49 protein-coding genes and 1 pseudogene (1 of these 50 cut by a window edge) are annotated in these 54,194 nt (G+C 69.3%); 25 read left to right on the top strand and 25 right to left on the bottom strand.

The window, feature by feature from the left end; all coding sequences use genetic code 11:
* The first annotated feature begins 150 nt into the window (after nucleotides 1–150).
* From WFH25_RS06435 to WFH25_RS06425, 3 genes are all read left to right on the top strand, one after another.
* The gene (locus tag WFH25_RS06435; RefSeq protein ID WP_336697168.1) at nucleotides 151–1,314 is read left to right on the top strand and encodes an ROK family transcriptional regulator; all 1,164 of its coding nucleotides are present in this window, start codon (nucleotides 151–153) and stop codon (nucleotides 1,312–1,314) included.
* A 73-nt stretch (nucleotides 1,315–1,387) separates the two neighbouring features.
* Nucleotides 1,388–3,403, top strand: a complete 2,016-nt coding sequence (locus WFH25_RS06430; RefSeq protein ID WP_336697167.1) for a beta-galactosidase — start codon at nucleotides 1,388–1,390, stop codon at nucleotides 3,401–3,403.
* Entirely contained in the window at nucleotides 3,400–5,562 is a 2,163-nt protein-coding gene (locus tag WFH25_RS06425) for an alpha-galactosidase (RefSeq protein ID WP_336697166.1), read from the top strand. The genes WFH25_RS06430 and WFH25_RS06425 overlap by 4 nt, the downstream gene beginning before the upstream one ends.
* Nucleotides 5,563–5,604: 42 nt before the next feature.
* On the opposite strand, the gene WFH25_RS06420 is transcribed toward WFH25_RS06425, so the two are convergent.
* On the bottom strand, nucleotides 5,605–8,256 hold the full coding sequence (locus WFH25_RS06420; protein WP_336697165.1) for a glycoside hydrolase family 2 protein: 2,652 nt from the start codon (nucleotides 8,254–8,256) through the stop codon (nucleotides 5,605–5,607).
* Nucleotides 8,257–8,364: 108 nt separating this feature from the next.
* Between WFH25_RS06420 and WFH25_RS06415 the strand changes: the two genes are divergently transcribed.
* The 6 genes from WFH25_RS06415 to WFH25_RS06390 are packed head-to-tail and all read left to right on the top strand — an operon-like array spanning nucleotide 8,365 to nucleotide 16,076.
* Nucleotides 8,365–10,053 carry an ABC transporter substrate-binding protein gene (locus WFH25_RS06415; RefSeq protein ID WP_336697164.1) on the top strand — a complete coding sequence of 563 codons (1,689 nt, stop codon included), beginning with the start codon at nucleotides 8,365–8,367 and terminating at the stop codon, nucleotides 10,051–10,053.
* 29 nt (nucleotides 10,054–10,082) lie between these two features.
* Nucleotides 10,083–11,072, top strand: a complete 990-nt coding sequence (locus WFH25_RS06410; protein WP_336697163.1) for an ABC transporter permease — start codon at nucleotides 10,083–10,085, stop codon at nucleotides 11,070–11,072.
* A 12-nt stretch (nucleotides 11,073–11,084) separates the two neighbouring features.
* The gene (locus WFH25_RS06405) at nucleotides 11,085–12,146 is read left to right on the top strand and encodes an ABC transporter permease (RefSeq protein WP_336697162.1); all 1,062 of its coding nucleotides are present in this window, start codon (nucleotides 11,085–11,087) and stop codon (nucleotides 12,144–12,146) included.
* Nucleotides 12,143–13,021, top strand: coding sequence for an ABC transporter ATP-binding protein (locus WFH25_RS06400; protein ID WP_336697161.1), 879 nt, complete (start codon nucleotides 12,143–12,145; stop codon nucleotides 13,019–13,021). The genes WFH25_RS06405 and WFH25_RS06400 overlap by 4 nt, the downstream gene beginning before the upstream one ends.
* Nucleotides 13,018–13,926 (top strand): ABC transporter ATP-binding protein, encoded by a 909-nt coding sequence (locus WFH25_RS06395; protein ID WP_071296610.1) that lies wholly within the window; start codon nucleotides 13,018–13,020, stop codon nucleotides 13,924–13,926. Before WFH25_RS06400 ends, WFH25_RS06395 begins: the two co-directional genes overlap by 4 nt.
* Nucleotides 13,923–16,076, top strand: coding sequence for a glycoside hydrolase family 36 protein (locus WFH25_RS06390; RefSeq protein ID WP_336697160.1), 2,154 nt, complete (start codon nucleotides 13,923–13,925; stop codon nucleotides 16,074–16,076). Before WFH25_RS06395 ends, WFH25_RS06390 begins: the two co-directional genes overlap by 4 nt.
* A 183-nt stretch (nucleotides 16,077–16,259) precedes the next feature.
* Here the strand turns inward: WFH25_RS06390 and WFH25_RS06385 are convergent, their stop codons facing one another.
* The 5 genes from WFH25_RS06385 to WFH25_RS06365 all read right to left on the bottom strand — a co-directional run bounded on the left by WFH25_RS06385 (nucleotide 16,260) and on the right by WFH25_RS06365 (nucleotide 20,229).
* Nucleotides 16,260–16,409 (bottom strand): hypothetical protein, encoded by a 150-nt coding sequence (locus tag WFH25_RS06385; RefSeq protein ID WP_336697159.1) that lies wholly within the window; start codon nucleotides 16,407–16,409, stop codon nucleotides 16,260–16,262.
* 271 nt (nucleotides 16,410–16,680) lie between these two features.
* Nucleotides 16,681–17,307: a response regulator transcription factor gene (locus tag WFH25_RS06380; protein WP_336697157.1), complete on the bottom strand. Its 627-nt coding sequence runs from the start codon at nucleotides 17,305–17,307 to the stop codon at nucleotides 16,681–16,683.
* Nucleotides 17,304–18,503 carry a sensor histidine kinase gene (locus tag WFH25_RS06375; protein ID WP_336697156.1) on the bottom strand — a complete coding sequence of 400 codons (1,200 nt, stop codon included), beginning with the start codon at nucleotides 18,501–18,503 and terminating at the stop codon, nucleotides 17,304–17,306. Before WFH25_RS06375 ends, WFH25_RS06380 begins: the two co-directional genes overlap by 4 nt.
* Nucleotides 18,504–18,556: 53 nt before the next feature.
* A complete protein-coding gene (locus WFH25_RS06370; protein WP_336697155.1) occupies nucleotides 18,557–19,393 on the bottom strand; it encodes an ABC transporter permease in 837 nt (278 codons plus the stop codon).
* The gene (locus tag WFH25_RS06365) at nucleotides 19,390–20,229 is read right to left on the bottom strand and encodes an ABC transporter ATP-binding protein (protein ID WP_309886721.1); all 840 of its coding nucleotides are present in this window, start codon (nucleotides 20,227–20,229) and stop codon (nucleotides 19,390–19,392) included. Before WFH25_RS06365 ends, WFH25_RS06370 begins: the two co-directional genes overlap by 4 nt.
* A 208-nt stretch (nucleotides 20,230–20,437) precedes the next feature.
* On the opposite strand from WFH25_RS06365, the gene WFH25_RS06360 reads away from it, so the two are divergent.
* The 4 genes from WFH25_RS06360 to WFH25_RS06345 all read left to right on the top strand — a co-directional run bounded on the left by WFH25_RS06360 (nucleotide 20,438) and on the right by WFH25_RS06345 (nucleotide 23,415).
* On the top strand, nucleotides 20,438–20,719 hold the full coding sequence (locus WFH25_RS06360; RefSeq protein WP_336697154.1) for a hypothetical protein: 282 nt from the start codon (nucleotides 20,438–20,440) through the stop codon (nucleotides 20,717–20,719).
* A complete protein-coding gene (locus WFH25_RS06355) occupies nucleotides 20,716–22,452 on the top strand; it encodes an alpha/beta hydrolase (protein ID WP_336697153.1) in 1,737 nt (578 codons plus the stop codon). The genes WFH25_RS06360 and WFH25_RS06355 overlap by 4 nt, the downstream gene beginning before the upstream one ends.
* Nucleotides 22,449–22,922 (top strand): hypothetical protein, encoded by a 474-nt coding sequence (locus WFH25_RS06350; RefSeq protein ID WP_336697152.1) that lies wholly within the window; start codon nucleotides 22,449–22,451, stop codon nucleotides 22,920–22,922. The genes WFH25_RS06355 and WFH25_RS06350 overlap by 4 nt, the downstream gene beginning before the upstream one ends.
* Nucleotides 22,923–23,022: 100 nt before the next feature.
* On the top strand, nucleotides 23,023–23,415 hold the full coding sequence (locus WFH25_RS06345) for a hypothetical protein (protein WP_336697151.1): 393 nt from the start codon (nucleotides 23,023–23,025) through the stop codon (nucleotides 23,413–23,415).
* On the opposite strand, the gene WFH25_RS06340 is transcribed toward WFH25_RS06345, so the two are convergent.
* Nucleotides 23,406–24,182 carry a hypothetical protein gene (locus WFH25_RS06340; RefSeq protein WP_336697150.1) on the bottom strand — a complete coding sequence of 259 codons (777 nt, stop codon included), beginning with the start codon at nucleotides 24,180–24,182 and terminating at the stop codon, nucleotides 23,406–23,408. The genes WFH25_RS06345 and WFH25_RS06340 overlap by 10 nt on opposite strands.
* Before the next feature lie 36 nt (nucleotides 24,183–24,218).
* Nucleotides 24,219–24,992 (bottom strand): SDR family NAD(P)-dependent oxidoreductase, encoded by a 774-nt coding sequence (locus WFH25_RS06335; RefSeq protein ID WP_336697149.1) that lies wholly within the window; start codon nucleotides 24,990–24,992, stop codon nucleotides 24,219–24,221.
* Nucleotides 24,993–25,102: 110 nt separating this feature from the next.
* Between WFH25_RS06335 and WFH25_RS06330 the strand changes: the two genes are divergently transcribed.
* The 5 genes from WFH25_RS06330 (at nucleotide 25,103) to WFH25_RS06310 (ending at nucleotide 30,180) form a co-directional block, all read left to right on the top strand.
* Entirely contained in the window at nucleotides 25,103–26,059 is a 957-nt protein-coding gene (locus WFH25_RS06330) for an AraC family transcriptional regulator (protein ID WP_336697148.1), read from the top strand.
* Nucleotides 26,060–26,191: 132 nt separating this feature from the next.
* Nucleotides 26,192–27,124 (top strand): NADP-dependent oxidoreductase, encoded by a 933-nt coding sequence (locus WFH25_RS06325; protein ID WP_336697147.1) that lies wholly within the window; start codon nucleotides 26,192–26,194, stop codon nucleotides 27,122–27,124.
* A 106-nt stretch (nucleotides 27,125–27,230) separates the two neighbouring features.
* A complete protein-coding gene (locus WFH25_RS06320) occupies nucleotides 27,231–27,593 on the top strand; it encodes a lactococcin 972 family bacteriocin (RefSeq protein ID WP_336697146.1) in 363 nt (120 codons plus the stop codon).
* A 32-nt stretch (nucleotides 27,594–27,625) separates the two neighbouring features.
* The gene (locus WFH25_RS06315) at nucleotides 27,626–29,533 is read left to right on the top strand and encodes a hypothetical protein (protein ID WP_336697145.1); all 1,908 of its coding nucleotides are present in this window, start codon (nucleotides 27,626–27,628) and stop codon (nucleotides 29,531–29,533) included.
* Nucleotides 29,530–30,180 carry an ABC transporter ATP-binding protein gene (locus WFH25_RS06310; RefSeq protein ID WP_336697144.1) on the top strand — a complete coding sequence of 217 codons (651 nt, stop codon included), beginning with the start codon at nucleotides 29,530–29,532 and terminating at the stop codon, nucleotides 30,178–30,180. The genes WFH25_RS06315 and WFH25_RS06310 overlap by 4 nt, the downstream gene beginning before the upstream one ends.
* Nucleotides 30,181–30,275: 95 nt before the next feature.
* Here WFH25_RS06310 and WFH25_RS06305 read toward each other — a convergent pair whose 3' ends face one another.
* On the bottom strand, nucleotides 30,276–32,363 hold the full coding sequence (locus WFH25_RS06305; RefSeq protein ID WP_336697143.1) for a nuclease-related domain-containing DEAD/DEAH box helicase: 2,088 nt from the start codon (nucleotides 32,361–32,363) through the stop codon (nucleotides 30,276–30,278).
* A gap of 285 nt (nucleotides 32,364–32,648) precedes the next feature.
* Here WFH25_RS06305 and WFH25_RS06300 point away from each other — a divergent pair, with 285 nt between their 5' ends.
* Both WFH25_RS06300 and WFH25_RS06295 read left to right on the top strand, forming a co-directional pair.
* The gene (locus WFH25_RS06300; RefSeq protein ID WP_336697142.1) at nucleotides 32,649–33,644 is read left to right on the top strand and encodes an EcsC family protein; all 996 of its coding nucleotides are present in this window, start codon (nucleotides 32,649–32,651) and stop codon (nucleotides 33,642–33,644) included.
* On the top strand, nucleotides 33,641–34,204 hold the full coding sequence (locus WFH25_RS06295; RefSeq protein WP_336697141.1) for a winged helix-turn-helix domain-containing protein: 564 nt from the start codon (nucleotides 33,641–33,643) through the stop codon (nucleotides 34,202–34,204). The genes WFH25_RS06300 and WFH25_RS06295 overlap by 4 nt, the downstream gene beginning before the upstream one ends.
* Nucleotides 34,205–34,535: 331 nt before the next feature.
* Here WFH25_RS06295 and WFH25_RS06290 read toward each other — a convergent pair whose 3' ends face one another.
* The 7 genes from WFH25_RS06290 to WFH25_RS06260 all read right to left on the bottom strand — a co-directional run bounded on the left by WFH25_RS06290 (nucleotide 34,536) and on the right by WFH25_RS06260 (nucleotide 45,017).
* Nucleotides 34,536–37,400, bottom strand: a complete 2,865-nt coding sequence (locus WFH25_RS06290) for an SNF2-related protein (protein WP_336697140.1) — start codon at nucleotides 37,398–37,400, stop codon at nucleotides 34,536–34,538.
* An 8-nt stretch (nucleotides 37,401–37,408) separates the two neighbouring features.
* On the bottom strand, nucleotides 37,409–39,988 hold the full coding sequence (locus tag WFH25_RS06285; RefSeq protein ID WP_336697139.1) for a DEAD/DEAH box helicase: 2,580 nt from the start codon (nucleotides 39,986–39,988) through the stop codon (nucleotides 37,409–37,411).
* Nucleotides 39,988–42,123: a site-specific DNA-methyltransferase gene (locus tag WFH25_RS06280; protein ID WP_336697138.1), complete on the bottom strand. Its 2,136-nt coding sequence runs from the start codon at nucleotides 42,121–42,123 to the stop codon at nucleotides 39,988–39,990. Before WFH25_RS06280 ends, WFH25_RS06285 begins: the two co-directional genes overlap by 1 nt.
* Nucleotides 42,123–42,314: a methylation-associated defense system helix-turn-helix domain-containing protein MAD1 gene (mads1, locus tag WFH25_RS06275; protein WP_336697137.1), complete on the bottom strand. Its 192-nt coding sequence runs from the start codon at nucleotides 42,312–42,314 to the stop codon at nucleotides 42,123–42,125. Before mads1 ends, WFH25_RS06280 begins: the two co-directional genes overlap by 1 nt.
* A 643-nt stretch (nucleotides 42,315–42,957) precedes the next feature.
* Entirely contained in the window at nucleotides 42,958–43,443 is a 486-nt protein-coding gene (locus WFH25_RS06270; protein ID WP_336697135.1) for a hypothetical protein, read from the bottom strand.
* 365 nt (nucleotides 43,444–43,808) lie between these two features.
* A complete protein-coding gene (locus WFH25_RS06265) occupies nucleotides 43,809–44,735 on the bottom strand; it encodes a 3'-5' exonuclease (RefSeq protein ID WP_336697134.1) in 927 nt (308 codons plus the stop codon).
* A gap of 93 nt (nucleotides 44,736–44,828) precedes the next feature.
* On the bottom strand, nucleotides 44,829–45,017 hold the full coding sequence (locus tag WFH25_RS06260; RefSeq protein ID WP_336697133.1) for a hypothetical protein: 189 nt from the start codon (nucleotides 45,015–45,017) through the stop codon (nucleotides 44,829–44,831).
* Nucleotides 45,018–45,126: 109 nt separating this feature from the next.
* Between WFH25_RS06260 and WFH25_RS06255 the strand changes: the two genes are divergently transcribed.
* Both WFH25_RS06255 and WFH25_RS06250 read left to right on the top strand, forming a co-directional pair.
* Nucleotides 45,127–45,366, top strand: a complete 240-nt coding sequence (locus WFH25_RS06255; RefSeq protein ID WP_336697132.1) for a hypothetical protein — start codon at nucleotides 45,127–45,129, stop codon at nucleotides 45,364–45,366.
* Nucleotides 45,367–45,381: 15 nt separating this feature from the next.
* A complete protein-coding gene (locus WFH25_RS06250; RefSeq protein ID WP_336697131.1) occupies nucleotides 45,382–45,687 on the top strand; it encodes a hypothetical protein in 306 nt (101 codons plus the stop codon).
* On the opposite strand, the pseudogene WFH25_RS19360 reads toward WFH25_RS06250, so the two are convergent.
* Nucleotides 45,658–45,948, bottom strand: a pseudogene (locus tag WFH25_RS19360) (hypothetical protein); the annotation flags it as partial. The gene WFH25_RS06250 and the pseudogene WFH25_RS19360 sit on opposite strands and share 30 nt — an antisense overlap.
* A gap of 106 nt (nucleotides 45,949–46,054) precedes the next feature.
* Here WFH25_RS19360 and WFH25_RS06245 point away from each other — a divergent pair.
* Both WFH25_RS06245 and WFH25_RS06240 read left to right on the top strand, forming a co-directional pair.
* Nucleotides 46,055–46,408: a hypothetical protein gene (locus WFH25_RS06245; protein WP_336697130.1), complete on the top strand. Its 354-nt coding sequence runs from the start codon at nucleotides 46,055–46,057 to the stop codon at nucleotides 46,406–46,408.
* Nucleotides 46,409–46,495: 87 nt separating this feature from the next.
* Entirely contained in the window at nucleotides 46,496–46,993 is a 498-nt protein-coding gene (locus WFH25_RS06240; RefSeq protein WP_336697129.1) for a hypothetical protein, read from the top strand.
* On the opposite strand, the gene vsr is transcribed toward WFH25_RS06240, so the two are convergent.
* The 5 genes from vsr to WFH25_RS06215 all read right to left on the bottom strand — a co-directional run bounded on the left by vsr (nucleotide 46,983) and on the right by WFH25_RS06215 (nucleotide 52,071).
* On the bottom strand, nucleotides 46,983–47,837 hold the full coding sequence (gene vsr, locus WFH25_RS06235; RefSeq protein ID WP_336697128.1) for a DNA mismatch endonuclease Vsr: 855 nt from the start codon (nucleotides 47,835–47,837) through the stop codon (nucleotides 46,983–46,985). The genes WFH25_RS06240 and vsr overlap by 11 nt on opposite strands.
* Before the next feature lie 94 nt (nucleotides 47,838–47,931).
* A complete protein-coding gene (locus tag WFH25_RS06230; RefSeq protein ID WP_336697127.1) occupies nucleotides 47,932–49,431 on the bottom strand; it encodes a PTS transporter subunit EIIC in 1,500 nt (499 codons plus the stop codon).
* A 41-nt stretch (nucleotides 49,432–49,472) separates the two neighbouring features.
* Nucleotides 49,473–50,387, bottom strand: a complete 915-nt coding sequence (murQ, locus tag WFH25_RS06225) for an N-acetylmuramic acid 6-phosphate etherase (RefSeq protein ID WP_336697126.1) — start codon at nucleotides 50,385–50,387, stop codon at nucleotides 49,473–49,475.
* Nucleotides 50,388–50,397: 10 nt separating this feature from the next.
* A complete protein-coding gene (locus tag WFH25_RS06220; protein ID WP_336697125.1) occupies nucleotides 50,398–51,285 on the bottom strand; it encodes a MurR/RpiR family transcriptional regulator in 888 nt (295 codons plus the stop codon).
* A gap of 138 nt (nucleotides 51,286–51,423) precedes the next feature.
* Nucleotides 51,424–52,071: an NUDIX hydrolase gene (locus tag WFH25_RS06215; protein WP_336697124.1), complete on the bottom strand. Its 648-nt coding sequence runs from the start codon at nucleotides 52,069–52,071 to the stop codon at nucleotides 51,424–51,426.
* A gap of 87 nt (nucleotides 52,072–52,158) precedes the next feature.
* Between WFH25_RS06215 and WFH25_RS06210 the strand changes: the two genes are divergently transcribed.
* Nucleotides 52,159–53,103, top strand: a complete 945-nt coding sequence (locus WFH25_RS06210) for an ADP-ribosylglycohydrolase family protein (RefSeq protein WP_336697123.1) — start codon at nucleotides 52,159–52,161, stop codon at nucleotides 53,101–53,103.
* A 99-nt stretch (nucleotides 53,104–53,202) separates the two neighbouring features.
* Here WFH25_RS06210 and WFH25_RS06205 read toward each other — a convergent pair whose 3' ends face one another.
* The 3 genes from WFH25_RS06205 to WFH25_RS06195 form a co-directional block, all read right to left on the bottom strand.
* Complete coding sequence (locus WFH25_RS06205; protein ID WP_070418565.1) at nucleotides 53,203–53,571, bottom strand: hypothetical protein; 369 nt, start codon at nucleotides 53,569–53,571, stop codon at nucleotides 53,203–53,205.
* A 100-nt stretch (nucleotides 53,572–53,671) separates the two neighbouring features.
* On the bottom strand, nucleotides 53,672–54,148 hold the full coding sequence (locus WFH25_RS06200; RefSeq protein ID WP_336697122.1) for a DUF4395 domain-containing protein: 477 nt from the start codon (nucleotides 54,146–54,148) through the stop codon (nucleotides 53,672–53,674).
* Nucleotides 54,145–54,194 carry the final stretch of a thioredoxin family protein gene (locus WFH25_RS06195; protein WP_336697121.1) on the bottom strand. It continues 445 nt past the right edge of the window, so the window shows 50 of its 495 coding nt (coding positions 446–495); the start codon falls outside the window, past its right edge; it ends in the stop codon at nucleotides 54,145–54,147. The genes WFH25_RS06200 and WFH25_RS06195 overlap by 4 nt, the downstream gene beginning before the upstream one ends.

The following is a 54,194-nucleotide window of genomic DNA, read 5'->3' as shown; positions in this document are numbered from 1 at the left end:
GCCGATGGTACTGCAAGGGGGACCTTGTGGGAGAGTAGGACGCCGCCGGACTCAACGTTACGAATACCAGGGAACCCCTGACCACCACGTGGTCAGGGGTTTTCTGCGTTTCCCGGCGCGTTATGATCGGCCGACGAACGAAGGGGACCGATGACCGAGCAGCTCGATCGAGCAGCGATCGACCCGGGTCCGGTGTGGCCGGTGTTGACCGATGCGACGAGGTCCGCCCTGCGCGAGATCCTCGTGCACGGTGTGCTCTCCCGTGCGGAGATCGCCCGGTCGCTCGGCCTCTCGCGGGCGAGTCTCACGCGGGCCGTGCGGACGCTCCAGGAACACGGGTTCGTGATCGAGGTCGGCACGGGGGTGCGTGGCGCCACCGGTCGGCCGTCGGAGCTCCTCCGGACGAGCGAGGGCGTGTGGGAGTTCGTGGGCGTGAAGCTCACGCAGGACCGCCTGTACGCGGCGGTCACGGACCTCGCGGGACGGGTGCTCGCTCTGCACGAGGAAGTGCTGCGCGACGCATCGCCCGACGCGCTCGTGGCCCAGGTCGGCGAGGTCGTTGACCGGCTCCGGGCCGCGTCGCCGGCGATCTGCTCGCTGGGCGTCTCGGTGCCCGGCGACGTGGTCACCCGTGACGGCGTGACCCTGGTCGAGGTGTCGCAGTTCCTCGGCTGGCGCGACGTCCCACTGTCGGACATGCTCGAGCGCCGGACGGGGCTCGTCACCTTCACGGTGAACGACGTCGACGCGCTCACGGCCAAGGAGCACTGGATCGGTGCCGGCGCGGGCGTCACCTCGATGGCACTCGTCACGGTCGGGGCGGGCGTCGGGTTCGGGCTCGTCACGAACGGCGAGGTGTCGGAGGGCGCCCACGGTCGGTTCGGTCGCGTCGGGCACCTGCCCGTGTACGGCGGCGGTCCGGACTGCGGGGTCGGGCACGCTGGCTGCGTGTCGAGCTACCTGCCGAGTTCCATCGTGGCGCGGAACGCCGGACACGAGGACGCCGGGTACGACGCGGTCGTCGACCTGGCCCGCGCGGGGGACGAGCAGGCGCTCCAGGCCCTCCGCGACGCCGGCACGGCCCTGGGTGTCCTCCTGTCGACGGTGGTGACGCTGGTGGACCCGGAGTCCATCGTGCTGACCGGCGACGGCCTGCCCGTGTACGACCTCGCCCGCGCCGAGGTCGACGCGGCGTTCTGGCAGGGCCTCCGCCCGTACGAGCCCGCCGTGACCATCGTCGTGCAACCGTTCGAGTTCTCCGAGTGGGCGCGTGCGGCCGCGGTCCTCGCGGTCCGCCGGCTCCTCCGCTTCTGACTTAGTTACCCGAGTTGACAAACGCCTTCGACGGGCGGGATGCTGGTCCGGTCCACCCGTCGAAGGAGATGTCGTGACCCCTGCTCGTTCCGTGCCCTGGCCCACCGAGGACCTGTCGTTCGGTGGTGACTACAGCCCCGAGCAGTGGCCGCGCTCGGTGTGGGACGAGGACGTCCGACTCATGCGCGAGGCCGGTGTGAACCTCGTCACGGTCGGGGTCTTCTCGTGGGGGCTCCTCGAGCGGTCACCGGGGGAGTACACCTGGGACTGGCTCGACGACGTGCTCGACCTGCTGCACGACAACGGCATCGCGGTGGACCTCGCGACACCGACCGCCGCCCCGCCGAACTGGCTGCTCACGGCGCACCCCGAGATCCTGCCCGTCGACGCGACCGAACGCCGCGAGCGTCCCGGTGGCCGGCTCGGCTGGTGCCCGGCCTCGCCGGTATTCCGCGAGCACGCGCTCCGGATCGCCGGCACCCTGGCCGAACGGTACGGGGAGCACCCCGCGGTCCGGCTCTGGCACGTGAGCAACGAGCTCGGCGGCGGGAACGGCCGCTGCTACTGCGAGGTCTCGGCAGCCGACTTCCGGCGCTGGCTCCGCGCGCGGTACGACCACGTCGACGCAGCGAACACCGCGTGGGGCACCGCCTTCTGGGGGCACACCTACACGTCGTTCGACGAGGTCTCCCCGCCGCGCGGCGTCGGTGGGGCCCCGAACCCGGGGCTCGCCCTCGACTTCGAGCGCTACTCGTCGGACGCGCTCCTCGCCCACTTCGAGGCCGAGAAGGCCGTCATCGAGCAGCACTCCGCGGCACCCGTCACGACGAACTTCATGGTGGGCGCCGGTTCCCAGGTCGTCGACTACGCCGAGTGGGCGCGACACGTCGCGATCCCGGCGAACGACCACTACACGCTGGTCGACGACCCCGACCGCGCTGAGGACCTCGCGGCCGCTGCCGACCGCATGCGCGGGATGACCCGCGACGGCGGTCCGTGGCTGCTCATGGAGCACTCGACCGGGGGCCCGAGCTGGCAGCAGCGGAACCGCGCGAAGGAACCCGGCGAGATCCTCCGCAACTCGCTCGCCCACGTCGCACGCGGGTCGGACGGCGCACTCTTCTTCCAGTGGCGCGCGTCGACCGCCGGCGCCGAGCAGTTCCACTCCGCGATGGTCCCGCACGCCGGCACCCGGAGCCGCGTCTGGCGCGAGGTCTGCGCCCTCGGCCGCGCACTCCGCGCCCTCGGGCCGGTCCAGGGCGCCCCGGTCGAGCGTGCCCGCGTCGCGATCGTCGTGGACGAGGCGTCCGGCTGGGCGCTCCAGTCCGGGCTGAAGCCGCACCGGGGACTCCGGTACAGGCACGAGCTCCGTGCCTGGCACACCGCGTTCTGGCGCCGCCAGGTCCTGACCGACGTCGTCCCGCTCGACGCCGACCTGTCCGGGTACGACGTCGTGGTGCTCCCGACCCTCTTCGTCGTCGACGACGCGTCCGCGGCGCGGATCAGCGCCGTCGTGGAGCACGGCGCGACGCTCCTGGTGACCTACGCCTCGGGGATCGTGGACGAGACCGCGCGGGTCCGCACCGGTGGCTACCCGGGTGCGTTCCGCGACGTGCTCGGCGTGTGGTCGGAGGAGTTCACCCCGCTGCAGCGCGACGAGCGCGTCCTGCTCGACGACGGCACGGTCGTCACCGACTGGGCGGAGGACGTGGTCGTCGAGGACGCCGACGTCGTCCTCCGGCACGTCGACGGGCCGCTCGCGGGCCGCCCCGCGGTCACACGCCGCGCCGCCGGTGGCGGCGCCTGGTACGTCTCGGCGATGCTCGACGCGGACGGGGTGCAACGGATCGTGGACCGGATCGTCGAGGAGCGAGCGATCGCGCGGACCGTCATCGCGCCTCCAGGCCTGGAGGCAGTGCGTCGCGTCCGGCAGGACGGCACCGGGATCCTGTTCCTCCTGAACCACCGCATCGACGACGTCGTCCTGTCGGCTGCCGGGACCGACCTGCTCGACGGCTCCGGGCACGGCCCGGAGACCGTCGTGCCCGCCGGCGGCGTCCGCGTGCTCCTCGAGGAGGCGACGGCATGACCGTCGTGGACGGTGAGGAGGCGCGGGCAGCCGTGCCGGCGGCGGTGACGCGCGTCCACGCGCTGCGCGCGGCCGGGGTGGGTGTCGTCGTCGCGACCCGTGTCGACGGCCTGCCCGAGGTGCTGCACTGGGGGCGGGACGTCGGCGAGGTCGTGCCGGAGGACGCGGACGACCTCGTGCTCGCCGTCGCGCGGGCGGTCTCACCGAGTGCGTTCGACGCCCCGTGGCCGGTGACGATCCTGCCCACCGAACAGGACGGGTGGGAGGGGCGGCCCGGGATCGCCGGACAGGTCGGCGGTCGTCCGCTCGTACCGGAGTGGCGCGACGTCGTCGTGCACGTCGAGGGACAGCTGCTCGTGGTCGACGCCGCGTCGGACGAGGTGGCGCTGCACAGCGAGTTCGCCCTCGACGACGCCGGGGTGCTGCGGGTGCGGCACGCGCTGACGAACAGCGGCACGGCCGACGTCGAGGTGCAGGCGCTCGAAGCGGTGCTGCCGGTGGGGGAGCGTGCCGCCGAGGTGCTCGACCTCGCCGGACGGTGGACCCGCGAGCGGACCCCGCAGCGGCGGGCGATGACCGACGGGGTGCACGTGCGCGAGAGCCGTCGGGGGCGGACCGGGCACGACGCCCCGACCCTCACGGTGCTCGGGACCCCGGGGTTCGACGACACCACCGGCGAGCTGTGGGCGGTGCACCCGGCGTGGAGCGCGGACTCCGTGCACCGGTACGACCAGCTCGCCGAGGCCCGTCCCGTGCTCGGCGCGGGGGAGCTCCTGCGCGCGGGCGAGGTCGTGCTCCGTCCGGGCGAGACGTTCACCACGCCCGACACCGTCTTCGTCTGGACCGACGGCGGGCTCGACGGGGTCGCCGCCCGCCTCCACGACTCCCTCCGCGCGCGCCCCGGGCACCCACGGACCCCGCGTCCCGTCGTGCTGAACACCTGGGAGGCCGTCTACTACCGGCAGGAGCTGGAGCCGCTGCTCGCACTCGCGCGGGTCGCTGCAGACGTCGGTGTCGAACGGTTCGTCCTCGACGACGGCTGGTTCACCGGGCGCCGCTCCGACACCACGGCCCTCGGCGACTGGACGGTCGACGCCGACGTCTGGCCGCAGGGCCTCGGCCCGCTCGTCGCCGGAGTCCGATCGCTCGGCATGGACTTCGGGCTGTGGTTCGAGCCGGAGATGGTGAGCCCGGTGTCCGAGCTCGCGGTCGACCACCCGGACTGGCTCCTGCAGGACCCCGGGCGCACCCGGACGTGGCGGCACCAGTACGTGCTCGACCTCGCCCGCGCGGACGTCCGCGAGCACGTGCTCGACCGGATGTCGGCGGTGATCGGCGCGCACCACGTCGACTTCGTGAAGTGGGACCAGAACCGCGACGTCGTGCAGACCGTGCACGCCGGCCGGGTCGGCCTCGACGCGCACACCCGCGGCGCCTACGCGGTGATGGACGAGCTCCGTCGCCGACACCCCTGGCTGGAGATCGAGGCGTGTGCGTCCGGCGGCGCCCGGGTCGACCTGGGCGTCCTCGAACGCGCCGACCGGGTGTGGGCCTCGGACTCGAACGACGCGATGGAACGGCTGCCGATCCAGCGGTGGACCGAGCTCCTGCTGCCGCTCGAGCTCATCGGGTCGCACGTCGGCCCCGAGGTGTCGCACACCACCGGGCGGCACCTCGACCTCGACTTCCGGATGGCGGTGTCGCTCTTCGGCAGCGCCGGCATCGAGACCGACGTCACCCGGTGCAGCCCCGCGGAGCTCGACCGGCTGCGGGAGTGGACCGCGCTCTACAAGCGGGAGCGGGGACTGCTGCACTCCGGGCGGCTGCACCACGTCGAGCTCGGGGACCCCGGGCTCGCGACGACGGCGGTCGTCGCGCGCGATCGGTCGCGCGCCCTCGTGCGGGTCGCCCGGACCGTGACGGGGCCGCGGTCCCTGGCCGTGCCGCTGCGCCTGCGCGGACTCGACCGGGAGCGCCGGTACCGGGTCGCACCGGTGACGGGGCTCCGGGTGCCGAAGGGGGTCGACGTGACCCGGACGCCGTGGATCGAGCGGGGGAGCGTGGAGCTGTCCGGCGCGGTGCTCGAGGACGTGGGGGTGCGGCTGCCCGCGCTGGCCCCGGGGACCGCACTCGTGCTCGAGGTGCAGGCGACCGACTGACCGGGGCGGACGGGCCGGGTACGCGCCCGGCCCGTCCACGCCTCAGGGCAGGAGGTCGCCCGCGTGCCGGAGCACCAGGGGCCCGGCCAACGCCTCCACGTCGATGCCCGCCGCGCGCGTGACCTCGAACACCGCCGACTCGCCGGGTAGCAGCGACACCAGCCCCTCGTCGACCCGGGCCGTGGCGACCACCCGGTCCGGGAACAGCGCGAGGTCCCGCACGTACGCCGTCGCCGTGACCGTGACCCGCGCTCCCTCCGGCGTCGCCGCGACGTCGACCGAGAACGGTCGACGACCGAGGCGCTGGTCGACGACCTCCGCGAAGTCGTGCACGCTGCGGCCCGACGCCGACCCGGTGACCACGAGCACCTCGACCGTGGGGTCGTCCGGCCTGCCGACCTCGGCGGGGAGCGTGATCCGGACCGCGTCCGCCGGGTCGACCGGGACGGTCGCCGTGGTCGTCGCGAGCACCGCGCCGTCGAACGCGCGGCGCTCGACGACGACCTCGTCGGTGACGGGCGCACCGCCGGCGTTCACGACCACGACGTCCAGCCCCGCGGCGTCCCGGGCGGCTGCGGCAGCGGCGACCTCGGCGGCCGGAGCCCACGGGTGCGGTTCCGGCACGGGCGTCGGCTGCACGGTCGAGAGGACGGGCCGGTAGGCCTGTCGGACCGCGTACCAGACCGGCTTCCGGTGCCCGGCGTGGTCGACGAGTGCCCAGGACACCACGGGCCAGTCGTCGTTGAGCTGCCAGACGACCATGCCGGTGTTGTCCGGCGTGCGGGACCGGAACCACTCCATGCCGAAGCGGATCGCGTGCGCCTGGTTGAGCTGCGCGGCCCAGTGCCAGTCCTCGATGGTCGTCGGCGCCGGGAGGTGCCCGCGCATGCCGTCGGCGAGCTTCCGGTTGCCCTCGTGCGCCTTCTGGTGCACGAGCATCTCGTGGCCGTCCGGGTCGAGCGGCTCGTCGTGCACCACCGCGGTGAGGGTCGACCACGCGGGCGGCCCCTGGAACCCGAACTCGGCGACGAACCGCGGCTGCCAGCCGGCGTAGGCGGTGTAGTCCTTCGTGTTCCAGACGTCCCAGATGTGCACGCTGCCGTTCCGCTCGTCGTTCGGCGTCAGGTACTCGTCGAACGAGAACGGGCTCCCGGGGGTGTACGGCCGGGTCGGGTCGAGCTCCGCGACGATCGCGGGCAGCAGCGAACGGTAGTACCCGTTGCCCCAGGTGCGACCGACGAGCGACGGCCGCCACCCCCACTCGGCGTACGCCACGAGGTTCTCGTTGTTGCCGTTCCACACCACGAGCGAGGGGTGGGGACTGAGGCGGGTGACGGCCTCGCGGACCTCGGGCTCGACCTCGTCGGCCAGCCAGGGCTCCTCGGCGTAGGCGGCGCAGGCGAACAGGAAGTCCTGCCAGACGAGGATCCCGAGCTCGTCGCACAGGTCGTACAGGTCGTCGGACTCGTAGACCCCGCCGCCCCAGATCCGGAGCAGGTTGACGTTCGCCTCGACCGCGTCGTCGATCCGCTCGGCGTAGCGCTCGGCCGTCATCTCGGTGAGGTACGCGTGGTCCGGGATCCAGTTCGCCCCGCGCACGATGACCGGCCGGTCGTTGACGCGCAGGAGGAACGGCGCGCCACCGGCGTCGGCAGCCGTGTCGAGGGTGACGGTCCGGAACCCCACCCGGCCGGTCCAGACGTCGTCGCCGACCTCGACCCGGACGTCGTACAGGGGTTGGTCACCGTGGCCGCGCGGCCACCAGACGGCGACGTCCGGGACCTCGAGCCGCACGACGGCGGAGCCGGTCGTGCGATCCGGGCCGGTCGCGACGGGGCGCGCGCCGACGACCCGACCGGCGGTGTCCTCGGTGTCCGTGTCGCGGCCTGGAGGCGCGGTGTCGGAACCGGGGTGCGCTGCGGACGCGTGGTGCGGTGCCAGGGTGATCCGGGCCTCCAGTCCGGCACCCGCGTCACCACCCGCGGAGGCGACGGGCGCGCTGCCGATGGCCTGCGAGAAGGCGCCGGAGGAGCCGGCGACCTCGACGTCGACGTGCGCTGTGAGCACGCCGGTGGTGCCGTCGACGTCGACGAGGGGGCGGACGGCCGCGATGCGGACGCCGCTCCAGGACTCGATGCCGATCGACTTCCAGATGCCGCTCGTCGCGACGTCGACGCCCCAGTCCCAGCCGAAGTTCGACGCGTTCTTCCGGAGCGCGTTGTACGGGTGGTGGTTGACGTGTGGGAGCTCGCCGCCGTGCAGCTCGGAGAGCCGGACGGCCGCGGGCACGGGCGCGTCGAACGTGACGACGAGCTCGTTCGCCCCCGGTCGGAGCAGGTGTCCGACGGGGAACCGGTACGAGCGGTGCTGGTTCGCGGTGGTGCCGACGACGATGCCGTTGAGCTCGATCGTCGCGAGCGTGTCGAGTCCGTCCGCGACGAGGTCGTGGCGACGCAGCCCGGTGCCGCCGGCCCAGTCGAACGTCCGCCGGTACCGCCAGACCGTGTCGCCGATCCACTGCGTCGCGGCCTCGCCGTCACCGTCGAAGGGATCGGGGATCCTGCCGGCGCGGAGCAGGTCGGTGTGCACGCAGCCGGGCACCACCGCCTGCACCGGGTCGCGGTGGGCATCGGCCTCCGGTGGACCGGCCACCGCCTCGAGGGTCCAGTGGCCGTCCAGTGTCGTGCGCTCCATCGCGCCTCCTCACGTCGTCGTGCAAGCTCTTGACCGGGTTAGTTTAGCCGTGTAACAATCGCGGTCACAACGACCAGGCCTGCGACGGAGCAGACCGAGAGGACAACGATGTCAACACCAAACCGTTCCCGGCGGCTCGCCATCGCGGCCGCGGCCATCCTCACCACCGCGGGACTCGCCCTCACCGGCTGCAGCTCGAGCGGGACCGCGGCGTCGTCCGACTCCGCGTCGACCCTGATCGCGTACACCGGACAGTCCGGCGACTACCAGATCAACTACAACCCCTGGTCGCCGTCGAACATCGGTGGCGTCGGGACGATCTACGAGGGCCTGTTCTTCATCACGAACGTGAACACGAAGGACCCGAAGCCGCTGCTCGGCACGAGCTACGAATGGAACGCCGACGGCACCCAGCTGAGCATCACGCTCCGCGACGACGCGAAGTGGAGCGACGGGAAGCCCTTCACGGCGAAGGACGTCGTGTTCACCCTCGACATGCTCAAGAAGTACAAGGCGCTGAACTCCATCGGGTACGACGGCACCGCGAAGGCCGAGGGGGACGACAAGGTCGTCGTGTCCTTCGCGAAGCCGTCCTTCGTGCTCGGCCCGAACCTGCTCGGCAAGACCTGGATCGTGCCGGAGCACCTCTGGAAGGACATCGACCCGACCACCGACGTCGTGCGCAAGCCCGTCGGGACGGGCCCGTACACGCTCGGCACGTTCAAGGCGCAGGCCTTCACACTCGAGGCGAACAAGGACTACTGGGGCGGTGCCCCGGCCGTGAAGACGATCCGCTACCTGTCGCTCTCCGGCAACACCGCGGGTGCCGACGCCCTGTCGCAGGGCTCGATCGACTGGCAGACCGGCCCGGTCCCGAACATGGACGACATCCCCGGCCACTACCAGGGCTACGACGGCATCACCGTCGGCCAGAACCAGATGGCCCTGCTGACCTGCTCGTCGACGGCGCTCGGCTGCTCGGGCCCGCAGACCGACCCGGCCGTGCGGCACGCGATCGCCGACGCGATCAACCGCAAGCAGCTCAACTCCCTCGCGTTCTCGAACACCGCCAGCGAGATCTCGCCGACGTTCGCCCTGACGACGACGCAGAAGGACATGATCTCGAAGGACGTCTCGCCGGCCGTGATGCCGTCCGGTGCCGACACCGACGCCGCGGCCTCGACGCTCGAGGACGCCGGGTACGCCAAGGGTGCCGACGGCATCTACGCGAAGGACGGCAAGAAGCTGTCCCTGACGGTCGAGGTCGTCACCGGCTGGACCGACTACATCACCGCGATCGACACGATGACGCAGCAGCTCAAGGCCGCCGGCATCGAGCTCAAGGCACAGCAGTCGTCGTGGAACGAGTGGACCGACAAGAAGACCAAGGGCAACTACCAGCTCGCGATCGACTCGCTCGGCCAGGGCCCGACCGCGAACCCGTACTACCTCTACAACAACTACTACTCGACCGCGAACACCGCGAAGGTCGGCGAGGCGGCCCCGATGAACATCGCCCGCTACAGCAACCCCGAGGTCGACGCCGCGCTGCAGAAGCTCGCGACGATCAACCCGGAGGACACCGCGGCGACCCAGCCCGAACTCGACGCCATCCAGCAGCACGTCGTCGAGGACATGCCGTACATCCCGATCATGACCGGCGGTACGACGAGCGAGTTCCACGCGGCGAAGTTCACCGGCTGGCCGACGAAGGACGACCTGTACGCGTTCCCGGCCGTCTGGGCGAGCCCGGACAACGCCGAGATCTTCAAGGCCCTCAAGCCCGCCAAGGGCTGAGGCGAGGACTGCGACCGAGGAGCGCTCGTATGCACTACTTCCTGCGCAAGATCGGCTTCTACGTCGTGGCCCTCTGGGCGGCGTTGACGCTGAACTTCATCATCCCCAGGCTCCTGCCCGGGAACCCCGTGGACATCCTGCTCGCCAAGCTCCAGCAGCGCGGCGGGCAGGTGACCCCGGCGACCCGGCAGGCGTACGAGCTGCTCCTCGGTGGCAACTCCTCGGAACCGATCCTCGCCCAGTACGGCCAGTACCTGGGCAACGTGTTCCGCGGTGACCTCGGGGTGTCGGTGAGCTACTTCCCGGCACCGGTGACCGAGGTCATCGGGAGCTCCCTGCCGTGGACGATCGCCCTCGTCGGCATCGCCACCGTGCTCGCCGCCGTCATCGGGGTCGCCCTCGGCGCCTTCGTCGGGTGGCGACCGGGCACCTGGCTCGACTCGTTCGTGCCGGCCACCACCCTGCTCGCCGCCGTGCCGTACTTCTGGCTCGCGCTGATCCTCGTGTACTTCTTCGCGACCGGACTGCACCTCTTCCCGGCCCAGGGCGGCTACGACGTCGTCCTCACACCGGGGTTCAACGGCGAGTTCCTCATGTCGGCGCTCAAGTACGGCGTGCTGCCCGCCGCGACGATCGTGCTCGCCTCGCTCGGCGGCTGGTTGCTCGGGATGCGCAACATGATGGTGTCCACGCTGTCCGAGGACTACATCACCACGGCGCTCGCGAAGGGCCTGCCGCACGGCAAGGTCCTCCGCAACTACGCCGCCCGCAACGCCGTGCTGCCGTCGGTCGCCGGGTTCGCGATCTCCCTCGGGTTCATCGTATCCGGGTCCGTCGTCACCGAGCAGGTGTTCTCGTACCCCGGCATCGGGTCGAAGCTCCTCTCCGCGGTGACGAACAACGACTACGCGCTCATGCAGGGCATCTTCCTGTTCATCACCCTGGCGGTCCTCGGCGCGAACCTCGTCGTCGACCTGCTCTACGGGCTCATCGACCCGCGCACCCGGGCCCGGAGCTAGGAGGACACGACCATGACCAACATCCAACAGGAGACCGAACCCACCATCGGCGCCCTCACCGAGGAGGCCGAGGCCGGTTCCACCCGGAGCATCGCGACCGCTCGTCGTGGCCGGCCGAAGGGCGGCATCCGCCGGTTCCTCCCCACGCTGACGCCGTGGCTCGTCACGGGCATCGTGCTCATCGTCGGCGTCGCCCTGTTCGGGCTGCTCGGCCCGCTGCTCGTCGGCGACCCGAGCGCCATCCGCGACTCGGGCATGCAGCCGCCGAGCGCCGACAACCTGCTCGGGACGACGCAGACCGGGCAGGACGTCCTCGCCCAGCTCGCGTTCGCCACCCGGGGCAGCCTGCAGATCGGTCTCATCGTCGGTGTCCTCGCCACGGTGCTGTCGGCGTTCTTCGGCATCCTCGGCGCGTACCTCGGCGGGATCATGGACGAGGCGTTCTCGCTCTTCTCGAACGTGTTCCTCGTGATCCCGGGCCTGCCGCTCGTCATCGTCATCTCGGGCCTCGTCCCGCAGGAGGCCCGAGGCCTCTGGACCATCGCCATCGTCCTCGCGATCACGTCGTGGGCCGGGTCCGCCCGGGTCCTCCGCGCGCAGACGATGTCGATCCGGAACCGGGACTACGTGTCCGCCGCACGGGTCGCCGGGGAACGACCGTGGCGGGTCATCGCGGTGGAGATCCTGCCGAACCTGCTGCCGGTGCTCGCGTCGCAGTTCGTGTTCGCCGTCATCGCCGCGATCCTCGGCGAGGCCGGGCTGTCCTTCCTCGGCCTCGGCGCCTCGAACTCGTCGACGCTCGGCACGATGCTCTTCTACGCGCAGAACGGCTTCGCGCTCGCCCAGGGCGCCTGGTGGTGGTTCGTCCCGCCGGGGCTCCTCATCGCACTGCTCGGCATGGGCCTCTCCCTCGTCAACTTCTCGATCGACGAGCTCATCAACCCGCGGCTCGCGAACGTGCGTGCGCAGCGACGGCGTGAACGTCGCGCACGTCGCGCGGCCCGCCGTCCCGGCCCAGGAGGCGCGGCTCGCCTCGCGGAGACCACCACCGACCGGAAGGGGGTCGCCCGATGACCCGGGACGCCGTCCTCACCATCGACCACCTCGACGTCGTCTACGAGACCGAGCACCGCGTGCACGCCGTCAAGGACGTCTCGCTGGCGCTCGCGCCCGGGGAGATCCTCGGGCTGGCCGGGGAGTCCGGCTGCGGCAAGACGACGCTCGCCTACGCCATCACCCGGCTGCACAAGCCGCCGGCGAAGGTGACGTCGGGCAGCATCACCTTCCACGACCGGGACGGCAGCGACGTCGACCTGCTCGGCCTCGGCGACGAGCAGCTCCGTGCCGTCCGCTGGTCGAAGCTGTCGATGGTGTTCCAGGGGGCGATGAACGCGCTCAACCCGGTCACCACGATCCGGGCACAGCTCGACGACGCGCTCGTCGAGCACCGCCGCGGCATGCCCCGCAAGGAGCGTCGGGCGATCGCGGAGGACGCGCTCCGACGGGTCGGGGTCGACCCGTCCCGCATCACGGCGTACCCGCACGAACTCTCCGGCGGCATGCGGCAGCGCGTGATGATCGCGATGGCGATGCTGCTCGAGCCGCAGGTCATGATCATGGACGAGCCGACCACCGCGCTCGACGTCGTCGTGCAGCGGGAGATCCTCCGCGAGATCGTCCGCCTGCGCGACGAGCTCGGCTTCGCGGTCGTGTTCATCACGCACGACCTGCCGCTGCTGCTCGAGATCAGCGACCGGATCGCGATCATGCTCCGTGGCGAGGTCGTCGAGTGCGCCACCGCCGACACCATCCAGCACGACCCGCAGCACCCCTACACCCGGCGGCTGCTGCAGTCCTTCCCGAGCCTGTCCGGCGCCCGCGGCGACTTCATCCGCACCGGGGCGAGCATCGACGGCTCGGACCTCGACACCCAGGAGGTCGTCCGATGACCAGTGTGACCGTCAGCCACCTCGGCAAGGACTTCCACACGCGGAAGGGCCTGCGTCGGACCACCCTCCGCGCCGTCGACGACGTGTCGTTCGAGCTCCTGCCCGGACGCACCGTCGCCCTCGTCGGGGAGTCCGGTTCGGGCAAGTCGACGATCGCCCGGATGCTCGCGAAGCTGGAGAGCACCACGCGCGGCTCGATCGACGTCCGGCTCGAGGACGGCACCCCCGTCGTCGGCAGCATGTACCGGCGGCACGTGCAGATGGTGTTCCAGGACCCCTTCGCGTCGCTCAACCCGTTCCACTCGATCGAGCACCACATCGCTCGCCCGCTGCAGCTCCACCACCGTGCACGCGGTGCCGAGGAGACCGCCGAACGCGTCCGGGAACTGCTCGGCCGCGTGAACCTCGACGAGGACTTCGCGTCCCGCCGTCCGCACGAGCTCTCCGGCGGGCAGCGACAGCGCGTCGCGATCGCCCGGGCCCTCGCACCCGGGGCGCAGGTGCTCATCGCCGACGAGCCCGTGTCGATGCTCGACGTGTCGATCCGGCTCAGCGTGCTCAACCTCATGGGGCGGCTGCAGCGCGAGGACCACCTCGCCGTGCTGTACATCACGCACGACCTCGCCACTGCGCGGCACTTCTCGGACGAGATCCTGGTGCTGTACCGCGGCCGGGTCGTCGAACGGGGACCCTCGGACGCGGTCATCCTCGACCCGCAGCACGACTACACCCGGCTGCTCGCCGAGGCCGCCCCCGACCCGGAGCGCACCGACCGCCGGGTGACCTCGGGACCGGCACTCGACCGCTCCACGATCGACAACACCACCTGCTACGACCACACCCTGGGGGACTGGGTGACGAGTTCGCCGGCACCGGTCGGGGCGGTCCGGGCCGGGACGCCGTGAGTGCGTTCGTCGACTGGGTCACGCCCGGGTTCTCGGCACGGTTCCGGATCGCGTCGGACCGACCGGTCGCCCTGGTGTCGTTCGTGCCGACGGGCGGGGCGCTCGCCGACGGCCCCGAGGACCCGCAGCCGCTCGTCGAGCTGACCACCGTCGGCCACGGCAGGTTCCCCGGCGGGTTCCGGCACGTCGACTCCACCATCGGCGCACGGCTCAGGTACGTGTCGCACGACGACGCCCCCGTGTCCGTGGGCGGGACCGGATCAGGGCCCGCGGACACGACCGGGGCGGTGGACGGGACCGACCTGTGGTTCCGGATCGTGCAGGAGGACGCGGCCACGCGCCTCCAGGTCGTGTCCGTGTTCCGCGCGCGCGACGGCGTCGGAGCGTTCCGGACGTGGACCGTGGTGTCGGCGCCGGAGGGCGAGCACGTCGTCGACTTCGTCTCGTCCTTCGCGACCGGGGCGTTCCTGACCGACTCCGGTGCGACGGTCGACGAGCTGTCGTTGACGCACGCCGAGAACGACTGGGCGGCCGAGAGCCGGTGGCGCACCGATCCGCTGCGGTCGATCGGGCTCGCCCGCATCGATCGCGAGGCGCAGCACCACCCGCCCCGCAGCCGCGCCGTCGTGCAGAACCGCGGCTCGTGGTCCACCGGTGAGGCGTTACCGATCGGCGTGCTGCACGCTGGCGGCTTCGCGCTCGTGTGGCAGGTCGAGCACAACGGGCCGTGGCTGTACGAGCTGGGGGAGACCCGGCGGCACGCGTACGTGCTGCTGAGCGGACCGACCGACCAGGAGCACCAGTGGAGCGCCGTCGTCGCTCCGGGACAGCCGTTCACGTCCGTGCCGGTGTCGGTCGGGATCGCCGGCTCGGTCGGCGACGCGTTCGCGGTGCTCACCCGGCAGCGTCGGGCGTTCCGGCACGTGCGACTCGCCGACCACGCGCTGCCGCTCGTGTTCAACGACTACATGAACACGCTCATGGGCGACCCGACGACCGAGAGGCTCCTGCCGCTCATCGACGCGGCCGCCGACGCCGGTGCCGACCTGTTCTGCATCGACGCCGGCTGGTACGCCGAGGGGCACTGGTGGGACACCGTCGGCGCGTGGGAGCCCGCGGCGTCGCGGTTCCCGACCGGGCTCGGGTCCGTCCTCGACCACATCCGTTCGCGCGGCATGCAGGCCGGGCTCTGGCTCGAACCCGAGGTCGTCGGGATCCACTCGCCGTTGGCGTCGTCGTTGCCGTCGTCCGCCTTCGTGCACCACCGCGGGGTGCGGGTCGCGGAGCACGGCCGGCACCTGCTCGACCTGCGCTCGTCGGATGCCCGGGCGCACCTCGACGCCGTCGTCGACCGGCTCGTCGGGACGCTCGGCGTGACGTTCTTCAAGATGGACGACAACACGATGACGGGGTCGTTCGACGGGCAGCTCGAGCACCAGCGGGCGCTGCTGGACTGGCTCGACGACGTGCAGGCCCGCTACCCGTCGCTCCTCATCGAGAACTGCGCCTCGGGAGCGATGCGCGCCGACTTCGCGATGCTGTCCCGGTTGCACATGCAGTCCACGTCGGACCAGCAGGACCCGGTGCTGTCCGCCACGATCGCCGCCGCAGCGCCCGCCGCGATGCTCCCCGAGCAGGCGGGGAACTGGGCGTACCCGGCGCCGTCGATGTCGCCCGATCTGTTCGACCTCGCGCTGGTGAACGGGGTGCTCGGGCGGATGTACCTGTCGGGGTACCTCAACGAGATGTCGACCGCGCAGCTGGCGGTCGTGGCCGCGGCGATCGAGGCGCACCGGACCGTGCTCGCGGACGTGTCGTCGGCGCTGCCGGTGTGGCCGCTCGGGCTGCCCGGGTGGGAGGACAGCTGGGTCGCGCTGGGCCTCGAGGTGCCGGACGGGGACCTGTACCTGTCGGTGTGGGCGTTGCCGGGGGCGTCGTCGTCGGTGTCGTTGCCGCTGCCGGCGCCCGTGGGGCAGTTGGTGGAGGTGTCGCCGCTGTTCCCGACGGCGCTCGGGGCCTGGGAGGTCTCGTGGGACGCCGACGCGGGGGTGCTGCACGTCGACCACGGCGGGGCCACCCCGACGGCCCGGGTGTTGCGCGTCCGGCGGGACCCGGGCGTCCGGTCGGGAGGGGCCGGCGCGCGGCGGTGAACGGGGCGCGCGCCGGATGGCAGACGGCGTGCGTTCCGGGACGGGAGGCGCGGTGCGGGCAGGTGCCGCGCCTCCCGTCCGGTGGAGCTGGGCTTGCGGCGCGCCGCGGACGGGATCGTGTGGTCGCCTCTGACCGTTCTGGTTCGGGATCCCCGGGGATCGCGAACCGGAACGGTCACGCGCTCAGCAGTCCGGACGGATCCAGTCCGTCAGGGGTTCGAAGGACGCCGGTGGCAGGACCTCGTCGGGCTCGGCGGCCCGCACGCCGGTGACCATCGTTGCCGCTCCGTACTCCAGGGACTGGCGGGCGGCGCCGTCGCGCTCGTCGACCACCAGGGTCGTGCGGACCGCCGGGTCCCCAGGGTGCTCGAACGTGACCAGGACGGAGTGCCCGAACCCAGCGGAGCATCAGTTCGGGAACGGCCATCCGCACGACCGTGCCGGCCACCGTCTCGAGCGTCCACGTCTACCGGGCCTCGTCGATGTCGAGCCGGAACTGCCAGTGCTCCCGCGGTGACTCCTGGTGGACGCCGTCGATGACGGTTCGTCCCCGTCGTCGGAGGGCGGCGAGCTCCTGGGCGACCGCGGGACCGTCGGGGCAGGGTCAGCGCAGCAGGCCGAGCTCCATCGCGCGGGTCACGGCGCGCGTCCGGTCGTTGACGCCGAGCTTCTCGAACACGTGCCCGAGGTGCGTCTTGACGGTGGTCTCGCTGAGGAAGAGCGTGCGGCCGATCGCCGGGTTCGAGTTGCCCTGCGCGACGAGCTGCAGGACCTCGAGCTCGCGCGGCGACAGGGTCGGCCCGGTCGTGGGCTTGCCGGTCGCGCGGCGGACGAGGGCAGCTGCGGCCGAGGGTGCGAGTGCCGTCCCACCGCGTGCCGTCGCGCGGAGGCCCGCGAGGATCTCCGACTCAGGCGCCGCCTTGAGCAGGTACCCCGCGGCACCGGCCTCGATCGCGGCGAGGATCTGGTCGTCCGACTCGTAGGTCGTGAGGATGAGCACGCGGACGGTCGGCTCGCGCGCGAGGATCCGCGCGGTGGCGTCGTCGCCGTCGAGGCCGGGCATGCGGAGGTCCATCAGCACGACGTCGGGTCGTTCGGCGAGCGTGATCGTGACCGCGGCCTCGCCGTCGCTCGCCTGCCCGACCACCTCGACGTCGTCGGCGTCCTGGAGCAGCGCGACGATGCCGGCGCGGACGATGGGGTGGTCGTCCGCCACGACGACGCGGATCACCGGTGCACCTCCGTCAGTGGTGCGTCGACTGCCGGGAGGCGCGGCTCGGCCCCGGTGGGCAGCGTCACCTCGACGACGGTGCCACGTCCGGGCTCGCTCGTGATGGCGCAGGTGCCGCCGGCGAGGGCGAGCCGCTCGCGCAGGCCCCGCAACCCGTGGCCGGCGGTCGGGAGGGACGCGTCGAAGCCGACGCCGTCGTCCGAGACCCGGAGGCCGACCCGATCGGCTGCCACGTGCAGTGCGACCCGCGCCGTGGCGGCGTGGGCGTGCGCGCGGACGTTGGCCAGTGCCTCCTGGGCGGCGCGGAGCAGCACCACCTGCGCGTCGCGGTCCAGCGCGCAGTCCGCTGCCTCGACCGTGACCGGGACGCCGGTCTCGCGTGTGAACCGCTCGCCGAGGCGGTGCAGGGCGGCGCCGAGCCCGTCGCCCGCCACCCCGGCAGCGCCCGCAGCGACGAGGGTGCGGGACTCTTCGAGTGCTGCGCGCGCCGACTCCTCGAGGATGGTGAGTCGCTCGTCGAGTCGGTCGACACGTTCGGCCGCGAGGTCCCCGCGGGCGCGCTCGGTGAGCATGACGATGCCGGCGAGGTTCTGTGCGACGGTGTCGTGGATCTCGCGGGCGAGGCGTTCGCGTTCGCTCGTCACGCCGGCGCTGCGGTGCGCCTCGGCGAGGGAGTCCTGGGTCGCGCGGAGTTCGTCGAGCAGGCGGCGTCGTTCGTCGGAGAGTTCGGCGATCCGGGTGATCCAGAGTCCGAGCGCGCAGGCACCTGCGATGCTGACACCCTCGATGAGGACCGTGCTGACGAGGCTGTCCGGGCCGCTCGCGATCTGGAGCCCGATCCCCGCGGCGACGCCGATAGCGACCGAGACCACGACCGCCGTCCGTGTCCGGTCGATCTGGCACCACGCGACGGGGAAGAGGATGCACTGCACGAGCGCGGTGCTCGGGACGACCGCGGGGAGCACGAGCGCCGCGAGCACCAGCAGCGGGACGAAGCCGGCGGCAGCGCGGGGGACCTCGTAACCGCGCCACCCGTACGCCGCGTAGGCCACGGCGAGGACCCCGAGCATCGCGAACGCCGGCCAGCGGTCCGCCCACGGGGACCACCCGAGCACGGTGATCACCGCGACGAGGGCGATCGTGACGCCGAACGCCACGTGCAGGCCCCAGTTGCGGTGCGCCGTGATGCGGTCCATGGCCTCAGCATCCCATCGCCCGGATGCCGCCGAGCGGTTTTCCACAGGCCGGATCACGCGTCCTTGCGATTCCACCGGAACGTCAGCAGGCAGGCCACCGCGCCCACGACCAGCCACGCTGTCAGGACGAGGGCTCCGAGGCCGAGGTGCCACGCGCCTCCTGGCTCGGCGGACGCGAACGCGTCGGGCAGGAAGACCGATCGCATGCCGGACGCCATCCACCGCAGGGGGAAGACGGACGCGACGTTCTGCAGCCAGTCGGGGAGCTGCGTGAAGGGGAGGTAGACGCCGGAGATGAACTGGAGGACCAGGACGATGGGGACGATCGTGGCGGTGGCGCGGCGGCCCTCGCGGGGGAGCGCCGAGATCGCGATGCCGAGGACGCAGCTCGTCGCGACCCCGAGGAGCATGATGCCCGCGAAGTGCGCCCACGCGCCGCCGTCGGTGGGCAGGTCCACGCCGAAGACGAGGCTCGCGATCGCCAGCAGCAGGGCGGTCTGCACGACCGTCGTGACGAGGACCATGCCGATCTTGCCGATGAAGTAGCTCACCACCGGCAGGGGTGTGCCGCCCAGACGCTTCAGCGTGCCGTCGCTGCGTTCGCCCGCGATGTCGACGCCGAGGGACTGCGTGCCGGACAGCAGGATGCCCGTCGCGACCAGGCCGGGCAGGTAGTACGTGGCGTAGTCGACGCTGACGTTCGGGCCCGCCTGGATGTCCGGAGCGCTGCTGAACGCGACCGAGAAGAGCGCCAGCATCACGATGGGGAAGAGGAAGGTGAAGAAGACGGCGTCGGGCGCTCGGAAGTACGAGCGGAGTTCGTAGCCGATGCGGTGCGCGCCGATCATGGCGGCGTTCGCGGTGCTCGTGTTCGTCGTCGTGGTGCTCATCGGTGGCCGACCATTCCGAGGTATACGTCCTCGAGGGACGGGCGGATGACTTCGAGGTCGTGCATGGGTTCCGGGGTGCTCCGGATCAGGGCGGTCGGTTCGTTCGTCCGCCGCTCGTGGGGTTCGCCGACGTCGTCACGCCACCTGACGCGTGGGGTGCGGGCCTCGGCGCCGCCGATCTCGTCGATCGGGGCGATGTCGAGCAGCCTGCCGTCGGCGATGACCGCTGCCCGGTCGGCGAGGTGTGCGGCCTCGTCGAGGTAGTGCGTGGTGAGGAGGATCGTCGTGCCCTCGCGCTTGACCTCGTCGATGAGGTCCCAGAAGCGGCGCCGGGCCTCCGGGTCGAAGCCGGTCGTGGGCTCGTCGAGGAAGAGGACCTCGGGGCGGCCGATGATGCCGAGGGCGACGTCGACGCGGCGCCGTTGGCCGCCGCTCAGTCTGCTGATGCGGGTGTTGCGCTGCGGCTCGAGTCCGGTCTTCTCGAGGAGTTCTTCGACGCTGCGGTGCCGCGGGTACAAGGTCGTGAAGTGCCGGAGCTGTTCCGCGACGGTGACGTTGGGGGACTCGGCACTGGTCTGCAGGACGATCCCGATGCGTGCGTTGTGGCTGCGGCTCGTGCGGGCGGGGTCGTGGCCGAGCACCCGCACGTCACCGTCGGTGCGGGTGCGGTAGCCCTCGAGGATCTCGACCGTGGTGGTCTTGCCGGCGCCGTTCGGGCCGAGGAGCGCGAAGGTCTCGCCGCGGGGGATGTCGAAGGAGACGTCGTCCACGGCGCGCTTGCCGGTGGCGTACTGCTTCGTGAGGTGGTGGACCTCGATGGCGGGGGTGTCGGGCATGGGTCCAGCCTGGCCCCTGGGTGCGATCAGGGGATCGGCCGGTGCGGTGGTCGTCGCATCCTCCGATCGGAGGATGGCCCGCCGGACTGGAGGCGCGGCGCGCCCTGGGCGTGCACCGGTCGTCCACAGGCCGGTTGCGTCCGGCAACGTGCGTGATATGTTGCCGGTGGGGGCGTCGCGGTGGGTGCGACGTCGGAAGGGGGAAACGATGGCCGACCTGCGGGTCTCGTACAGCACGCTCGACGGCGTGTACCACGCCCTGGAGTCGGCGACGAAGACGTTCGACGGGGCCTCGATGCCGGAGGACGGCGGGGCCTTCGGCGCCGATGACGTGGCCGCGGCCTTCGCGACGTTCCGTGCCGCGCAGCAGCGATCGGCCGCGTGGCTGGGCGACACCAGTCGCACGCTCGGGCAGTACGCGCACGACACGAAGTCGCTCGTGCAGGACGCCGACGACGACCTCGCGGGCAAGGCCGGGGGTGCGGGATGACGGCCGACCCGCTCGCCGGCGACCCGGCCGCCGTCACGAAGCTCTCCCGCGCACTCGCCGACCGCCAGGATGACCTCCGCACCGGAGCCACGACGGTCGCTCGTGCCGCCGATGACGCAGCCGACTGGGAGGGCGCGTCGAAGGACCGGTTCTCCGCCACCGTCGGCACGATCGCACCCGCAGCACAGCGCGTCATCGGTCGACTCGACGCCGCCATCGACGTGCTCGACACCTACGCCGACGAAGTGCGGCAGATCCAGGACGAGGCCGAGCGAATCCGTGCGTCCCAGTTGACCACCGCCATGGACTCGGCCGTCACCGCCCTGTCCCTCTCCACGGCGAAGCTGGCCGCCTCGGCGAAGGACGCCACCGATGCCGACGCACGACAGGCGCGCCGGCTGCAGTCCGACGCGGACGAACTCGCAGCGACCGCGTCCCGTCTCGATGCCGAGTGGGATGCACTCGTCCGACGACGCGCAACCGCGGACCGTGCTGCGTCGGCCGGGCTGTCCGACACCGAGGTCCTCCGCGTGGCGCCCTCGTACTCGGGGACGCTCGGCAGGATGAGCGACGCAGACTTCCTCGCCGCCGTCGCCGCGATGCCGCCCGAGGTCCTGGCGGCGCAGGACCCGTCGGTCGCCGATCGGCTCGCCGGGATGCCGCCCGAGACCGTGCAGGCATGGTGGGACGGGCTCGGGGGTCGGGGGTCCGCCGGCGAGCACTCGGTGGCGCAGGACGCGCTGATCACGGCGTTGCCGGCGGTGATCGGGAACCTGAACGGCGTGCCGTACTGGGCGCGGGACCAGGCGAACCGGTTGAGTGCGCAGCGGGCGTACGCGCAGGCGAGCGGCGCCCTGCGCGATGCTCAGGACAAGTACGGGAAGGCGGTCGGGCGGGCTGCGCAGGCTGCCGCCCAACGGGAGCTGATCTCGGCGCAGGAGCGGTACGACCAGCTGAAGAACTTCAGCGCCGGCGCGCGTACCCAACTCGACCTGGTGGACCAAGTTCCGCGGCAGATGATCACGTTCCACGACGGTGCGCCCCCGCTCGGTGCTTTCTCCGTCGGCGACCTGGACACGGCCGACGGCGTGTCGTTCCTCGTGCCGGGCATGGGGTCATCGCTCGCTGACACGACCCAGTACATGCGAGCCGGAGCGAACGTCCTGGCGACGCAGCAGCAGGTCGGGGCCGACACAGCGATCGTGTCGTGGATCGGGTACGAGGCGCCGCCGAATGCAGCCAGCACAGGCAACCTCGGCGTTCTGGGCGAGACGTACGCTGACCGTGGGGCATCCAAGCTCGCCTCCGACCTAGTCGCCTTCCGCGCTGTACGGCCCGACGCGCAACTGAACGTCATCGCGCACTCGTACGGATCCACGACGACGGCACTCACGCTCGCCCGGAATCCCGATCTCGGTGTCCACTCGTTCGTCACCCTCGGCTCCGCTGGGATCCCGTCCTCCGTACCTGACGCGGCAGCCACGCACGCTGACCACATGTACGCGGCCCAGGCAGCAGAGAAGGGCGACATCGCCTACATCGGACGGAAGTACAGCTTCCCGCACCGGCTCGACCCCGCCGACGGTTTCGACGGGGTGACGAGGATCGACACAACCGGGACACACCGCGTGAACATCCACGGACTCACCGCGGGACAGGGCTCAGGAGACCGAGGGTACTTGGACATCGGTACCCCTACGCTGTCCGATGTGGCGGAGGTGACGCAGCCGTGAGGGTGCAGTGGAAGACGGAGATCGTCATCGTCGTGGGGGCGCTCGTCGCCCTCGGCGTGACGGCATGCGCTGGAGGGGGCCAATCGATGCCGACACCGAAGGAAGCCAAGGCCGCGGCCGTGGAACTGCTGCTGAAGACCGAGGCGGCAGTCGACGTGCCGTGGCCGGAGACACCGGAACCGTCTGCCGAGAAGTGCCCGGGTGGCGTCCGCTTCGGCTACTTCGTGCCGGTGAAGACCGAGACGGATGCCCGATCGGTCGCACAGACGTTCCGGCGCCTGTGGAAGTCCGAGGGGCTGACGGTCGAACCGTCGCAGAAGGACTTCGGCGGCGAGGGCGGGATCCTCTACTCGGCGACGGCCGATGCTGACGGGGCCGCAGGTGCCGCCTACCAGGTGAACGCGACCTCGGTCGTCGTGCGGATCACGTCGCCGTGCGCCAGCGGGTCCGTCGACGACTACGACGAATGACGTGGGTGGTGTGAGCCGCCCGGGCCGAGCCCTCGCGGCGCTCGCCGGTGCTGCCAGCCTCGCGCTCTCCGGGTGCGGGACGACGAGAGCGGGACAGCCCATGACGATCGACGAGGCACGATCGCAAGCGATCATCGAGTTCCGGTCGGTGCTCGCGCTGGCTCCGGACACGTGGCCGCAGGAGGTGCCGAAGGCAGCCGCGTACGACTGTCGGATCGACGGGGTGCGGGCCGTGCAGTTCGGGTACTACGTCGAGGTGGACGCACCGGACGATCCCGGGACGCTCGTGGCACGGGCAGGTGAGCGCTGGGAGCGCGAGGGCTACGAGTTGTCGAAGACACAGACGGAGATGGACCCGGAGACCGGTCAGGTCTACGCCGTGGTGGCGCGAGCCAACGGCAAGCCTCGTGCTTCGATGGCAGCCACCAAGGTCCGCGCGCACGTCAACGTCGACTCGCGCTGCGTCCTCGGCGACCCGGACGACTACCGGTGACGGCCGGGGAACCCGAGTCCACCGCCGGGGAGAGCGCGACGGCTGACGACCTGCGGCTCCGGCGCAACCGGCTGATCTTCGGGATCGTCGTCGCGCCGATCGGAGTCCTGATCGCACTCTTCCTGTCGTTCGTGGTGCAGATCAGCTCCGCGTGGCGATCGACGAGCGACGGCGGGGCTGCGGCCGGACCGCAGATCGTGGCGATCGTGATCGGCCTGCTCGCCACCGTCCCAGCGCTCATCGCCGGGATCCGAGCGCTCCGTGCCCGCGTCCTGGAGGTCGCTGCGTCGGGAGCGACGGTGGTGGCGGGCGTCGGCTTGCTCGCCGTCGTGCTGCTCGTCATCGTCCCGTCGTTCGAGATCCTCCCGCGCGCTGCCCGCGATGCCGACAGGTACGCACAGCAGCAGCGGCAGGAGGAACTCGACGACCTGGACTCGGGCTACGGGCCAGGAGATGCAGGAGTGCGTCGACGACGCGCTGCAGCTGCTCGAAGTGGCGCCGGGCGCGGTACGGACGAACACCTGGTCCACGAGCGGCACGACCGCCGCGAGCAACACCTGTCGGGCCTTCCACGAGCGCATCCGGCTCGGGGACGAGGTCGATCGCTCAAGTGCGGAGAAGGCGCTCCGGGCTTCGTGGGACACCGAGGGCGACCACACCGGGTTCGATGAGCGGAAGGGCCGCCTCGAGCTCAGTGTCTCCTCCGTCGGCGCCACGATCTCGTGGCTCAGGGCCGACAACGTGCTGCTGGTGGAGAGCGACTGCATCCCGTCCGGGGCGCCCTGACGGGCAGCGATGTGCCCTCAGCGCAGGCGCGTGGACGCGATCCCGCCGTCGACGTCGAGCGTCCCGCCGTTCACGAACGCCGCCTCGTCCGACACCACCCACCGGACGGCGCGGGCGATGTCGACCGGCTGCACCGGCACTCCCGCGGGCGTCCCCTGCGTCATCGCCGCGAGCACGTCCGCCGAGTCCGCGTTCCCCGGCGTCGCCGTGGCCCCCGGCGCCACCGTCACGACCCGCACCCCGCGCTGCCCGTACTCGGCCGCCCACGCCCGGGTCAGCTGCTCGACCGCGGCCTTCGTCGCCGGGTAGAGCCCCATGAACGGCACACCGACCCGGGCCATCCACGAGCCGATGTTCACGACGACGCCGGACCCGCGCGCGGCCATCCCCGGGGCGAGCGCCGCCACGAGGACGTGCGGTGCGCGGATGTTCGTCGCGAGCAGCGCGTCGACGGTGTCGTCGGACAGGGACTCCGTCGGACCGCCGGGGTAGACGCCGGCGTTGTTCACGAGGACGTCGACGTGCCCGCCGAGCAGCTCCCGGGCCGACGCTGCGAACGCCCGGACGTCGGGAGCACCCGCGGAGAGGTCCGCCACGATCGGGAGAGCTCGACCACCCCGGCGCTCGATGTCGTCGGCGACAGCACGCGTGCGGACGGCATCGCGGCCGTGCACGGCGACGGTCATGCCGGCGGCAGCGAGTTCGCGGGCGATGGCCTCGCCGATGCCGCTCGAGGCGCCGGTCACGACGGCGGTGCGGACGGTGGTCTGGTCGTGGAGTGCAGTGGTCATGCATCGATGCTCGATCCCCGGGCAGCCCCGCACCTTGCCCGATCCAGCGGGAACCTTGCCGGATCCCGCACGAGTTCCTGCACGCCAGGGGAACTGCGTAGCGTGGGCACGTGGACGATCGCACGGCGCAGCACCTCGACCGCGCGGCCGAGGTGGCCTCGCGGCACGCCGCAGTGCTCCAACGCGCGTCCACCGTCGACATGGTGGCCCGTCCCGCCTCGGTGCAGCGGACCGAAGCACTCGGCCTGACCGTCTCCCGCGTCCACGAGCCGACCGGACTCTTCGACCGGCGGTACGTGCCGTCGTTGTCCGTCGTCCTCCGCGGCCGGAAGCGCTCGATCGTCGGGGACGACGACCAGGTCTGGGGCCGCGAGCGGTTCATCATCACGCCGGTGGACCTGCCCGTGGTCGCCGGGGTGCTCGACGCGGCAGGGAACGAGGGCTTCGTGTCGGCGGTCTGGAAGCTCGACCCGGCCGTCGTCGGTGAGGTCGTGGCGTCGATGTCGAGCACGATGACCAGCACGAGCCGCACGGACCTGCCGCGACTCGGCACGTGGACGGCCCCGCTCGCCGATGCCGTCAGCCGACTGCTCGCGCTGCTCGACGCCCCCGAGGACATCCCCGTCCTGTTCCCCCTCGTCTCCCGCGAGATCGTCCTCCGCCTGCTGCAGACCTCGCAGGCGCCACGCATCACCGCCGCACTCGACCGAGCCGGAGCCGACGCCGGACTGGTCACGGCGGCGACCACACTCCTGACCGGGCGCATGGACGAACCGTGGACGATGGAGCGCCTCGCCCGCGAGCTCCGGTTCAGCGAGAGCACCCTCTTCGCCCGCTTCAAGCAGGCCACCGGCATGTCACCCGCGCAGTACCTCAAGCGCACCCGACTCGGGGAAGCGCGTCGCCGCATGGTCCTGCACGCCGACACCGCCGCCCGCGCCGCGGCCGCCGTCGGCTACCGCAGCGCCTCCCACTTCTCGCGGGACTACCGCGAGGCGTACGGCCGGCCCCCGGCCGCCGACGCCGTGATGGCGCGCGAACAGCTGGCGCTCGCCCCCGCCGTGTAGCCGGCCCAGTGCCGGACTGGAGGCGCGGGTCGGCGGTGATCCGCGCCTCCAGTCCGACGGATGGTGCGTCCCGACCACCGCCACCGGCCCGCTCGCTGGGTGCGGTCGAGCGCCGTCCGGTAGACCGGAACGGTGAAGGTCGTAGGAGTCGAACAGTTCGGAGGGCCGGAGGCCCTCGCCGTCCACGAGGTGCCGGAGCCGCACGCTGGTGCGGGGTCCGTGCGGATCCGGGTGCAGGCGTTCGCCGTGAACCCGACCGACACCGGTGTGCGTGCCGGTCAGCGGGACAGCTCGCAGGCCTCGCCGCCGTACGTGCCGGGGATGGACGCCGCCGGGGTCATCGACGAGGTCGGGCCCGACGTCTCCGGGTGGGAGGTCGGCGACGAGGTCATGGCGATCGCGCTGCCGCTCAGCGCGCACGGCGGTGCGTACGTCGAGGAGCTCGTCGCGCCGGTCGGGTCGTTCACGCGGATCCCTCGGGGGACGTCGCTTCCGCTCGCGTCCACCGTGCCGATGAACGGGCTGACGGGGTTGCAGATCCTCTCGCGGGCGGAGCTCGCTCCCGGGCAGACGCTCGCCGTGACCGGGGCTGCGGGGTTGCTCGGGAACTACGTCGTGCAGCTCGGCGTCGCTGCTGGACTCACCGTCATCGCGGATGCTGCTCCCGCGGACGAAGCGCTCGTGCGGTCGCTCGGGCCGGCGCACATCGTGGCGCGTGGAGACGGGTTCGCTGCTGCGGTGCGAGCGCTCGTGCCGGACGGGGTCGATGCGCTCGCCGATGCCGCGGTGCAGCGGGCTTCGGTGGTCGATGCCGTGCGCGACGGGGGAGTGTTCCTCGACGTGCGGGGATGGGAGGGCAACGGGGCTCGCGGGATCCGGTTCGAGCAGATCGCCGTGTTCGCGGAGTACCGGTCGTTCGACAAGCTCGAGCAGCTGCGGCATGCGGTGGAGAGTGGGACGGTGACGCCGCGGGTTGCCGAGGTGCTGCCGGCCTCGCGGGCTCGGGAGGCGCATGAGCGGCTCGAGGCTGGGGGGACGCGGGGGCGGTTCGTGTTGACGTGGTGATACCACCATGACGATGTTGTATTTGTGATATCCGTAATTTCAGATTGCCGGGCAGTTCTGCTTTGCTCCTTGCATCGCCCCGAACGGGGCGCACGAAGGAGGCAACATGAACAGGCACGCGATTCGACTGACCATCGCCCTCGCGGCGGCTGTGGCGATCCCGGCTCTGACCACCGCAGGAGTCGCGCAGGCAGCCGTCGAGCAGGATCCCGCGACCAGTGGAAGTGCTTCGGTGGACGGCGCGACGAAGCGTGGAGCGACTGAGGTGGTCGGCGGGGGTATCTGGTCCTACGGCGTGGACAAGACGGATGTGTGGTCCCTGTACGACCACCAGAAGCTCGTGCACAGCACAGCGGTGAAGTCGTCGGGCAAGACCACGTCCTCGGGCAGGGTCGCCAAGGGCAAGGTCGCCTACGCGAGCCGCGGGAAGGCGCTCTTCGGCAACTCGTCGTTCTGGAACATCTACTGATCCGCTGCTTCGCGGCTGCCACGGTGATCGCCGTGGCAGCCGCGGTGCTGATGGCGGCGGCGCTGGCCGTGTTCGCAGTCGGGAACGTGGAAGCGGCCGGTCTCGCTTCGGGGCGTACCGCGATCGACATCACGGATCTGCCCTTCGGGCCGGAGAAGCCCGAGCACATCGCGATGCTCGAAGGAGCGGCAGAGCGTCACGGCGTCGACCTCGCACTGGTGACGCCGGACCGAGATGGCACGCCGGCGGCGTTCGACGCCTACATCCTGAACGGTGCGTTCGAACCACCGACGTTCTGGGCGAGGTCGACCCCACACCCGAGCAGTGACGTCCGTGACGCGGTGATCACGTGGACCTACGCGCTCGACGGTGCTCCCGACGACGTCGACGCACTGTTGCGGACGTTGCATGATGACGGATTCGTGTACTCCCCGGTATCCGTCAGCCCGCGCGGAGCGCTGCTCGCCGCGCTGTCGAGTCCGGGGATCGCCGGAGCTGTGCTGGCGGTGATCGCTGCCGTGCTGATCGCCCTCACCGCCGAGTCGCGGCACAGGGACGCACGCACCCGCGTGCGTCTCCTGAACGGCTGGTCACGTCGTGCGGTGGCGATTCGGGAAGGCCTCGAGTCACTCGCCCTCGTCGGCACGTGCGCGGTGCCCACGATGGCGGTTCTGGCCGTGTTCGTGGCAGTACGCGGCGCCTCTCCCACAGTGGTCCACCTGCTCTCCACGACGGTCGCCATGCTGATGGTCGGTCTCGCGTCGACCGTCGCCGTCGCGCACGTCGGGATCATGGGATTCGCCGGACGCCTCGGATCCCGGAGTCGTGATGCGCGCTCACGGACCATGCTCGTCGCCACGATCAGCATCGGACTCGTCGTGCTCACGACTGCGACCGGTTCGTCCGTCGCGAGCCAGCTCCAGACGAGTCGCCACCTCGAGCGGAAGCTCGCGGCCGAGGTCTCGACCGGAGACGACGTCACGCTCGGGATCGGGTTCGCGAACGAGGCCCAAGACGACGCACTCGGCGCGATCGGCGCTGAGGCGCTCGAACGTGGCACTGCCAGAATGGCGATGACGAACTTCTTGCAGAACGCGCTCCTCGTCTCCGACGACGGCCAGCGGGGAGTTGCGCGAGCGGCTCGGGACGGTGCCACAGTCCTCGTTCCGGAACAGCTCGCAGGCAGCGTCTCGCCGATCACAGCGGCTGTGGAAGAAGCCTTCGCCGATGGTTGGGCGGTCGATGACACCGCGCCGGCACGAGCAGTTCCGGTCGCCGTCCGTGTGGTACCGAGCACTGCGGATCTCGTGCGGTCCGCGGAGCGCTGGGTGACGTGGGGCCTGCCCCGCAACGACGCGAGCGACGATCTGCCGGTCGTCGTGCTCCACACCATCCGAGACCTCGCTCCGAATCGGATCGGTTTGGCCGTCCACAACAGTGAAGTGCGCTTCGGCGATCGTGAGGCCCTCGTGTCCGCGCTCCGCGACTCGAGCGCGATCGACGTCGTCACGCAGATCAACCGCGTCGGTACGACCATCGCCGACGACCTCGCGAGGGTACGGACCGAGCGCTCCGTCCAGATCGGCGCGGGGATGGTGATGGTCGCATCCCTGCTCCTCGCCGCCGTCCAGCTCGCGGCCGACCACCGACGTCGCACGGCCCCGCGGTGTCGACTGCGGATGATCGTCGGACGGGGGACCTCGGGGATCCATGCCCCGTTCGTCGTCGCCTGCGCGGTCGTGACCGGCGCAACCTCTCTGCTGACGGTTCTCGCGCTCCTGGACAGTCAGGGTCTCCGCGCCGCGGTGTTCGCCGGACTCACCACGGTCGGTGCGACGGTCGGACTCGTCGTCGCGGCCCTTCTGCTGACCCACCGACACCGCGAGTCCCTTCGGCCACGGCCGAGACTCCTGCATCCTCGAGATCGGATCACACGATGAAGCACGTTCCTCTGGTCGCGGTCAGCGGCCTCTCGTACGACCTCGGAACGCGCACGCTGTGGCGGGACATCGACTTCGAGGTTCCTCCGGGCGGGGCACTCGCGCTCCGTGGTGCGTCCGGCGCAGGGAAGACCACGCTCCTTCAATGCCTCGCCGCGATGGAGCGCCCATCGTGCGGCAGCATCGTCCTGGCCGGGATCTCGGTCGATGAGGCCTCGAGGCGCGAACGAACGCGACTGCGCCGGACCGTGGTCGGGTCCATCGTCCAGGACCATGCCGTCGTACCCGAGTGGACGGTCGAGGCGAACTTGCGGGTGCTTCGGCTCGATGGGGTCGGCAGGGCGGAACTCGACATGCGGATCGGACAGGCCTTGCGAGCCGTCGGACTCGGCGGCCGGGGGCGTGCTCGGGCGGAAACGCTCAGTGGCGGCGAACGGCAGCGCGTCGCTGTGGCGCGGGTGCTCGCACAGCGCCCGCTCGTGGTCCTGGCGGATGAGCCGACAGCGTCGTTGGATCGGGAGAGCGCGGCTCGCGTGCGCTCGGGGCTCGATGCGTTGCGGGCGTCGGGGAGTGCCGTCGTCGTGGCGACGCACGATCCCGAGCTCGTCGAGTGGGCAGATGGCACCTGTGACCTTGATGCGGCCTGACCTACACGCGACGACCGGGCGCTCGACGCACGCGCTCGGGCGCTCCGTCCGGCACATCGACGACGTGGACGAGCCCAGCTGAAGCGGCCGAGCGCTCAGCGACTGCTCCGCACGCCGACCCACAGCCCGTCCCGCGCGCGCGTCATCCCCACGTACAACTCCCGCCGGCCGCGCTCCCGCCGCTCCCGATCCGTCTCGGACGGCTCACCCGTCACCGGATCCAGCAGCCGTCGGTCGACGTGCGCCAACAGCACCTGCTTGAACTCGAGCCCCTTCGCCCGCTTCACGGTGCCGACCCGCACCGCGTCGGACGTCCTGCCGGAGTACTCGTCGAGCATGATCACCGGGATCCCCGCCTCCCGCAGGACACCCCGGACGTCGTCCGCCTGCCGCTTCGTGGCGGTGAGGATCCCCACGTCGCCGTGCCCCGTTCCGATCAGCCGCAGCACCTCGCTGAGCCGCTCGATCATGGAATGGTCGTGCTCGGTCCGGCTTGCGAAGCGGTGGAACGCCGGCGCCGGCCCCGAGCGTGAGATCGCCGACACCGTGTCACCGACGCCGTCCACGCCCTCGATGTCGACGAACTGATCGTCCGCCACCATCTCCTTCGCGAACTCGAGGATCTCTGCCGTGTTGCGGTGGTTCACGTCGAGTACGACACCGCGTCCGGAGAGGCTGATGCCGACCTCGCCGAGCGTGTACCCGCCCGGGAAGATGGTCTGCTGGCCGTCCCCGATGAGCGTCAGCCCGTCGGCGCGATCCCCGACGAGGTGGTGCATCAGCGAGACCATCGCGCACGACAGGTCCTGCGCTTCGTCGACGATCACCGCGTCGTACCGCTCGAGCTGCACCGCCGCGACCGCGTCGCGCGCGAGGAGCACGATGTCCTCCCAGTCATGCGCGCGCCGCTCGCGAAGCCCGCGCGAGTACGCCTCGTAGAGGTCCCACACCGCCTGCCGCGTCTCCACGGGCAGCGCGTGCTTGCGCCCGACGCGCGCCAGGTCGCCGTACTCGTCGAAGCGCGTCAGGCCGCGCCCCTTGATGACGTGCTTGATCTCGTCCTCCCAGTAGGAGCGCGAGAAACGCGAGGACCGCAGTGGACTGGAGGCGCGGATCGCGTCCCAAGCGTCGTCGAACGCGAGTCGCGCCTCCCGTCCTGGCGTGCGGAACGCGATCCCGCGTTCCTTCAGCAGCCGCGTGGCGAACGCATGGACGCCCATGAAGTCGACGCGACCGACCATGTCGGGCGCGAGGCGCTCGAGGAGCGATTCGAGGACCTTCGGCAGCGTGCCGATGTACGTCGTGAAGAGGACCCGACCGCCGGTCGAGCGTGCGAGGTACGCCGCGCGGTGGAGGCCGACGACGGTCTTGCCGGTGCCGGCGGCGCCGCGGATGCGGGCCGGGCCGTTGAAGCTGCGGCGGACGAGCTTTGCCTGGGCGGGGCCGAGGAAGGCCATCCAGTCCTCGATGGGTGCCTCGAGGACCCCGTCGAGGAGCTGATCCGCGAGCTCGTCGTCCAGCGGAGCTGGTGTCGGCGCGGGCTCGCGGGGGAGGACGGCTGCGGGGACGACGATCTGCGGCGGTGTCGTTGCCTCGCCGCCGATCACGGGGAAGTGAGTCAGCATCGCGGCGAGGACCTCGTTGACGCGTGACGCCGAGAGCCGTGCGCCGCGCTTGGTGATGTGGCCGACGAGGTCGTGCGTGCCGATGACGTCGACGGACGCGACGCGGGCGTGCATGCGCTTCTGGCCGGCGAGTGCTGCGACGGCGTGGACCTCGCCCGGCGCGAGACCGATGTCCGCGAGGGCGGCCTCGGTGCTGTAAGCGAGATCGGCGAGGCGGGCGATGTCGTCGGTGACGTCCTCCTGGCCGCGGGTGATCCGATCGCCGTGGACCGCGACCTCGCGCCAGGCCTTCGTGTCGACGATGAAGACGCCGGCGCGGCCGACGACGACCATGTCGACCTGGGCAGTACGGCTGCCGGGCCAGCGGCGGTCGGCGAGGAGGTGGTAGCCGATGCCGGCGAGTGGCGCGAGGAGCTGGGCGGTCTCGCTCTCGGTGCGTTCGGCGATCTCGAAGCGGGCTGCGCGTTGTTCGGCGTCGTGTGCTTGGCGGCGGAGTTCCTGTGCGTGGCTGCGCTGGCGGCGTGCTTCGACGCCTGCGGATTCCCCAGCGATCGTCATGGTGCTGTCCCTCGGGGAGTCCCTGGTCCTCGGTGCCGCTCGTCGTCCCCGGGACGAGTGGTGTTGAACCATCCTCGTGGGTGCGATGACAAGTCGGGACCACCAGTTCTGGGGCGACATCGCACCATGTGCTCCAAGGTAGGGTCCGAACGGAAGAACCCCGATCTGACTTCGCGCGGCGATCCCGGGGATCCGCTTCTTCGCCTGGGCGCGGGCGAGAAATAACCGAATGCCCCCGGAGTCCACAAAGATGTCTACGGCGGCAGAACCTGAGGGGACCCCAGAATGAGCGAAGTGATCGTCCACGACGGGCGGATGAGCGCGTACGAAAAGAAGGTTTGGACCGGCCTCGACGCCTACTGGCGCAAACGAGACAACGCGCGAGGGATACCAAATTGGGCGAGCACTGCACTTGAGCGTGGAGGGACGGCTGTCCAGAAGGGCGCGGGCCGCGTCGTCGAAGCCGTACCCGAGGTGATCAAGGAGCCCCTCCGAAACGCGAGCAACGCCGTCGCCGATGCGGCGATCAAACCAGCTGTTGAGTCCGCGGTGTCGCTACTGAACCTCGCCAACGATTGGGTCGTCGAACTGAATGAACCCAGGGTCGTCGAGAAGCTCGCCCGCAAGCGCGGGTTCGAGGTCGAGGTCTTCACCGACCTGCGTCGTCGAGACATCCGTGACTGCGATCGGCTGCTCACTGGCAACACCTTGCGATGGAGAAGCGCCGGAGCGGTCGAGGGCGGTGCCATGGGAGCACTCGCGCTCGTGCCGATGGCAGGGATCCCGCTCGCTCTCACGGCGGACATCGTTGTCGTCCAGGCTCTGAGCGTATCGATTGCAGCTCGCATTGCTTATTCGTACGGCTACGACGCGAAGGATCCGGAGGAGCAGGAGTTCATCCAGCGGATCGTTCGGCGGTCGTTCTTCGCCCAGGCGACCAAGGCGAAGCCGCTGCGAGATGCTTCTCGAGCGGCATGGGCGGCCAAGGATCGCGTCCGATGGTCGAACAAACTTCGAGCTGACCATCGGCTGCTGGCGGCATTGGAACAGCTGATGAAGCACGCTGGTGTCAACGGCGGACGCGTGTCCGTCCAGAGCGTGGCAAAAGTAGCGCCCTTCGTCGGCATCGTCATCGGCGCCGGCGTGAACGCTGCCGTCCTCGGCCAGTTGGCGGAGGATGCGAAGCGCTACTGTCAAACACGCTTCCTGAGCGAGAAGTACGGGCTGCCGATGCCGACCGCCTTGCTGCACGACGCTGAAGAAGTCGCCGAGGACTCATGACCCGCACTGAAAATCGACTCGAGCGTCTTCGCGGCGCGCTGCGCTACATGGACCAACATGGTGCTTCTCGACGGCTCGACGTTTGGGAGCACGTCAGGGCCCTCGTCCCGCTCGAAGGTGAAGAGCGTGAGCTGAACGGAAGTGGCGACACGCAGGGTCAGTCGGATTTTCTGTGGGGGACGACAGCGCTGGTGCATGCCGGTTTCATGGAGAAGCCGCGGCCTGGCGAGTGGGTCGTCACAGACGAAGGCCGTGCTATCGCTCGTCCGGAGCTGTCCCTCGAAGCGTTCGGAGCCGCTCTGAATGAACGAGAGCGTGCGTTCCAGCAGGCACAGCGAGAAGACCTGGCTCTACGCCTGCGCACCGAGATCGTTCCACCGGACTGGCGAGCTGATGTGATCCGGACGAAAGAGCGACTGTTCGTCGAGCGCGGACTCCGAGCTCTGGACTCCGTGTTCGCACCCGGCCGCTCGGGACTGCTGTCGAGTCAGTTGACTCGTGAGTTTAGGCCGCGAGTGCGACCGCCTTCGAACCTGCCTCCGTTGAGGGTGCGTCGTTGACCGCGAGACCGTTGGCGGTGGCTAGGTCCTCGACGGCTCGTACAAGTCGCTTGAGATCGTGACGGTAGCTCCCGACCTCGTCGGGTGACTTGAATCCACTAGTCCGCGCGCAGTGATCGGCGACGAGGATCAGCTTTCCAATCCGCTCGAAGCCGTGCGGGAGGCCGAAGAACGCCTCGTACGTCCTGCCTGGATCGCTCGACGAAGAAAAGCAGATCGAGGTGGCTCCGGCACCCAGTAGTGCGCGCGAGAGATGCGCCTCCTCTGAGATGGCACGCTTTATCGTAGTTTGCTGCGGCCGGCTCCAGCTGGACGGACCCACGCGCTGATCTCAATCATGGATGGCCCACCGGATCGTGAAGACGTGCTCGCGACGCTCGGTCCCGCCCAGGGCGTCCTCGAGCATGCCGAGGTATTCATCGGCCTTGCCGCGCAGGCGGTCGCGTTCTTCGCGGTAGTCGCCGTAGAGATCGTCGGCTCGGCGCGAAAGCCTCTGTGCCTCCTTGCGCAGTTTGAGCCTCTCCGTGAGATCGTCGGTACGGCGTTCCCTGGCGTTGATTTCTTCCCGGGCCCGATCGAGTTTGCGGGCTTCGGCGTCGTACTTCGCTTTGTGATCCTTGAGGCGTGACTCAACGAGATCGCCCTGCTCGATGCTGAACTGCGCTGTTCGTGACTGCACCTCGCCGGTGAACACGGCTGCCTGGGCGTCCAGCATGGGCTGGAGGGCGGTCGTGTCACGCGTCCCAGCCTCGTTGTCCTCGACGCAAGCGAGGTCAAGAAGATGCTCGACCTGTTCCGCATCGAGCGTCGCGCCGTCGTCTGTTACGCCCGCCGCGAGCAGGTACGACTCGACGATGCTGTCTGTGCCGGCCCTGATCTCGAAGGTCAGCAGATCGACGGTGAGGACGCCGCTGCTGCCGGATAGGGCGCGTGCATCGGCAGCCGCGCGTTCTGAGCCATCGATGGAGAAGACAAGCTCGCGAACGGGCGTGTCCTCGTTGAGCGCCGCAGCGATGACGTACTGGCCGAGTTCGCTGTTGTATCGGTACTGGTGCGCGCCCGGGATCGGTGCTGACTTGAAGAAGTAGCGTCCCGGCAGAATGCCGTCCTCCGGAGCACGTAGCAGCGTGAACGCGCGCACGTCACCGTCGAACTCAGCAAACGCATCAAGCTCGTATCCCGTGACAGCGATCAGCAACCGCTCGAATGCGTTGAGAACAACGTCCTTCTGGGCGTCGTAGTTCTTGAGCTTGTCTTGCACGTTGGGGTCGAGATTGTCGAAGACGCGTGCTCGCGCCCTCTGCATCTCGTCGTTGATCTCGGTGGCATATCGGCTTTCGAGGTCATCGAATGCGGCATTGATCTCGTCCGCGGTCTTGCACCGCTCGAGGATCCCGGCGATCGCCTGCTCGAAGTCCAGGCCGTCCTCGATCGTTCCGAGGACCTCGTCCGACGCGCCGAACACAGAGGTGAAGAGGTTGAACTTCTCCGTGAGCAGTTCGAGGATTCGTTCCTCGGCCAGGTTGCCCTGGTTGGAGAAGTTCACGACGATCACGTTGTGTAGCTGTCCGTAGCGGTGCACGCGGCCAATGCGCTGCTCCACACGCTGCGGGTTCCACGGCAGGTCGTAGTTCACCAGCATGGAGCAGAACTGGAGGTTGATACCTTCGGCTGCTGCCTCCGTTGCGATCATGATGGTGCCGCGCTCGCGGAACTCATCGACCAGAGCCTTGCGTCGATCTGCGGAGGGGATGCCTGTGATGAGGTCCGATCCCTGGTTCTTCTTCAACCAGTCCTGATAGATGCGTGCTGACTCCGGCGAGTTGTTACTGCCGTTGAAGAGCGCAAGTCCGTCGCCTCGTCCGGCCTCGCGGAGGGACGCAGCCAGATACTCCTGTGTCTTGGTCGAATCGGTGAAGATGATGGCCTTCTGTGGTGCACCGATCTGAGCAAGCTTGGCGAAGCCTTGATCGAGAGCGTCGAGCAGCTTGACCGCCTTCTGATTGACAGTGATCGATCTTGCCAGGGCCGCATAGTCGCGTAGCTCTCGGACCTCTGCTGTAGCCTCACGACGCCGGTCCTCGGCGGCGATCGGATCCGTAGCTCGGAGAGGAAGGACATCCGCGGCCTCGATCTCCTCGTCAGTCATGTCGTCGTCGATGAGCGCGCCGCGATTGTCGCGGCGATGGCCCGACTGCAGTTCCGCCTCGAGACGGTTCGCAATGCTCGCAAGCGTGGAGGCAACGGCGTACGTCGACGAGCCCAGCCGCTTGCGAAGAATCAACGCTGAGAGGTGGCGCTGTGAACTCGCGAACGCGTAGAGCTCTGGACGCTGGAGGTACTCATTCACCTTGTTGTACAGGTCTTGCTCGGCCGCTGACGGCATGAAGCCGAAGGTCATCGGCATGCGTTCCGTGAACCGGATGTACTTCTGCGCGTCGCGTCGAAGTGTGCGCTTGGCGATATGGGAGATCCGCATCGCGAGATCGTCGTTGCCGTAGTCATCCGGGCGATCGACGTAGCGCTCCTTGAAACCTTCGATCGAGTGGAAGAAGTCGGGGTCGAAGACCGAGACCAGCCCGAACAGTTCTTCCAGCCGGTTCTGGAGAGGCGTCGCGGTGAGCAAGAGCGACTTGCCGGCCGAACTCATCACGGTCGCGACGGCGTCGGCGATCTTCGCGTTGCCCCTCCAGTACGAGCGAAGCCGATGCGCTTCGTCGGCGACGATGAGGTCCCAATGCCGATACAGGTTCTCGGCGTTGCGCTGTACGAACTCGTACGAGCAGATCAGCACATTGGCGGGCAGTCCGGCTCGTGGCGTCAGGAGCTCATCCTTGGTCTTCGCATCGAGCAACCTGGACGGGATCGCGAACTTCTCATCGAGCTCCTGCTGCCACTGCTGACGCAGCGATGACGGCGCGATGATCAGGATTCGGCGCTTCCGCTCAGCCCAGTACTGGCACAGAACGATCCCGGCCTCGATCGTCTTGCCAAGACCGACTTCGTCCGCGAGCACCACGCCCTTCGACGTGGACGCTTGCAGCGCGAAGAGTGCTGCGTCAATCTGGTGTGGTTTCGGCTCGACCTGAGCGTCGAACAACAATCCGGCGAGCTTTCCCACATGGTCGGAGGCATAGGAGCGCTCGAGCTGATGAGCGTAGAACTTTGCCTGATGCGCGCTGAGCTGAGTCGCCATGATGACGCTTACTGGTATTCGCTCGCGAGATCGGACTCGTACAGCGCCTTCGCGTCATGCGTCGTCCTGATCGCTTCACGCACCTGATCGCGCTTGAGATCGAGCACCCGGTACACCCCGTTCGTCTCGGCGACCGACTCGATACGACGGAACTCAGTTCCGAAGGCCTCGCTGAACCGAGCCAGTCCGCGAAGCTTCGGCATCGCGTCGGCCAGGTGGTGCCCGTGCGGATCGACGAGATCGACGACGATACCGTTCTGTCCTTGAGTGAAGAAGATGAAGTCAGGGCGCAGGGCCTTCCACTTCTGAGATGCGTCCGTGTACGCGATCGCCAGGGACTCCTTCACCGCACGGTCAGGGTTGCGCCACCACGCAACGAAACCGTTCCGCTTCGACTCGGCGTTCAGAACGTCGGTCTCCCACTTGTTGAGGTCGAGGGGGAAGGTGCCGTCTTCGGCAACCATCAGGTGAGCGGTATCCACAGAGAGCAGAGTTTCGGCTCCGTCTGCCGCGCGCTGTTTGGTCTCGGCCTGGCCCGTCTTCGGGCTGACGAGGCTCACACGCTCCGGCTCAGTCGACATGCCCTCAAGCCTGTCGTACTCGGCCTGCTGCTCGTCGGAGAGGTTCTTCCGATCCACGCGCGTATCGGTCAGCCACTTCTGTGCAAGGCGATCAGCCTCGGCCTCGACGCTCTGCACCACTTCGGGAACCAGGCCGATCGCGGCCACCTCGATGTATGCCTCGAGAAGGTCTTCCTCGATCGCGTCGTCAGGAACCAGGTAGTCCACATACGCCGAGCACAGCGCAGGGCTCAGATTCCGGCTCGCCCTCTTGTACGCCTCGATGATGGCGCGGGTGTCGGCCGTCAGCTCGAACGCGGAACTGACAAACGGGCCGCCGCCAAGGCGCGTACGAAGCTCTTCGCCTGACAGGGTCAGCACGTCCTGGCGTGCCGCCTCAACCTCCTCTTTGTACTGCGTCGCACGCGACTCGACGACGCGGCAGATCTCGTCATTGGCTCGCTTCACGGCCTGGTCGACGACCTTGTCTTTTGTCATAGCTGCCGCCAGGGCCGTAAACCGCTTGATCGGCTTCGAGCGCTGCTTGGGGATCGTCACAGTAGGCAGCGACTCGAACTTCTTCCACACCTCCGGCGGGAGTGCTTCGTTTGGAAACAATGGAACCGGATCGAAAAGCACGCGCCGGCCTTCGCCACCACCGCTCTCGCCTTCATCGTCCTTCGACGTAGCGCCTTGCATCAGCATCTCGGCGACACGCTTCGCAGTCTCGCGGTCGAAATACGGCAGCATGCAGTCGACGGAGTTCAGCAGCTCGTTGCCGGGGATGCGGCGCGCAAGAGGTGTGCGAATCATTCGGCCGAGTAGCTGCGTGATGTGGGTCGGATCGGTTCCAGGCCTGAACGAGACGAGCACCTCAGCGCGCGGACAGTCCCACCCCGTGGAGATCGCCGATTTTGCGAGCAACACGCGCACATGCGTGGAGTCCTGCACACGCTGCGGCTCGATGTACGGGACGGCGTAGCCGCTGATCTGCAGGTCCTGATGCTCCCCGAACACGTTGGCAACGCCTTCGCCGCCGAGCTCAGGCCAGGCTTCGAAGATCGTATCCAGCGTGCGAACGAGCACCTCATCGGTCGGCTTGTCTGCCATCTGTACGACGAGGAGAGGCACAACTGGATCGGCTTCGCCTTGTTCGACCGTGTATGCGTTCCACTCGGTGGTCGCCGCTTTGGTCTTCTCGACGGCCCGGCGCAGCAGTGCGGTGTCGAATGCGCCGGTTTCAGCTGGGATCGACAGCACGATGTCGTCTTTGAGAAGACCGGATGCTTGTACCAGCGCACTGTCGACTTGCACGCTGGGAAGCGCCGTGCGTCCCGTGACCGACTTCATGGCGTTCTCGAAACGCTCGACAGTGGCAGAGATGCCGAAGACGACCGGAATGGCCGGAACGAGGCCCTGACCATTGATGAGCCGCTGCACGATCGTCGCACGATCACGCTGCGGCTTCATGCCGCGGTGCGCTTCATCGAGCACCAGGTACAGCGTCCGATCCTTGTTTTCGATGGTATTGATGATCGTGTCGTAGATGTTTGACTGCATATCGTCAGGCCGTGGCTCCATGCTCGCGAGCATGTTCGCCGGCTCAAGGCGCGAGCCGGCGCCCTTCACGAGATTCGAGCTCTTGCTCAACTTCTGCGTGTTGAGGAAGTACACGTTGCCTGGCTGGAACGAAGCCTCGCGGAAGTCGTTCGTGATTAGCTTCAAGCGCCAGTCGAGTTCGCTCGCGGCGGCGCGGATCCGATCCCGCGATTGCTCATTCAGAGACGGGTCGTCCGAAAACCACAGCACGACCGCGCCGGGATCCGCAGGAAAGTCGAACTCGTCGGATCCGAAGATGAGCGCCTCGATGACCGCAGCAGCCATCACGGTCTTTCCCGCGCCGGTCACCGCCGACAACGAGAACTGCGACCGCGAGCCGTAGCGGTGATACATGTCCCTCGCCTGCTCGAGGTTGCGCAGCACGCTAGCGACAGCATCGACCTGGTAATCCTTCAGTGTGTAGCGCATCAGAACCCCCGACCCTGATTGATCTCGAAATTCTGCAGGTATGACTCATAGAGTTGTACGACGTGCAGGTCACTGGTCAGCTCGCGGCACACCATCTGGAACGCCGCATCGTCGTCGGTTACAACGAAAACGGTGCGCACCTCCGGGGCAGCTTGCGTCGCTCGGAAGAAGTCGTCCGTTGCGTCGATGTTCTCGAGGACGGCGTATACCTCGGAGATGTCCCATCCGCGGTCACCGAGATCGTCGATGATGCGGCCCGTTGATCCCGCTCGGAGCCACAGCATCGGCGCGATGCGCTCGAACGCGCGATTGTGCCGGACAGAAAGAGGACTCTCGTAGGTCAGGGTGAAGAACGCAGCGTTCTCCTCGAACCCATCCGCCATCGGGAACTCGTCGGTGAACTTGTAATCGCCCTTGATCGGGCTACCGTCCGGCGTCTTGCCGGTGATCGCGGCACGAATACGGGGCTTGGTGATGTAATCGCAGATACCCAAGCGCTCCCAATCGAGGTCACCTGGGCGCAGGCCCTGCTTTCGTAGCTTCTCCTGCTCGTCAGCACTTACTTCGTTGTTCGTGATGGAGATGCATTGACGGCGACCCTGATCGGCATGGTTCAACCGCATCACTGCGTGGGCGGTTGTACCCGAGCCCGCGAAGAAGTCGAGAATAACTGCATCCTCGCGGTTCTTCAGGTAGAAACGGAGTGCATCTTCCACTGCGTACAAGGACTTCGGAAACGGGAACTTTCGCGACGGAAGCAGCCTTGGAATGAGTTGTGTGCCATATCGTGTCGCGTCATGCGACGGGACCTTCCAAAGAGTACCTGGCACAAACGTGGGTGTGTGGTCGTCCGAAACGAGGTACGACCCGTCCCAGCTCCTCCCGCTGGTTTCGATTGAACCATTCAGAATCCCTTGCTGATTCGAACGAGCAAGGTACTGAATCGCCGTGCGGCCAGCATTCCATCGCCCCGCCTTCAAGAATCCATCCGCCCTCAGCCTCTCAGCGCTTTCCACAGAGACCTGCCAGCGCCTAATCTCGCCATCGCGGCCGATCGGCCAGACGGCAGCCGTACCTGCCGGGGCTCCCACTTCAGTGAAGTCGTCTCCATAGAACGGGGCACCGAAACTGCGGATTCTTGCTCCACGGTCGGTGTTCTCGACGAAGATTGGATAAAACATGGAAGGCCGGTCTTGACGCCGACGCTCGCTACCGGTCCGCAACAACGATGCCCAGTTGATGTTCTTGGTCGGCGCGTCGCCGGTGCCGCTGCGCCACGAATCTCCAAGAGCAAGGGGCGCTGGACTCGCGGCGCCAAAGCCAACGAAGAAAACGTACTCATCCGTCCGGTAGAACTGCTGATTGCGCGGGTTACCCTGTGGAGCAATTTGAGCTGCCACCATTTGGATCCGTGCCGCGGGAAATGTCTGCTCTAGTAGCATCCCCAGCCGCAAGTACTCCTTCTCATCGATGGTGACTATGAGCACAGCGTCATCCGGGTTTAGCAGTTCCCGCGCCACGAGGAGTCGCCGCTCCATGAACGCGAGCCACTTCGAGTGGCGATAGTCGTCGTCTCCCTCGACATAGTCGTTGTTGTACTTCCAGTCGCGCGCACCCGTGTTGTACGGCGGGTCGATATAGATCGCGTCGATCTTGCCTCGGTGCGTGTACGTGAGCATCTCGAGAGCGTGGAAGTTCTCCGCGTTGATCACAGTGTGGAACGGCTTGTCTCCGCCGTTCTCGATGCGTCCCGTCTCGACCAGGCCGGGGTAGATCTTGTCCTCGAACTCCGCAACGACGACGAGGTCATCGACGGCAGCGGTCGCGCTTTCAGGAGCCTCGCTATTGGCTTCGAGCAGGCGCGCGACCTGGGCGCGGTCTTCGACATCGAGCGACTCGACGCGCCACAGGCGCTGATCCCCCTTGACGGTGTCGCCTCGCGGCGGCAGTACGCGCACCTTCGACGTGCGCCGAACCGGCTGGCCAGCAAGCTCGACCGCCTCGGGCTGATGACGCTCGAACACGAGGCCGAAGCTGCGGCGCTTGATCAGCGCGGCGATCTCCTTCTCGAGATCAGCTCCGAGCTGTGCATCTGCGCTCCGCAGCTGGCGCAGAAGATCCGTGAGTCGTGACATCAGTCTTCGTTCTCCTGTACTGCCGCGCCCCCATTGCGGACCCAGTCATCTATCTCGCTCGCCTGGAACTTCCAGAGCCGCCCCACCTTGTGCGCCGGCATGTCCTTCTTGGCCACCCACGTGTAGACGGTGTCCTTCGACACGCCGAGATGCTCGGCGATGTCCTCGACAGATAGCCAGGCCTCAGACATGTCGACCTCCCAGAGACTCGCATCGCGACGTTGAGTCCAGTCTGACCCTATCGGGTACGGTCAGGTTGAGTGGGTGTGCTGCACGGATAGGTGACATCTGATCTGGGTTGCCCGAGAGGGTGGTCGCGGAAGGATGCCATCGTGCCCAAGCCCTATCCCGAAGGAGTTCCGCGACGACGCTGTGCGTGTCGCGGAGAACCGCGAGCCCGGCGTGTCGATCGAGTGGATCGCCAGCGACTTCGGGGTCCACCCGATGGCCCTCACGAAGTAGCTCGCCCCCTTTCCCGGAGCGAAGTCGTCGCGGCGTAGCGGGCGAACGCGCTATTCGACGCGCACCGGGAGGATCCCGAATCCGGGTCCCGGCTCCTCGTGGACGAGGCCCGCGATGGCGGCGAGCCCACGGCGTACCGGACCGCGTGGACTATCGCGTCGCAGAACGGCTGGAGGAGCGCGTTCGGCAAGAAGCGCGGCAGGGCTGAGAAGAAACCCGGACCTGCGGTCCATGACGACTTGTGCACCGTGACCGACGACCGAGGTGCGACCGGGCTGGCTTCGCCGGCTGCTCGGGCGCGAACGCGAGGGAGAGCAACGATGCCGACGTGTACACCGCGGGAGCTGGCCGGGGGACTCGACGGGGCGACCGCTACGCTCGGAAGCGCCACCATGCACCCCGTGGCTCGCGACTGGGTTCATTGGCGAGTCCATCTTCGTACGCACCCAACCACGTCACTGCCGTCACCTTTTGGATATGAGCAGCAACTGCAGCTTGGACGATGAACCCGACAGTGATAACCACCGCGATCACCTCGAGCAGAGGGATAAGCGCGAACCAGCCACTGAACTCAGCGACGGTGTTTAACAACCCAAATGCGAAACCGAGCACGGCGATCATCAGCGCGGTGAGTGAAGTGCCCACCTCGGCAGCGTTCGACGCGTGCGCCCGCAACACGCCAAGCACCGCCATCCGAACCCCCGGCTCCAACGCAGTGCCCGTAACGAACCGGTTGACCCGCCTGGCAGTCAGCCGCGCAGCAGGACCATTCGGGAGGTAAGCGACAGCCTCGGGAAGCACTGCATCCGTGAGGTAGGGGACAAACCTGCTTGTGACTGTCGTAGAACTCTTCATCATGACGAGACCGTATCTATAGAGCGTCCCGATAACCGGTCCTACGGCGTACGGGCCGTCGCGGTCGCACGCAGCTCTCACCACCTGTGTCACATAGCTGGTCCGCAGACAATCGCGATGGCGGGGGCGCTATCCGGACGCCCATCGGAGGCGGGTGCTTCGCCTCCGCGCCGCTCTCTGGAGCGGGCGTTCCCCAGCAGTGCTGTGGTGCAATTTGGTGCACCACCACCTGGCCGGGAATGGCTCCGACTGGCTCGACCCGTCGGCAACTTCCCCATGAATCCGGCGATCGGGGGCGCGCCCGTGCAGGCACGAACGCGCAGCGATGGGTTCAAATCCCACCGGTAGCGCGGCATTCACGACGGCGTCTACGATCCCCGGCCAACCCAAAGCCCGTCCCTCGCCCGCGTCTTGCCTACGTACAACTCCCGGCGTTCGAGCTCCCGCCGCTCCCGCTCGGCTTCACTCATCGATGCAGGTGCATCAGCGAGCAACCGCTCCCGAACGTGCGCGAGCAACAACTGCTTGAACTCGAGCCCCTTCGCCCGCTTGACGGTGCCGACCTTCACCGCGTCGACCGGCTTGCCGCCGTAGTCCTTGAGCGACACGAAGGGCACGCCAGCTGCGCGGAGCACGGCCATGACGTCGTCCGCCTGCCGGTTCGTCGCGGTCAGGATCCCGACATCGCCGTGTGAGGTCCCGACGAGTCGCAGCACCTCAGTCAGACGAGCGAGCATCGCCGCATCGTTGTCGGCGCGCCCGGCACCGCGGTGGACGACGGGCGCAGGCCCGTTCCGCGTGACGGCGGACACAGCGTCGCCAGCGCCGTCCACGCTTTCGATGTCCGTGAAGGAGTCAGCCGCGACCATCTGCTTCGCGAAGTCAAGTATCTCCGCGGTGTTCCGTTGGTTCACGTCGAGCACGACGCCACGGCCCGCGAGGCTGATCCCGACCTCTCGGAGCGTGTACCCGCCCGGAAAGATCGTCTGCTGCCCGTCGCCGATGAGCGTCAGCCCGTCCGGTCGGTCGCCGACGAGCGAGTGCAGCAACGACACCATCGCGCACGACAGGTCTTGCGCCTCGTCGACGATGACCGCGTCGTAGCCTGCGAGCGGTCGCTCGCGCAGCGCATCGCGGGCGAGCAGGACGACGTCCTCCCAGCCCGTGATGCCGCGCCTGCGCAATCCGCGGTCGTAGGCAGCGTGCAGGTCCCAGACTGCCTGCCGGACCTCGACGGGCAGCCCGTGCTTGCGTCCGACACGGGCAGGGTTTGCGTACTGCTCGAAGCGGGTCAATCCCCGCCCCTTGATGACGTGTTTGATCTCGTCTCCCCAGTAGCGGCGCGTGAAGCGCGCCGCGCGCAGCGGACTGGAGGCCCCGATCGCGTTTCACGCGTCGTCCAGCGCGAGCCGCGCCTCCCGTTCGTCGACACGGAACCGGATGCCACGCTGCTTGAGCAGGCGGGTGGCAAATTGGTGGACGCCGACGAAGTCGACGCGGTCGACCAGCTCGGGCGCGTGACGCTCGAAGAGCGACGCGAGCACGTTCGGGAGCGTGCCGATGTAGGTGGCGAACAATGCACGACCGGTACTCGCCTGGGCGAGGCAGGCAGCACGGTGGATGCCGACGACGGTCTTGCCGGTGCCCGCAGCCCCCCCGGATGCGTGCCGGGCCGTTGAAGTTGCGGTGGACGAGCCTGGCCTGCGACGGGTCAAGGAATGCCATCCAATCCTCGAGGACGCCGTCCAGGAGCTGTTCAGCGAGCTCGGCGTCGTCGATGAGCGCAGGCTGGGCCAGGTCCTTGCGGGGGAGGACCGGCTCCCGCACGGTCAGCTGCTGTTCGGCGGGCTCGGCACCGTCGATGACGGGGAAGTGCGCCAGCACAGCGGTGAGCACCTGGTCGACCCGGACGGCGGACAACCGTGAGTTGCGCTTCGTGATGTGACCGACGAGGTCGTGGACCCCGACGACGTCGACCGAGGCGACGTGCGCGTGCATCCGTCGCTGGCCGGCGAGTGCGACGACCGCGTGGACCTCCCCTGGCGGGAGGCCGATCTCGGCGAGGGCGCCTTCCGCGCCGTACACGAGGTCCGCGAGACGAGCGATGTCGTCGGTGACGTCCCCTGCCCGCGGCGGATGCGATCGCCGTGGACGGAGACTTCGCCAGGCCTTCGTGTCGACGATGAAGACGCCGGCGCTGCCGACGACGATCATGTCGACCTGGGTGTGCTTGCTCCCGGGCCATAGTCGGTCCGCGAGGAGGTGGTAGCCGACGCCGGCGATTGGAGCGAGGACCCCTGCGGTCTCGGCCTCGGTCCGCTCGGCGATCTCGTAGCGTCCCGCCTGTTGCTCGGCTTCGTCAGCCTGGCGCCGGTGTTCGTCGGCTCGGCCGCGGAGTCGTCGGGCTCCTGCCCCGGCAAAGGTGCCGGCGATGGTCACGATGATGCTCCCCTGAGAAGTGTCCTGATCACACCGGCGCCCTCCCCGAACGTTCCGGAACCGAATCATCCTCTCTCCTGAGTAACAGTCAAGGGAGCACCCGTTCTGGGGGCTGGTCGGCGTTCGCTCTGCTTCGGAGGGCTCGCTTAGCGTTTCCATAACGAGGGGAATGGAAATGGTCTGGGACATCCCGATCGGAACGCGCATCGGTCGTCGTGAGCTGCACCACCGTCTCGGTGGCGGGAGCTGGCAGGACGGCATCACACGGGTCGTGAAGACGAACGAAATGCTCGTCTTCACCAACGACGGCGGTGGGAAGCATGGCTACGGCGTGCACGAAGGGCTCCGTAGCGACGGCTTGTTCCGTTACAGCGGTCAGGGGCAGGACGGTGACCAGACGGTGACCTCGAACAACAAAGACCTGGCGGACTCCGAGGAGATCGGGCGTCCCATCCGTGTGTTCCGCGGCCAGGCCAACGTGATCTACGTCGGCAGCTTCGCGCTCGCTGATCCGCCGTACACGTGGTAGCGGTTCCCGGGGACCGGCTCATCCCCGGAACGAGATGGACTGGTCTTCAACCTCGTCGCGGTCGATGCGGACACGGCGCTCTTGCCCGTGCTCGTCGCCGAGGAGGGTGGTTCGTCGACTCGGGAGTTCGTGACCGCTGCGCCTCCGGTCACGACTGCGTGGCAGCCCCTCGACTTCAGCGAGTACCAGGTGCGCCGGGTCGACGAAGGCGAGTCGGTGCGCTCCGTCTCCCGTCGCGAGTTCGAGCTGCAGACGCGATTCGGCGAATGGCTCCGTGCTCGGGGTGAGGACGTGCAGGTGCTGCGTCTCACCGAAGACGGGGTGACAATCGTGCCGGACCTGTACGTCCCGACGTTGAGCCAGGTCGTCGAGGCGAAGAAGTCGACCGCGCGGGCCTACGTTCGGACGGCGATCGGGCAGGCGCTCGACTACGCGGCGGTCGCGCGACGTCAAGGTCTGTCGGTGGCCCCGGCCGTCCTCCTGCCGTCCGAACTGAATGCTTCGATGGCGGAGCTCTGCACCTCGGTCGGGATCACGGTGTGGTGGCCGAGCTTGAATGGAGACTTTCGGGAGGTCAGGCCGTAGCCGGTCCGTCGGCCAGCACCCGCACTGTGGGGAGATCGGGTGTTGCCCATCGGAGCGAGCCGAGGTCGGTGGGGGAGAGCCAGCGCAGCTCGTCGTGGTCGGTGCTCGACGTCGGCCCGGACCCGACCCACGGGACACGGTACGTGGCGAGATCGATGTCGATGCTGCCCACACGGGTGACGGAGCGGGCGATCGGCTCGCCGATGACGACGTCGACGCTGAGCTCCTCGCGCAGTTCTCGTCGCAAGGCTTCCTCAGCGGATTCTCCCGGCTCCACCTTCCCGCCGGGGAACTCCCACTGGCCTGCCGCTGATCGACCCGGGGCTCTTCGGCAGGCGAGTACACGCCCGTCGGGCTGAGTCAGTACGCCGGCGACGACTTCGATCATGCGTTCCATCCTGCCCGGCGTTCTCACCGCGGTACCAGCGATCGCGCCCCACTGGTCGAGGGCGTGCTCGACGGATGCGGCGGCGTCCTCGGGACGGTCGTGTTCCCAGAACCGCAACACACGCCAGCCTTCGGACACCAGGATCGCCTGGTTCTGTGTGTCTCGCTGGCGATTGGCCAGCAACTTCCGACGCCACAGCTCCGCATTCGCCTTCGGCAGGTGGGCGTGCTCCTCGCAGTAGTGCCAGAAGCATCCGTCGACGAAGACGGCGATCCGTGCCCGCGGGAACACGAGGTCCGGCCGCACCCGGCACCGGGTGCTGACCTGACGGTCGACGAAGAACCGCCGGCCTCGCCGGTGCAGCTCTCGACGCAACGCCAGCTCGGGCGCCGTGTCGCGCCGACCGAAGCGAGCCATGTGCCGTCGCCGAGCGTCGTCCGCTTCCCATTCCGCCACGCCCCGATCCTCGTCGGCCGGTCATCGCTACGAGGACCGAGGCGCCGATCTGTGGATCGACGGGTGTCGAACGGACCGGTGGGGGAGCGAGCGATCAGCGGCTGGTACTCGATGCAGCCGCGTTCGGCACGTCGAGCGGCGCGTCCGGCGCGACAGGGTCTCCCGGCGACGCAGCCGACTGCGCTTCCAGATCAGCCCGCACCGACGCCGACACCCCGAACACCATCGTCGCCACGAACCCCACGACGTACGCCACCACGAGCCCCGACCCGTACCCGAGCAGCGCCCAGCCGTAGCCGGAGGACCCGTTCAACAGCGGGATGAGCGACAGGTCCGACGCCCCGATGGCGATCGCCCCCACGGAGTGCCCGAGCTGATCGAACAGCCCGACGACACCGCCACCGAACGCCCCACCGATGCACGCGGTGATGAACGGCCGCCCGAGGGGGAGCGTCACACCGTAGATCAGCGGCTCACCGACACCGAGGAACCCGGCCGGCAGCGCCCCACGGATCGTCCGCACGAGCGAGGCGTTCGACCGGAACCGCACCCACAGCGCGATGCACGCACCGATCTGCCCGGCACCACCCATCGCCAGCACGGGCAGCAGCACGGTCCACCCGGTCTGCTCGATGAGCGTGGCGTGGATCGGGATGAGTCCCTGGTGCATCCCGGTCATCACGAGCGGCAGGAAGAGTCCGCCGAGGATGAACCCGGCGAAGGCCCCGCCGTTCGCGAGCAGCCACGTGGCAGCCGTACCGATGGCGACGGAGACGACGCCGGCGACGGACATCAGGATGCCGAGCGTCACGGACCCGGCGACGAGCACGGTGACGGTCGGCACGACGATGAGCGCGATGACGTCGGGCGTGACCTTCCGCATGAACCGCTCGACGTAGGCGGCGAGGATGCCGCCCGCCAACGCACCGAGCACACCGCCCTGCCCGGGCGCCAGGGTCTCGCCGAACACGGTGACGTTCGCGACTCCGGCGGCGACGATGATGCCGCCGACGGCACCGCCGAGGACGGGCGTCCCGCCGAACTCCTTCGCGGCGTTCATCCCGACGAACACGGCGAGCAGGGACAGGAAGCCGGAAGACAGCACGCCGAGGAACGGCGTCACCCCGGGCAACCATCCGAGGTTCGTCAGGATGCCGTTGATCCCGGCGATGAGCCCGCAGGCGATCAGCGCGGGGATGAGTGGGATGAAGATGGCCGAGATGCGACGGATGGCACGCATGGTGCGGCCGTCGGAACGGGCACGGGCGGATGCCTTGATCGACGCGCCCCGCGCCGCCAGCTCCTCGGGCGACACCGAAGCCGGGGACGCACCCGGAACAGGAGCAGCACGCAACGACTCGAGCGAATCAGCCACCCGGTCCACCAACCCCGGCCCGAGCACGATCTGCAGGTTCGAGCCGGCCGCGATGGCGGCCATGACGCCCTCGGTGGCCTGGAGAGCGGACAGATCAACCGAGGAAGGAGAAGCCACCTCGACCCGCAGCCGGGTCATGCAGTTCTCGACGTCGGCGATGTTCGAGGACCCGCCGACGGTGTCGAGGATCTGTTGTGCGAGTTGCTGTGCATCGGTCATTGATGGTGCTCCTCGGGGGAAGGAAGGACGAACGGGAAGGATCAGGAAAGGACGGCGCGCAGGGAACCGTCGGCGGCAGCGAGCCGGGAACGGACGACCGACGCCGACGACCCGGTGAGGATCATCGCGATGGCCGTCTTGACCTCGCCGTCCGCAGCGTCGAGCGCTGCGGCGACATCGGCCGGAGCAGCCCCGGTCACGTCCTGCACGAGCGAGAACGACCGCGCGACGAGCTTCTCGTTCGTCGCACGCACGTCGACCATCCGGTTGCCGTACGTCTTGTTGCTGCGCACCATCGCCAGCGTGGTCAGCATGTTGAGCACGAGCTTCTGCGCGGTCCCCGCCTTCAGGCGGGTGGACCCGGCGATGAACTCGGGACCGACGACCACGTCGATGGCGATGTCGGCTTCCCGCCCCGCGGCAGAGTCGGGATTGCACGCGACGGAGACGGACAGGGCGGACCTGCGCCGCGCCTCCAGGATGGCCGCGATGACGTAGGGCGTCCTGCCGGACGCGCTGATCCCGACGACCACGTCGTCGGCCGTCAGGCCGAGCGCGTTCAGGTCGCGGACGGCGGCTGCTTCGTCGTCCTCGGCGCCCTCGACGGCGGTGGTGAGGGCGACGGAACCGCCGGCGATGACGCCGACGACCTGCGAGGGGTCGGTGCCGAAGGTGGGCGGGCACTCGCTGGCGTCGAGGACGCCGAGCCGGCCCGGCGTGCCGGCGCCGACGTAGATCAGGCGGCCGCCGCGCGAGAACGCTGCGGCGATCGAGTCGGCGGCGAGGGCGATGGCCGGGAGGCACGGCTCGAGTGCCGCGGGCACGCTGCGGTCGAGCGCGTTCATGCGCTGGGCAGCCTCGAGGGTGGAGACGAGGTCGATGTCGTCGAGGGACGAATCGGTGGCCTCGGTCGCGAGGTGCTGCAGCTCCTCGCGGAGGTCGTCGTGGTGGTGCATGGTGCTCGATTCAGGAACGGTGGTGCGTGCGGACCGCGTGGCGGCTGCGTGCGAGGAGCGGGCGGGAGCGTTCGTCGGTGCGCTGGGCGACGACGATGAACAGGGCGTCGACGATGGCGAGCTGGCTCATCCGGCTGCCCATCGCGGCGGGGCGGAGCTCGCTCTCGGCGCCGGCGACGCCCAGCAGGACGTGGTCGGTGTGGTGGGTCAGCGGCGAGGTGGCGTGGCCGGTGATCGCGACGACGGTGGCCTCCTGCATCTTGGCCTCGGTGGCGACCTCGAGCGCCTCGACCGTGGTGCCGGAGTGGCTCGTGATGACGAGGACGTCCTTCGGGCCGAGGACGCTCGCGAGCGTCAGGGCGTTGTGCGGGTCGTCCGCGATCGAGCTCGCGATGCCGATGCGTTCGAGCTTGAGGTGGAGGTCGCGGGCGACGATGCCGCTCGCGCCGACGCCGTACAGGACGACCCGCCGGGCCTCGCTGATGCGGACCGCTGCGGCTTCGAGGGTGAACGGGTCGAGCGTGGCGCGGGTGTCGCTCATCACGGCGCGGACGTCCTCGGTGACCTTCGCGATCACGGTGGTGACGTCGTCGTCGACGCTGACACCCGCGTGGATCTCGGTCTCGCGCCGCTCGTGGATGCCCCGCTCGACGGCCCGGGTCATGCTGCGCTGGAGTGCGGCGAAGTTCGCGAACCCGAGGTGCTGGGCGAAGCGGGAGACGGTCGCGGGGGAGACCCCGGCACGGTCGGCGAGTTCGGCGGCGCTCGTGGTGGCCGCGGTGCCGGGGTCGTCGAGGACGGCGTCGGCGATCGCGCGCATGCTCGTCGGCATCGAACCGGACTGGGTCCGGACGAGGGCGAACGCGTCGGCGCGGTCGGTACGGTCAGCGATCGTCATGCGATCCATGAAAGCGCATTGCACCGACACTCGCCAGTGCTGCAAGTTACTTTCGTGTTTCGTCGGCGCGTTCCGTGAGCAGAAAGTGTCGGGTCGGCGCCCCGGACCCGACCGTTTCTGCTCACCAAGCAGGCGACCTCAGGCGCGCCGGTACCGGGTCGCCGGCTTGCCCGGGCCCGCGGCAGCGCGCGACCCCGTGTCGACGAGCAGCGGCAGCATCGCCCGGCGGAACGAGTCGGGCAGGAGCCGCTCGCCACGGACGGCTTCGTGCACGTGCCGCAGTTCCGACATCGTGAACGGCTCGGGCAGGAGGCCTCGCGGATCCGGCGCCGCAGCGTACGACGCCCGCAAGGAGGCCACTGCGAACGCCACGATGTCGTCGTGCCCGTGCACCATCCCCGTCGCGGTGTCGACCGGGACCAGCCGCGCCTGTGACGGGTTCAGCGACGACAGTGCGGCGAAGGGCACCACGTCGAGGTGTGCCACCGACAGCACCCATCCCCGGTCGTCCCGCGCGGGGTCGTCGAACACGTGCAGCTGCGTCGGTGCCAGCCCCGTCACGCCGGCCTTGTCGGACAGTGACCGCAGGACCGCCGACGCCAACCGCTCGCCCTCGTGCACGAACGTCCCCGGCAGTCGCCAGTCGCCGTCGGTCGCGTCGCACACTTGCAGGACCGAGAGACCGCCCCCGGTCGGCACCGTCAGCACCGCGGTGTCGACGGCGACGGACGGCCGCGGGTAGTCGGTCAGCCGCTTGCCGCTCGCGTCGCGATACTGGTTCGCCATGGCAGCGAGTTTACGCACACTTGCGCAAACTGTGACGATCGTGCAGACTCGGGTTTACGCAATTCCGCGCAAACCTGAGGAGCGGCCATGCTGACCACCGAACAGACCGACCGGGCGATCGGCGCCGTCATCGGCTCCGCCGCGGGCGACGCGCTCGGCGCCGGCTACGAGTTCCGCGCCGCCGTCCCCGAACCCACCCCGATCCGGATGGCTGGCGGCGGCTCGTTCGGCTGGGCTCCGGGGGAGTGGACGGACGACACGAGCATGGCCGTCCCGATCCTCCGCACGCTCGCGCGCGGCGGCGACCCGGCCTCCGAGGAAGCGCTCGACGGCCTCGTCGCGGCCTGGGCAGCGTGGGCGGTCACCGCGCCCGACGTCGGCATCCAGACGCGCAACGTCCTCACGGGTCTGGAGGCACGGGTCGCCTCCCATGCACGCGCTGCGGCCCGGCAGGAACACGAGTACAAGGGACAGTCGGCCGGCAACGGATCGCTCATGCGGACGGCGCCGCTCGTGCTCGGGTACCTGACCGGTGCGGCCGACGAGGAGCTCCGGCTCGCCGAGGCCGCCCGGGCGGTCAGCGACCTCACGCACTACGAGTCGGACGCCGGGGACGCGTGCGTGCTCTGGTGCGTGGCGGTCCGGCACGCGGTGCTCACCGGTGAGCTCGACGTGCTGCGCGGGCTCGACCTGCTCGACCTCGAGAAGCGTCGGCTGTGGGTGGACCGGCTCGTCACGGCGGAGCACTCCGAGCCGGTCGACTTCACGGACTCGAACGGGTGGGTAGTGTCCGCGATGCAGGCCGCGTACTCGGCGGTCAAGCGGAGTTCGTCGCTCGAGGACGCCCTCGTCCGCGCGGTCCGGACCGGGAACGACACCGACACGGTGGCTGCGATCGCCGGTGGGCTCGCGGGTGCGCTGTACGGCGCGGCCGCGCTGCCGGCCGAGTGGCGCGAGCTCCTGCACGGGTGGCCGAGCCTGCGCGCGGACGACCTGGTCGCGCTGAGCGAGCAGGCGCTCGCGACGCACTGAGCCGTCGCGCTCTCGGGTCGTGGCGGCGGAGGATGTCGTGGGGGGATCCTCCGCCGCCACCGGTGGGGCGGAGGCGAGTCGCGCCTCCAGTCCGTCCCTTCACAGGGCGCTGCGCGCCCGCTCCACCGCCTCGATGAACCGGGGGATGCCCCACATCAGGAAGGTCGGCTCGATCCCGCTCCGCAGGGTGATCCGGACCTTCTTCCGCAGGCCGCTCGACACGTCGTCGAGTCGGGCGATCTCCTCGACGGGGATCCCGAAGTCGGAGCGAGCGAAGTTGAGCGGGTGGGCGTGGAACCAGATGACCTCGGGCGTGAGGGTGAGGCGTCCGCCGACCTCGATCCGGCGGCTCGGGCGGGAGCTGGTCGGGGGCGCGTAGCCAGGGATGATGTCGGCCGCGCCGGAGTTCTCGTGGTCGGCGAGGTAGGTCGCGACCTTCTTGAGCAGTGGTGTGGTGTGGTCCCCCATGCGGTCAGCCTACGAGACGGGGCACGGATGCCAGGAGGCGCGGATCACCTCGACGACGCGACCTGCGTCGCGGAGGTGGGTCGCGCCTCCAGGCCCGTGATCAGACCGCGGACCGCTGGCGGAAGACGCCTGCGCGGACCAGCCACACGTAGAGGAGGCAGCCGATGCAGACGTCGAAGACGGCGTTGAGGAACGCGGCGACGAGCGCGATCGCCGCGCCGACGGGAGCCGCGTACGGGACGCCGACGAGCGCGAGCACGAGGGCGAGGGCCGTGATGACGAGGCCGACCTGCTGGGCGAAGGTCGGGGGTTCCGGGGCCTCGAGTTCGGCGGGCGGGCCGAGCCTCGGGCGGACGAGCCGGCGGAACAGCGCGCCGTAGGGGTGGCGGCGGATGCCGGCGATGCCGCCGATGGCGAAGAACACGACGATGACGGCGAGCAGCGCGACGCCGATCGGCCACGTCGTGGGGATCAGGGTGAGGACGATCGTCGCCGCGAGGAGGACGGTCGTGATGGCGGCGCCGAACCTCGGGGAACGGGGGTCGATGCCGCGGGCGGGGTCGTTCGTGGCGGTCATGGGGACTCGTCTCCGGGGGTCGTTGCTGGTGCTGTTGCTGCTCTTG

The sequence above is a fragment of the Curtobacterium sp. USHLN213 genome, assembly GCF_037144815.1.
GTDB lineage: Bacteria > Actinomycetota > Actinomycetes > Actinomycetales > Microbacteriaceae > Curtobacterium.
Note: the sequence above shows the minus strand (reverse complement) of the source record. Positions and strands in the feature narration are given on the sequence as shown.

Coding starts and splice junctions, on each gene's coding strand:
- WFH25_RS06395 (WP_071296610.1), top strand. CDS start 13,018: ATGACCAGTGTGACCGTCAGCCACCTCGGCAAGGACTTCCACACGCGG.
- WFH25_RS06420 (WP_336697165.1), bottom strand. CDS start 8,256: ATGGAGCGCACGACACTGGACGGCCACTGGACCCTCGAGGCGGTGGCC.
- WFH25_RS06415 (WP_336697164.1), top strand. CDS start 8,365: ATGTCAACACCAAACCGTTCCCGGCGGCTCGCCATCGCGGCCGCGGCC.
- WFH25_RS06355 (WP_336697153.1), top strand. CDS start 20,716: ATGACGGCCGACCCGCTCGCCGGCGACCCGGCCGCCGTCACGAAGCTC.
- WFH25_RS06340 (WP_336697150.1), bottom strand. CDS start 24,182: ATGCAGTCGCTCTCCACCAGCAGCACGTTGTCGGCCCTGAGCCACGAG.
- WFH25_RS06320 (WP_336697146.1), top strand. CDS start 27,231: ATGAACAGGCACGCGATTCGACTGACCATCGCCCTCGCGGCGGCTGTG.
- WFH25_RS06205 (WP_070418565.1), bottom strand. CDS start 53,571: ATGGGGGACCACACCACACCACTGCTCAAGAAGGTCGCGACCTACCTC.
- WFH25_RS06245 (WP_336697130.1), top strand. CDS start 46,055: ATGGTCTGGGACATCCCGATCGGAACGCGCATCGGTCGTCGTGAGCTG.
- WFH25_RS06280 (WP_336697138.1), bottom strand. CDS start 42,123: ATGTCACGACTCACGGATCTTCTGCGCCAGCTGCGGAGCGCAGATGCA.
- WFH25_RS06375 (WP_336697156.1), bottom strand. CDS start 18,503: ATGGACCGCATCACGGCGCACCGCAACTGGGGCCTGCACGTGGCGTTC.
- WFH25_RS06220 (WP_336697125.1), bottom strand. CDS start 51,285: ATGACGATCGCTGACCGTACCGACCGCGCCGACGCGTTCGCCCTCGTC.
- WFH25_RS06370 (WP_336697155.1), bottom strand. CDS start 19,393: ATGAGCACCACGACGACGAACACGAGCACCGCGAACGCCGCCATGATC.
- WFH25_RS06360 (WP_336697154.1), top strand. CDS start 20,438: ATGGCCGACCTGCGGGTCTCGTACAGCACGCTCGACGGCGTGTACCAC.
- mads1 (WP_336697137.1), bottom strand. CDS start 42,314: ATGTCTGAGGCCTGGCTATCTGTCGAGGACATCGCCGAGCATCTCGGC.
- WFH25_RS06345 (WP_336697151.1), top strand. CDS start 23,023: ATGACGATCGACGAGGCACGATCGCAAGCGATCATCGAGTTCCGGTCG.
- WFH25_RS06290 (WP_336697140.1), bottom strand. CDS start 37,400: ATGGCGACTCAGCTCAGCGCGCATCAGGCAAAGTTCTACGCTCATCAG.
- WFH25_RS06200 (WP_336697122.1), bottom strand. CDS start 54,148: ATGACCGCCACGAACGACCCCGCCCGCGGCATCGACCCCCGTTCCCCG.
- WFH25_RS06365 (WP_309886721.1), bottom strand. CDS start 20,229: ATGCCCGACACCCCCGCCATCGAGGTCCACCACCTCACGAAGCAGTAC.
- WFH25_RS06270 (WP_336697135.1), bottom strand. CDS start 43,443: ATGATGAAGAGTTCTACGACAGTCACAAGCAGGTTTGTCCCCTACCTC.
- WFH25_RS06400 (WP_336697161.1), top strand. CDS start 12,143: ATGACCCGGGACGCCGTCCTCACCATCGACCACCTCGACGTCGTCTAC.
- WFH25_RS06310 (WP_336697144.1), top strand. CDS start 29,530: ATGAAGCACGTTCCTCTGGTCGCGGTCAGCGGCCTCTCGTACGACCTC.
- WFH25_RS06300 (WP_336697142.1), top strand. CDS start 32,649: ATGAGCGAAGTGATCGTCCACGACGGGCGGATGAGCGCGTACGAAAAG.
- WFH25_RS06230 (WP_336697127.1), bottom strand. CDS start 49,431: ATGACCGATGCACAGCAACTCGCACAACAGATCCTCGACACCGTCGGC.
- murQ (WP_336697126.1), bottom strand. CDS start 50,387: ATGCACCACCACGACGACCTCCGCGAGGAGCTGCAGCACCTCGCGACC.
- WFH25_RS06410 (WP_336697163.1), top strand. CDS start 10,083: ATGCACTACTTCCTGCGCAAGATCGGCTTCTACGTCGTGGCCCTCTGG.
- WFH25_RS06285 (WP_336697139.1), bottom strand. CDS start 39,988: ATGCGCTACACACTGAAGGATTACCAGGTCGATGCTGTCGCTAGCGTG.
- WFH25_RS06295 (WP_336697141.1), top strand. CDS start 33,641: ATGACCCGCACTGAAAATCGACTCGAGCGTCTTCGCGGCGCGCTGCGC.
- WFH25_RS06425 (WP_336697166.1), top strand. CDS start 3,400: ATGACCGTCGTGGACGGTGAGGAGGCGCGGGCAGCCGTGCCGGCGGCG.
- WFH25_RS06305 (WP_336697143.1), bottom strand. CDS start 32,363: ATGACGATCGCTGGGGAATCCGCAGGCGTCGAAGCACGCCGCCAGCGC.
- WFH25_RS06435 (WP_336697168.1), top strand. CDS start 151: ATGACCGAGCAGCTCGATCGAGCAGCGATCGACCCGGGTCCGGTGTGG.
- WFH25_RS06215 (WP_336697124.1), bottom strand. CDS start 52,071: ATGGCGAACCAGTATCGCGACGCGAGCGGCAAGCGGCTGACCGACTAC.
- WFH25_RS06210 (WP_336697123.1), top strand. CDS start 52,159: ATGCTGACCACCGAACAGACCGACCGGGCGATCGGCGCCGTCATCGGC.
- WFH25_RS06335 (WP_336697149.1), bottom strand. CDS start 24,992: ATGACCACTGCACTCCACGACCAGACCACCGTCCGCACCGCCGTCGTG.
- WFH25_RS06405 (WP_336697162.1), top strand. CDS start 11,085: ATGACCAACATCCAACAGGAGACCGAACCCACCATCGGCGCCCTCACC.